This window comes from Flavobacterium sp. ACN6 (genome assembly GCF_002304005.1).
GTDB lineage: Bacteria > Bacteroidota > Bacteroidia > Flavobacteriales > Flavobacteriaceae > Flavobacterium.
In genome coordinates this window covers 57,672-115,342 of sequence record NZ_MRCQ01000015.1, presented here as the reverse complement: position 1 = coordinate 115,342, position 57,671 = coordinate 57,672, and the positions used below count along the sequence as shown (strand labels likewise).

The window sequence follows — 57,671 nt, the reverse complement described above, 5'->3', positions numbered from 1 at the left end:
GCAGAAATTACTTCGCGTAAAACAAATTGAAGATAATAAAGGCCTGACTTTAGTTTCTGAAGGCATTGACGCTAATTATCAGGATATGATTAATTATTCTGTTTTTGCTCTAATCCTAAATCCTATAAACAAATAGAAATTCCAAAAAACAAATTCAAAATTCCAATTCTCCCACGAGATTTTGGAATTTGGAATTTAAAAAATTGGAATTTAAAATTTTAATACTTTCCCCATGAAAAACATCAGTACTCAATTCTCCCGCTTATTTGTGGGTGTATTATTTATCATTTCTGGATTAATTAAACTAAACGATCCGGTTGGTTTCTCTTATAAATTAGCGGAATATTTTAGCGAACCGGTTTTCAATATGCCATTTTTAGAGCCATTGGCTTTAGGTTTAGCAATTTTCTTGGTTATTTTAGAAGTAGTTTTAGGTGTAATGTTATTGGTTGGATACAAATCAAAATTGACAATCTGGGCACTATTGCTTTTAATTGTTTTCTTTACCTTCCTTACCTTCTACTCCGCTTATTTTGATGTAGTAAAAGACTGTGGTTGCTTTGGTGATGCTTTACATTTAACACCTTGGCAGTCATTTACAAAAGATGTTGTTTTACTTTTCTTTATCTTGATTTTATTCATTAATCAAAAATTAGTAAAACCTCTATTTTCAAAATTAGGTACCAATATCATCACTTTGATCAGCATCGTTTTATGTGTGTTTATGGCAGTTTGGGTTTTAAATCACAATCCGATCAAAGATTTCCGTCCGTATAAAGTGGGAACAAACATTGAAAAAGGAATGGAAATTCCAGAAGGCGCTCCAAAGTCTGTTGTGGAAATGATTTTTATCTACAAAGTAAATGGCGTTGATAAAGAATTTACAGAGAAGGATTTAATGAATATTCCAGAAGGCGCAACTTTCGTTGACCGTAAAGACAAAGTAATTACAGAAGGTTACGTACCGCCAATTCATGATTTTACAATGACAAAAGATGATTCTGATTATAAAGAAGAATTATTAAAAGAACCTAAATTATTGATTTTTGTAACTTACGATTTAAATTTGTCAAATCCTGAGGGAATGAAAAAGTTAGCAAAAGTAAGCGCAGATGCAAAAGCAAAAGGGTATAAAGTAATAGCGATGACAGCGTCTGGAGCTGATGAAATTGCAAAAGCTAAAAAACAATATAATCTAGATACAGACTTCTATTTCTGTGACGGAACAGCTTTAAAAACGGTTGAAAGAGCAAATCCAAGTATTGTTGTAGTGCATGACGGAACAATTATTCAAAAAGTACATTATAACGATGTGGATGATTTGAAATTGTAATACTTAGATTAAAGTCCTTATAAATATAAAAAAAGCTGCAATTATATTGCAGCTTTTTTTATGAAAAGAAATTATTCCCTTACGAAACAATCGAAAATTCTCATTTACTTTTCTACTACTCTTTTATTGCGTTTTAAAATTTTAAAATAAAAGGCATTAAGACTTTCGATAATATAAAATTTATGAAGGCTTTTTTATTTAAATCTGACGCTTTTTTGCCTTTAAAATTAGTCTTTCATCCAAAAAATCAATTCTTTTTTTGACACTAAAAAAATGCATTTAAAAAAAGACACTATTGTACAGCCAACTATTACGATTTCATTCGTTATTTTCTAACCGAAAATCTTTGTTTTGTTACAAAATAAGTGACTCTTCAAATTTTGTTAATCTCCATTTGGCTTTCAATTTGTTTGTTTAACTTTGTGAATTCAGTACTTAATAAAAAATTAATTTAATTTACATATGAAACAAATTGCTCTTGCTGTAATTGCATTTATCACTTTCTCATGTTCACAAGCTCAGAAAACAAATTTTTCTAAAGAAGCTTTATCTGAAAAACTATTAGGAACAGATGATAGTCAGACCACTTTTAAAAACATCTTAAAAAAATACAAAGGAAAAACATTAGTTATTGAAGTTTGGGCTTCTTGGTGCGGCGACTGTGTAAAAGCAATGCCGAAATTAAAAGAATTACAAGCCAATAATCCTGGTGTTTCTTACTTATTCATTTCTGCTGATAAAACTGCTGATAAATGGAAAGCAGGAATCGAAAAACATGAACTAAAAGGAGATCATTATATGATGAATGATGGAATGAAAGGTCTTTTTGGAAAAGCCATAGATTTAGACTGGATTCCGAGATATATCGTTGTGGACAAAACTGGAAAAATTGTGCTTTACCGCGCCATAGAAACTGATTTTGCTAAAATAGAGGAAACTTTAAAAGGTTTAAAATAAAACAACAATAGCAATGACAACTTCAAAATTAAATGTCAATGCTATATTTAAAAAACAAAAATTAAAAAAATAATAAAAACTACCAAAATGAGAAAATCGATTGTTGCAGGAAACTGGAAAATGCATAAAAATGCTGCTCAAACTGAAGAATTATTGAACGAATTAATTGCTAAAATTCCAGCAAAAACGAATGCACAAGTAATTGTAGCTCCAACATTTGTAAACTTACAAGCTGCTGCTGCAAAATTAAAAAATACAACTATCGGTGTTTCTGCACAAAACGTTCACCAAGCTGAAGGCGGTGCTTTTACAGGAGAAATTTCTGCAGATATGTTAACAAGCATTGGTGTTAATACAGTAATTTTAGGTCACTCTGAGCGTAGAGCTATTTTCAATGAAACTGACGCTTTAATCGCAAATAAAGTTGATACTGCGCTGAAACATGATATGACTGTAATCTTCTGTTTTGGAGAAGAATTAAAAGATCGTCAATCTGATAATCATTTCAATATTGTTGAGAATCAATTACGTGATGGAATCTTCCAAATCGCAAAAGAATCTTGGTCAAAAGTTGTTTTAGCTTATGAGCCAGTTTGGGCAATTGGAACTGGAGAAACTGCTTCACCAGAACAAGCACAAGAAATGCACGAATTCATTAGAGAAACTATCCGTAAAGCTTTTGGAGCTGAAATCGCAGACGAAGTTTCTATTTTATACGGTGGTTCTGTAAAACCAGAAAATGCTAAAGAAATCTTTGGTAAACCAGACGTAGATGGTGGTTTAATTGGTGGTGCTGCTTTAAAAGCTGACGATTTCTTAGCAATTGTAACTGCTATCTAATTTTAGATTTTAGTCCCGGTCCCGAAACTTCGGGACAGAATAGATTTATATTTTACAAAAACCATTCGCGATGCGAATGGTTTTTTCGTATTGGTATTTGGAATTTGGCTTTTTAAAATTGAAATTTATAATTTAAGAATTACCTTTGCAAAAAAATTATTTATGTCGAATATATATTTAGGATATCATTTTACGGTTGAGCCAAAAGAACCTGGTTCAGAAATTTTAATTGCTGAATTAGGCGAAAAAGCGTTTGAAACTTTTACAGAAACAGAAAACGGAATTTCGGCTTTTGTGAAGAAAGATTTATGGGATGAGAATATTCTGGATGATATTTATATTTTACAATCGGAAGAGTTTAAAATTGAATATACTATTGAAGAGATTGATCAGGTAAACTGGAACGAGGAGTGGGAAAAGAATTTTGAACCTATTGATGTTGATGGAAAATGCCACGTTCGTGCTCCATTTCACCCAAAAACTAATGCAGAGTTTGATATTGTAATTGAACCAAAAATGAGTTTTGGAACAGGACATCATGAAACAACTCACATGATGATTCAACATTTACTGGAAATGGATGTTAAAGGTCTTAAAACCTTAGACATGGGATGCGGTACTGCAATTTTAGCAATTTTAGCTGAAATGAAAGGTGCAGAACCAATTGATGCTATTGATATTGATAATTGGTGTTATTTAAATTCTATCGAAAATGCCGAACGCAATAATTGCAAGCACATCAGCGTTTATGAGGGCGATGCTGCATTATTAGCAGGCAAAAAATATGATTTAATTATTGCAAACATCAATAGAAACATTTTATTGAATGACATGCAGGCCTATGTTGATTGTTTAAATCCAAAAGGGATTATACTTTTTAGCGGTTTCTATGAAGAAGACATTCCATTTATTGATGCATCTTGCGTTGAAAAAGGATTGACCTATGTTAAAAAGTTTCAGAGAAACAACTGGGTGTCACTAAAATACGTAAATTAGTTATTAATAATTACATCAGTACAAAAACTTAAAAAAAATGAGTACTAAAGAAAAAGTTAGAGAAAGAACTCGCGAAAAAGAAGCAACGGGTTTCAATAACGAAATTATCGTTTACAATGATGACGTAAACACTTTTGATCACGTAATTGATACTCTTATGCGTGTATGCAGCCATACGGCTGAACAAGCAGAGCAATGCTCTTTGATTGTACATTACAACGGAAAATGCACTGTAAAAACAGGCCCGATGGACAAATTGAAACCTCAATGTACACAACTTTTGGAAGCTGGACTTAGCGCCGAAATCGTTTAGTTGAAAATATTTTAAAAAACATTCTATTTTATTCTATATTTGAATGAAATAGAATGTTTTTTTTTATGGAGGAATATGGAAAAATATTGATTATTGCGATGCCTATTTTTTTGACCTTAATTATCATCGAAAAAATATACGGCATTTATACAAAAAACGATACGGTTCCTCTGATAGACAGTGTGTCGAGCATTAGTTCTGGAATAACCAATTCCGTAAAAGATGTTTTGGGCCTCAGCATTACTTTTCTCTCTTATGAGTGGCTGGTTTCTAAAATTGCATTACAGAGTTTAGAAATTAATGTACTCTCCTACTTCATCGCTTTTTTTGTTATTGATTTTTATGGTTATTGGAGCCATCGACTGGCACATCAAATAAACTTTCTTTGGAACAAACATGCTATCCATCACAGCAGTGAAGAATTCAATCTCGCCTGCGCGCTTCGGCAGCCTGTTGCGAGTTTGGTCAATCTATTTACCTTTTTACTAATTCCTGCAGCTTTATTGGGCGTTCCTGCTTCTGTAATTACCATCACACTTCCTATTCATTTATTTTTACAGTTTTGGTATCATACCAAGCACATCAAAAAAATGGGTTTTGTGGAGCATATTTTAGTCACTCCTTCGCATCATCGCGTACATCATGCGATTAATCCAGAGTATTTGGATAAAAATCATTCGCAGATTTTTATTTTTTGGGATAAACTTTTTGGAACTTTTCAGGAAGAATTAGATGATGTTCCACCAGTTTTCGGAATCACCAGACCGGCAAATACTTGGAATCCGATAAAGATAAATTTTCAGCATTTAAGTTTATTAATTAATGATGCCTGGCGCGCTCCTAAATGGAAAGACAAATTAACAATCTGGTTTAAACCAACTGGCTGGCGTCCTGAAAACTTTGAAGAAAAATATCCTGTAAACAAAATTGAAAATGTTTTTGATTTTGAAAAATACGGTACACATAATTCGAAAAGATTAACTTACTGGTCTGTTATTCAAGTCTTAATAACGTTGTTATTTGTGAGCTTTTTGTTTGAAAATATTGCCAAAATTGGTCTTCCAAATATGTTTGTTTATGGCTTTTTTATTTTTGTGACGATATACAGTTATTCCGAATTAATGGACAAAAGCAGATTTGCTGTTCTATGGGAAGGTATTCGATTAGGAATGGTAATCTGTATTATTGGATATTTGGGCGATTGGTTTGGCTTAAATCGTGTAATTCCAATTAGTAATTATATTATTTTTACGTATTTAATTCTATCTTTTGTACTATCAGTATATTTTGTGACTTTTGAATTCAAAACCAACCAAAACCAATATATCAATTCATAACCCCTATTATGAGAAACACTTATTTTTTTAAAATTTATGCAGCGTTCAGCATAGTATACCTGCTAATATTGTTATTAGGTTATGAGCGTTTTGATCTTTTTTTAAAACCCATTTTAATACCAATTATTGGGTTTGGAGCTTATTTTTTTAGAAAATTTCCAACTAAGAATACGTTGTTAACCGCACTTATTTTTTCGTGGATTGGAGATGTCATTTTGCTTTTTACAGATCTTGGTGAAATCTATTTTATTCTGGGTTTAGTCGCTTTTTTAATAGCTCACATTATCTATTGTATCTTGTTTAATAAACAGGATAAAATAAGAAAAAAACAAAATAAGTCCATTTTTGTATTTGGAAGTATTTTAATCGCATTGTATTTAATCGGAATGGTTTCTTTTTTAATGCCGTATTTAGGAGATCTTGAGATTCCGGTTACTATTTATGCTTCTATAATTTCTATTATGCTTTTATTTGCTTTTAACGGATTATTGGTGTGGGACAAACCAGGCAATTTGCTCGTTTTTTTAGGTGCATTTTTCTTTGTTGTATCGGATAGTATTTTGGCAATTAACAAATTTTACAGTCCAATTCCGAAAAGCTCATTTTTTATTATGCTGACTTATCTTCTGGCACAATATCTGATTGTAACTGGTATTTTAAAACTAAATCCTAAAAAAGTACAGCAATAAACAGAATCGCCAGACTTAAACTAACTTTACCACAATATTATAACTCATGAAAAAATTAGCTCTTTTTATTATTCTATTACTAACTGCTTCTTCTTGCGTAAGTACAAAATCGACTTTAAAAAACGTAGATGATTACGCTCCGGATTTGGTTTTGAACAAGAATAACACGTTTGTAATTACAGAATTTGCAAAAGACAAAAAATACGGTTACGACCCTGATTACCCTATTAATCTTTTCTTTCAAAACACCAATAATGAAACTTTAAATGAATCCCGTTTTCTGAATGCTCTCGCAGGGCCGAGCGGTGAAAAAATCACGTACGCAAAATTAGAAACCTGTTGTCCGTTTCCATCTAAAAGGAGCAACATGGGCGCTGGATTTTTAAATGTGTATGAGCTGAAATGGGAAGGACAAAAAAAGCCGGTTAAACTTTATTTGAATATTTACGAGAAAGGAATTTTAATGGTTCCTATGGGATTGAGACTGAAATAAGGATTTTGTTATGATGAAAACAATATCTGCTTGTATACTATTTCATCAAGAAATTTTATCTCGAATATAAAAGTACTTGAGTTTTATGTTACAAATTTTGTTTTTTCGAATAAAAAATATTTCCTATATTTGCAGTATGAAAAAACTTACAATAGATAAGCGAAAGGTTTTAGAATCAGTAAACAAAATGGTTTCTGATAAAAATACTGTGCAGTTATTTCTAAAAGGTGAAATCACTACTGAAACTTTACGACAAAAAGGAATTACGCTTGCCAATCCCCTATAATTTTTTTTAAACGAAAATCCTCAATTCTATTACTTTATTACAAAAAACGAAATAGAATATCGCATTGCATTTATTATTGATGAAACATTCAGTGCTATTTCTGGCTTAGAAATCAATGATATTTATCAAATAGTCATAGAAAAAATTAGTGATAAAATGGAACAGTTAGATATCAGAATTTCCGTCACTATCCAATCAGTAATTATCGCGTTCTTTAATAACTCACAAAATTCCATGCTTTATGTTTGTGATGATAAAGACAACAGAAGTGTAAAAGGTTTAATGTGTTTAATAGATGGTATTCTAAAAGTAATATGACGAATGTAATCTTAAAAAGAGACAATATAATTAATTGCAAATCTAAAGACCAAATCACTACCATTTATTCTTCACTTCTTTATCATAAAGAAAACAAAAATAAAGATACAATTATAGAGATTTATAATACTATGCAGGAGATATTAGATGAAAAATAATACCAAAAAATTCCACTAAACTCTAGCCCTGATCGTCCCGAAGTTTCTGGAGAAATCATTTTTTGAGAAAGCCTATTTTTTCTGGTCGCTGTAGAGCGGCTCCCGACGCTTCGGGAGAAGCTCCTTCAGTGACCAAGAAAAAAAGTATTACGATAAAAAGATTGAAGCGGATAGCAGGATTGGCTTCATAAAATAATCTTAAATCTTCATCTGGTATTCATAAATCATGACTACCTTTGCACTGTCAAAAAATCATATTATGAATTTACAACATATTCCACAAATTAAGCATACTGACAGCGGAAATTTCTTTTTATTGGCGGGGCCTTGTGCCATCGAAGGTGAAGAAATGGCTCTTAGAATTGCTGAAAAATTAGTTGGTATTACCGACAATCTTCAGATTCCTTACGTTTTCAAGGGATCTTTTAAAAAAGCAAACCGTTCTAGAATTGACAGCTTTTCTGGAATTGGTGACGAAAAAGCTTTAAAAATCTTAAGAAAAGTTTCAGAAACTTTTCATATTCCAACTGTTACAGATATCCATACTAACGAAGATGCTGATATGGCTGCGCAATACGTAGATGTTTTGCAAATTCCAGCGTTTTTAGTTCGTCAGACTGATCTTGTTGTTGCTGCCGCAAATACAGGAAAAGTGGTAAACTTGAAAAAAGGACAATTTATGAGTCCAGAGAGCATGAAACATGCGGTGCAAAAAGTATTAGACTGTAATAACGAGAATGTTATGGTTACAGATCGTGGTACTATGTTTGGTTATCAAGATATGATTGTTGATTTTAGAGGTATTCCTACTATGCAGCAATATGCTTCTACAGTTTTAGATGTAACACACTCTTTGCAGCAGCCAAATCAAACTGCGGGTGTTACAGGCGGAAGACCAGATATGATCGAAACCGTAGCTAAAGCTGGTATTGCAGTTGGTGTTGATGGAATTTTTATCGAAACACATTTTGATCCTGCTAATGCAAAAAGTGATGGTGCTAATATGCTTCATTTAGACTATTTTGAAGGTTTGATGAACAAATTGGTAGCTATTAGAAAAACGGTTAACGCATTTTAATTTTATAATACTAAGTTCTTTGAAAACAAAAATTTTATTTTTCCTTCTGACTTGTGTTTCGTTAAACACTTTTGCTCAGGAAGAAATACCAGTACAAAAATACACTGCTCATAATAAAGGGAAATTCTTTGTGATGTGGGGTGGTAACAGAGAAAGCTATTCAAAATCTGATGTAAATTTCAGAGGTAAAGATTACAACTTTACAGTAGAAGATATGAGAGCTCATGATAAACCTAAAGGCTGGCATGTTGACTATATTAATCCTGTTAATATGACTATTCCTCAAACTAATTTGAGATTGGGTTATTTTTTTAGCGATCATTATAGCGTTACAGTTGGTGTTGACCACATGAAATACGTAATGACGCAGAATCAAATTGCAAATGTTACTGGAAACATTAACTTACCTGCAGATCAGGATGGTTCAATTTATAATGGAGTTTACAATAACACGCCTGTAGATATGTCTCAAGGCGGCGCTATGGAAGGTGGCGGAAGTACTAGTACTCCTTTTTTAATTTATGAGCATACTGATGGTTTAAACTATGTTAACACTGAGATTGCAAGATTTGATGATGTTTCTAAATGGTTTGGCTTACCAAATATTGATAAAGTTCAGATAAACTTAACTGAAGGTTTGGGCGCAGGTGTTTTATATCCTAAAACCAACACAACACTTTTAGGAAAAGAACGTCATGATGATTTTCACATATCTGGTTATGGTGTTTCTGCAAAAGCGGGTCTGAATATTACTTTTTTCAAACATTTCTACATTCAAGGAGAGTTAAAAGGAGGTTATATCAATATGCAGGATATTAGAACTACTACAAGTAGTGAAGATAAGGCTTCTCAGCATTTTACCTATTTTCAGCGTATTATTGCTGTTGGAGGTATATTTAGAATCTAATATTTCGTAAAATATATTTATTAAATAGCTGTCATTTTATTTGGCAGCTATTTTTTTTATTATTTACTTTGTACTTCAAAGTACTTTAATTCATACTTTATGAAAAGCAAAAAATATTTATTTCCACTAATCACTTTCGTTATAAGTTTTGGATGTGCGCTGTTTGTTTCGTTAAAGGTTTTTCCGAACAATCCTTTTACGGGAACTGCACCCGAAAAAACTACAGCGAGTAAGTATAAAGATGGTGATATCATTTTTCAGACGTCGGAATCTAAACAATGTGAAGCGGTTCGTATAGCGACTAACTCGAAGTTTTCGCATTGCGGTATTATTTATGACATTAACGGAAAATGGTTTGTTTTTGAAGCAGTTCAGCCTGTGAAATTGACACCTCTTGAGGATTGGATAAAACATGGACAAGACAGTAAATATGTGGTCAAAAGATTAAAAAATGATGCTGTTTTGACACCAGAAGTTTTACAAAAAATGAAAGAGTACAGTCAGCAGTTTAACGGAAAAGAATATGATGCCTATTTTGAATGGACAGATAATAGAATTTATTGTTCGGAATTGGTTTGGAAAATATATAAGAATGCTGCCGGAATTGAATTGTCTACACTTAGAGAATTGAAAGATTTTAATCTGGCAGATATAAGAGTTCAAAAAATATTGAAAGAGCGTTATGGAAATGATATTCCGTTGGAAGAAAAAGTGGTCGCTCCTTCTGACCTTGCCGATTCTAATATACTAAAAACAGTAATAAACACTTACTAAAAAACAAAAAAGCTAGTGATTAGTATTTCTAGCTTTTTTTTTACTATTAAACTTTGAAATTCAAAGAACTTTTAAAATAAATTTTATGAGAGATTTTTTAATTGAAAGATTATACGAATGTTCCAAAAAGCCCTATCAAAAATATTTCAAGAAAAATGAGCCTTGGAAAATTGATAAAGACAACTTGATGCAATATCCGGAAGAAAGTTTAGGATTTGGTTTGGGAAATTTTCTCTATAAAAATCATTTTGATATTCAGGAGAAACTGGAAGATCATGATATTATTCATGTTTTGACTAATACTGGAGTTTCAGTTTATGAGGAAATCGGAATGCAGTACTACCTTTTCGGAAATGGAAAGAAAAGTCCGTATTTGTATATGGTTATTTTATCTGGAACTATTTTTTATCCAAAACGAATACATTATTTCATACAGCAATATAACAGAGGAAAAAAGGCACTGCCGTTTCATTATCTGGATTTCTCCAAAATGCTGTTTATGCCTGTTTACTCTATTCAACAAACTTTTAATATCTAGTTACATGAAAGCAATTAATCGTCAGCCTTTAAAAGAAAAACAATCAATTGAATTAACAATTGGTTCATTTGTAATCATTACAATCTTGTTTGCATTGTATATTATTTCAAATGAAAATTCGACTGTTTTAGTTGTAGCGTGGCCGTTTGCTTTAGCAGCCGTAATCGTAAATATAATAATGCTGGCTCATTTAACAGAAAGATTTTTTTATTTACCACAGCAGCGAAGAGAAATTGGTTTTAAAATTTTGATGCTGCTTTCTAATATTCCGATCACATTTTTGTACTATTTGATTGTGATGAAATCTTGATTTTGAAGGTTTCATTTATAAAAAAAGCTGCAAGTTTACACTTGCAGCTTTTCAAATAATATAATTTCAAAACTTAATTTGCTTTTTTGATGTCGATTCCGTTTTGATCTAACAAATACATCAAAGTCGTCATAGTTGCAGCTCCAAGCTCTAACTCTCTTTTATTAATTGCATCAAATGTATCATTTGCTGCGTGATGATAATCGAAATAACGCTGTGAATCTGGTTTTAAACCTGCTTTAACAATTGCCTGAGAAGTTAAATGACTAATATCTGAACCTGCATGGCCAATTGTAAAACTGTGTACTAAATACGGCTCGAATAAGTCTTTGTATCCTTGAATTTTTTTCAAATTAGCATCGTCAGCCTCAATTGAAAATCCACGTGGTGTAAATCCGCCTGAATCACTTTCTAAAGCAAAAATATGATTCTCTTTCTTTTGTTTTGATACTTCTTCATATTTCGCTCCGCCTTTTCCGCCATTCTCTTCGTTCATAAATAATACAACGCGAATAGTATTTTTAGGCTTGTAATTTAAGTTTTTCAAAATACGGATAACTTCCATACTTTGTACTACTCCTGCTCCATCATCGTGAGAACCATCGGCTAAATCCCAAGAATCTAAGTGACCTCCAACTACCATGATGTTTTCTGGACTTACTGTTCCTGTCAATTCTCCAATTACATTATACGATAATGCATCTGGCAAAGTCTCGCAAGATTGTTTGAAATAGAATTTTAAAGCAGGATTTACTTTTAAAGATTTACTCAACAATTCAGCTCCATTTGTACTAATTGCTGCTGTTGGAATATACTGCTCTTTAGGAAGATCACCATAACTCTGTGCTCCTGTATGAGGAAAATCGTCTAATCTTAAATTCATAGAACGAACGATTGTTCCAACAGCGCCTAATTTCGCCGCTTCTTTTGCTCCAGCATATCTCTGATCTACACAAGCTCCATAAGAAGTAAAAGTTTCGATATTTTCGGGATTCATTGGTCTGTTATAAAAAACAATTTTTCCTTTTACTTTATCAGCTCCTAATTCTGCCAATTCTTTAATTCCTTGTACTTCAATAATTTCTGCCGTAATACCTGTTTTAGGAGTTGCAACAGAACCACCTAAAGCACAAATCGGCACTACAGTTTTTGTTTTTCCGTCTACAATATAAGCTGTTTCTTTTTCACCACGAACCCAATGAGGAACCATAACTTCCTGAAGATAGACTTTATCTAATCCCAGCGCTTCTAATTGTCTTTTTGTATAATCTACAGCTAGTTCAGCTCCTTTAGAACCAGACAAACGAGCCCCGATATCATTAGATAAATATTCTAACCACGTGTAGCATTTTGCCTCGGTTAAGGCTTTTTTGTAAAATAATTTAATATTTTTTTCATCGTTTGTCTGTGCAAAAGATGAAGTCAATCCGTTTAAAACTAAAGCAGTTAAAAGAATCGTTTTTTTCATAATTTCTATAACATTTTTGGGGTTATGTTCCGTTTTTTGGCTTATCTCACAAAGAAACAAAAATTCTATAGAAGTGTCAGGGTTTTTCCATATCCTTTTCATAAAAAAAGCTCTAATTACAAATTCTTCAATTTGCAATTAGAGCTTTTAAAAATTCAATAAATAAAGACTATTTTACTTCTATAATCTTATTTTTTGCACCAATTCCGTTTTCATTAAAAGGTTCAATAGTGAAATAATATTTTGTGCCTTTATCCAAACCTCTAAAATCATACGAATTGTCGCCGTAAACCATAATACTGTTATATAATTTATCTGGAGTAATTCCGTAATAAATATTATAACCAATCGCATCATTTTGTTTTTTCCAAGAAATCATCGCATTTCTTGAATCTGCTTTATTTCTATCCACTTTAAAAGAAGCAACAGCTTTTGGTTTTGCCGCTAATCCGTTTCCAAAAACCCTGAAATCAGAAATCGCAAACAATCCAGACGCATTGTGTATATTTTCCATTTTAATATAACGCGCTTTAATCGCTTTTGTAAGCTCTACATAATCATGCGGTACATCTTTATCGTTTTTAGATTTATCTACAATCAGAGTCCAATTTACAGCATCATCAGACATGAATATTTTATATTGGTAATAAATATCCATTGCTTTATTGTATTGCGTTGCTTTATGATCTGCGTAATTAATCTGGATTGCATTTATCTCCATTTGTCTGCCTAAATCCATTTGAAGCCATTCTCCCGGATTACTTGTTTTAGCAGACCAGTAGGTTTGAATATTTTCATCTGTAAGATTCTCAGGCCCGTAACAGAATTTCTCATAGACTTTTTTTCCTCCGTTATCCATTCTATGTGTTTCTACTTCCATGCATTCTTCTGAAGAAGAAACAGTTACTGGCTTTTTGTATGAAAGCAGCATCCAGCCAGATGAAGCGCCTTTTGTCTGATCACGCTCACTCGTTGGAAGCACAATTGGAAAATCGCCGTAAGAAGTAATAGAATACATTACGTCATCTTTATCAAATCCGGCAGGAAACATATCTATACGACGCTCAAAACGATCTTTAATAGAGATTTTGCACGTTCCTGTATTCCAGTAATTTCCATAATTATCTGCAAAAGTATTTCCGTGCCCTGCTCCAATTACAAATCCGCCTGGTTTATATGACATCGGATTGTGTTTTTGGTACGTAAATGGCCCTAACGGATTATCACCTACGTGAACGCCATTTGCGTATCCTTTAAATTCTGTTGCCGGCGCACCGTATTGCATATAATACTTACCATTGTGTTTGGTCATCCAAGCTCCTTCGATAAAATTCCCCCAAGGCGCTGGTTCCATATCATTATTTGGTCCAAAACGTTCCCAGCCATGAGCAGCAGGATCTAAACCTACAACTTCTTTTATCTGCCCATAAGGACGTTGAATATCCTCTACTTCTGTTGCTTTGTATAACTGCGCATAATCCGCTTGATTTCCTTTTGGAAGCCACGTATTATAATCTACTTCAACGCCTACCAGCGGCAGTTTTCCGCTTGAACCGTAGTACATGTATACTTTTTTATCATCATCTTGAAAAATCGCAGGATCCCAAGTTGGAAGCATTGCTTTGTCTACGTGACGTGTCCATCTTCCCGATTTTGGGTCGGCTGTTTTCCAGATTGGGTGATCTCTTTTCCAAGTTGAACCAACGTAAAATAAGGTATCGTTTACCACCCATGCTGCAGGCGCACATTGGTCATCGTCGCCTGGCTCTCTTTGAAAACTTCCGTAAACAAAATTCCAATCTGACATATCTTTACTCCAAAAGAAACCTGCCTGATTAGTTGCAAACAAGTAATATTCGCCTTTGTAAGTTATAATTACAGGATCTGCACTAGAACGTCGTGATTCTGGAATTCTATTGTGATTGTGAGTTGTATAATTGTAACCAATATTAATTGGATTACAAAATGTAGTTGCTGGTCTGTTAGGATCGAACCACTCTGTTTTTCCGAGATTTTGTGCCAAAAGATTGTGACTGAAAAGTATCACAAATAAAATCGGCACCGTCAAGAGTTTATGTATATTTTTCATTATTTGATTGTTTTGTTAAGTCCAAGATTATTTCTTAAGATTTATTCTTTGCTCTAAAAGTTCTGGCTCATTTGTAGTGATGTAATTGAATTTATGATCAATAATCCAATCCATATCTGCCGCTTCATTTACTGTCCATGCGTTCAAAATAATCTTATTATCTTTCGCTTCTTGTATCCATTCTGGATGCTTTTTAAAAACTGAATAATGATAATCGACTCCATTAATTTTATCCGCTTTTACTTCTTTAGGTGATTTATTTCCTTCTAAATATTGTAAAGAAGTTTTCGCGTCGACCATTCTAATTTGTTTCAAAATGTCGTAATCAAAACTTATGTAACAGGTGTTTTTATCTGCTTTCAGCTTTTTAATAACTTCAATCGACATTAATGCTGTTTTTTGACCTCTCTCTTTACTTATTTCTGATGGCTTTATCTCGCAAACCAAAAGAGTGTGTTTGTTGTTTCTTTTTCCTTCTGAAATATATTCCCGCAGCGTTGGAAGTTTTTCGCCATTAGAAAGCCTAAACTTGATTAAATCGGCATAATTTGTCTCTTCAATAAGCAGTTTGCTGTAATGTGCATCATGATTGATTACCAGTGAATCATCTGCGGTTCTCCACACATCAAATTCTGAACCAGGCAGTTTTAGATCAATTGCATGTCTTAAAGCTGCAATTGAGTTTTCTGGCAGATTATTTTTTTTCCATGCACCGCGATGTGCTACAATTGCATTTTTTTGTGCATTGCAAGATGAGAAAGCAATAAGAAATACTAAACTCGATATTTTAAAAATATTCATAATAACGTAGTTAAATAATTACAAAAAGTATTTTTGATTTTAAAAAAAAGCCCTTCGCTAACCAAACGCGAAGGGCTAATTACTAATCAATAAACCAACTATTTAGTTAACTCAAAACTAACTTTCTTATCGGCATTTGAATTACCTCCAATGAAGATATCAAACTGCCCAGGCTCTGCTGTGAATTGTAAATCAGAGTTATAAAATTTTAAATCTTCAACAGTAATATCAAAACTTACTGTTTGTTTTTCACCTTTTTTAAGTGCTATTTTTTGGAAACCTTTCAATTCTCTAACTGGTCTTGTTACTGAACCAACTAAATCTCTAATGTATAATTGAACTGTTTCTTTTCCGTCAAAATTTCCAGTATTTGTTACATCAACCGTTACTTTTAATTTACCGCTAAAGTTCATTTTATCAGAAGAAATTTTCAAGTTTGAATAATCAAAAGTCGTGTAACTTAAACCAAATCCGAATGGGAATAAAGGTTCGTTTCTTTCGTCAATATAGTTTGATCTGAATTTTTCGAATTTCCCTTCAGAATTAGAAAGCGGTCTTCCTGTATTTTTGTGTGCGTAATAAATTGGTAACTGTCCAACGCTTCTTGGGAAAGTTGAAGTTAATTTTCCTGAAGGGTTTACATCTCCAAATAAAACATCAGCAATTGCATAACCTGCTTCTGTACCCGCAAACCAAGCATTTAAAATTGCTGGAACTGTTTTTTCTTCATCTGTAATCACTAATGGACGACCATCAAATAAAACTAAAACAACTGGTTTTCCTGTTTTTAATAAAGCGTTTAATAAATCTTTTTGTGCTTGTGGAATTTCCAAGTTCGTACGGCTGCTAGATTCTCCGCTCATTTCTGCAGATTCTCCAAGTGCTGCTACAATTACATCAGATTGCTGAGCCACTTTTAAAGCTTCTGCTAATAATTCTTCTTTTGAACGCGCATCGCGGTGTAATGTTTTTCCAAACATTGTTGCGTTAGTTTCAAAAGTTTCATCGTAATCTAAGTTACTTCCTTTAGCATATAAAACTTTCGTTCCTGATCCTGCAACTTCTTTGATTCCTGCTAATAATGAAACAGCATTTTCCATTTTAGTAGCCACACTCCAAGTTCCCGGCATATTTTCTTTAGCATCTGCTAATGGTCCGATTAAACCAATAGTTCCTGACTTTTTAAGCGGTAATAATTGGTTTTGATTTTTTAATAAAACCAATGATTGAGAGGCAATTTGACGTGCTTCTTTTCTGCTGTCTGTTGTGAAGATTTCAGTTTTAGCTCTTTTTTCATCACAATATTTATATGGATCTTGGAACAATCCTAAATCATATTTTGCTTCTAAAATAAGTTTTACAGCATTATCGATTGTTTCGATTTTTACTTTTCCTTCATCTAAAGATTTTTTCAGCGTTCCTAAGAAACCTTCTCCAACCATATCCATTTCAACACCAGCATTTAATGACAAAGCCGAAACTTGCTGTAAATCTCCCATTCCGTGTTCGATCATTTCAGGAATTCCCGTAAAATCGGTTACCACAAAACCTTTGAAACCCCATTGTTTTCTTAAAACATCTGTCATTAACCATTTGTTTCCAGTGGCTGGAATTCCGTCAATTTCATTGAAAGATGCCATAACCGAACCTACTCCAGCATCAACAGCTGCTTTGTAAGGCGGAAAATAGTCGTTAAACATTCTGATATGGCTCATGTCTACCGTATTGTAATCACGTCCACCTTCTGGTGCACCGTATAATGCAAAGTGTTTTACACAAGCTAAAATTGAATTGTTTTTAGAAAGATCATGTTGTTGGTATCCATTTACCATTGCTTTTGCAATTTGGCTTCCTAAATACGGGTCTTCTCCTGAACCTTCAGAAACTCTTCCCCAGCGAGGGTCGCGCGAAACGTCAACCATTGGAGAGAATGTCCAGTTAATTCCGTCTGCACTTGCCTCTTTTGCTGCTATTTGTGCACTTCTTTCAATTAATGCCATATCCCAAGTACAAGACAATCCTAACGGAATTGGAAATGTTGTTTCGTAACCGTGAATAACGTCCATACCAAAAAGTAATGGAATTTTCAAACGGCTTTTTTCAACAGCAATTTTTTGTACTTCTTTAATTTTTTGAACTGATTTTATATTAAACAAACCGCCCACTTTACCCTCTGCAATGTTTTTTGCCACATTTGAGCTATTTGCCTGCCCTGTAGTGATATCACCAGATGTAGGCAAGTTTAACTGACCCAATTTCTCGTCTAAAGTCATTTTTGACATTAACTCCGCCACAAATTCAGACTTTGGTTTAATTTTCACTGTATTTTTAGTGTTCTTTTTTTGAGCGTAACCCAAAACAGCACATCCTAAAAAAAGTAAGACTAATTTGTTTTTCATTCTATTTAATTTATTTGTTTGTATTTGTTTTTTTCTGCTGCAACATCCAGTCGTAGATTGCAGCATTATCATAAACTCTTGTCCAGCTGTCGTGATTTGCATCATCAAAAATGGTCAGCTTCACATCTGTGGCATTGCATTTTTTTAATTCTTTGTAAATCGTTATCGCATAATTAACATTTACAACATCATCTAATAATCCGTGGTAAATTCTGGTTGGAATATTGGCTATTTCACAAGCGTGCTCTAACTGAATTAAATCTACAAAACCAGCGACAGGTACGTTTGCTGCAAATAGATCCGGATGTGCAAAAGCCAAATTCCACGAAGTCCAGCCTCCTGAGCTCAAACCAGTAACATATATTCTTTCTGAATCAATTTTGTTTTCTTTCTGGATTTTTACAATCAGCTGATAAATGGATTCTATATCCCAGTTTTCATCTTCTTTACATTGCGGAGCCAGAACGTAAGCATCTAATTGATGTGTTTTTAAATATTTTAAAGGCCCGTTAATTTTAACCTTTTCGAGATCTGTTCCTTTTTCACCATCTCCAGAGATAAAAACTATTAAAGGCTTTTTTTCTTTTGTATTAGCCGGACGATGTAAAACATAACCCAATTCATACTTTGCCATTATGACTGTATTAATCTTTCCAGTAGTTTCACTTTGGCTATAACCAAATGCTGAAAACAGCAGGGATAAAAAAACTAATTTATAATTCATGCTGTTTTATATCCCGTATTTCCCAGACTTAAATCCAAGTTTGGTTAAACCTTGTTTTACTTCAGGTGCATTCATAAATAATTTCCACAATAAACCCGTTCTGTAGTTTTCAATCATTACTACTTCTGGTCCCTGATCTATTGCTAAATAGCGTTTTGCCACCCATTTATTTTGTAAACTAAGGGCATCATAAAATCCTGCATTTCCCCAAGTTTCTTCTTTGTGATTGTCGTATAGATTACGAATTACAGCCATCGATTCTTTTGGAGTATATACAATTGAACTTATTGCTGCAGTTGGCGAAATAACACCTTGATCATTGCTTGGCATATGTGCATTATATCCAACAGAGCCATCAGGGTTTCTGGAATATGATGCTGTTAGTCCCCAATAATCAGCACCATATCCCTCAACCTTGTTTGGATTCTCAACACAATATTGATAATTTATTTTTGTCTGATTTACGTTTAAATCCCAGTAATTAGCATATTTATCTGTTAACTGATTTGGATCTAAACCAACATACGAATAATGCGCCCAGAATAAAGGCCCGCCAAATTCTTCTGCACCGTTATGTTTTAAAATTAGAGGAATGTAATATTTTGTTTTAGCAGAAACGATGTCGCCGCTTCTTGCCCAGCCTTCATGATAGGCTTTTGCATCTATTGTATGTGTTGGCGAAGATGCTGCCATTACGTAAGTGATTAAACATTCGTTATATCCTTGTAATGGGAAATTCATTTGCCATGCGTAGTTAGGTGACCAATGCCAGTATAAAACGTTTTTATTATTAGTGTACCAATTCCACTCCACGCCTTTCCAAAGTGCATCGAATTTTTGAGCGACAGCTTTTTCATTTTCAGAACCATCTTTAAGATATTCACGAACTGTAATCATTCCCGCAACCAAAAATGAAGTTTCGACTAAATCGCCGCCATTATCCTTGGTTCCAAAAGGTTTTACTTTTCCTGTATTTCCGTCAATCCAGTGCGACCATGCTCCATGAAAACGATCTGCCTTGCCTAAAAAGTCTGCAATTTTGTTTAGTCTTTCTACACCTTGTTCTTTGGTAATATAACCTTGAGACATTCCAGAAACCAATGCCATTAAACCAAAACCTGAACCACCTGTTGTAACAATATTTGAATCGTTTTCAGGATAATTTCCATCTGGATGGTAACGTTCTCTGGCTAATCCAGAATTGGGCTCTGCGTAATCCCAGAAGTATTTAAAAGTTTGTTTTTGAACAGCATCCAAAAGCTGTTCATCTGTTAATTTTACAGTTGCAGTATTTTCTCCTTCATTTTCTTTTGATTTTTCGGAATTAGATCCGCAACCAAAAAAGCTAAAAACTAATAATAAAACTGAAATTCTAATCATTATAAAAATTTAAAATTTAATAATAATCACTTCCTTCAGAGTTTGAAGGAAGTGATTTTAAAATATTAATTAATAACCACCAGGGTTTTGAGTTGAGTATCCAACTGATTCTCTGATAAAAAATGTAGGTATTGGAAATAATTCATGTTTACCAACTACAAATGTTTTTCCATCAGCAGCCATTGCAGCAGGAGCCTGACCAGTTCTAACAATATCAAACCATCTGTCATGTTCAAAAGCTAATTCTACTCTTCTTTCTTTCCAGATAGCAGTTCTAACAGCTGCTTGAGAAACAGCAGGAGTATCTCCTAAGTTAGCTCTGTGTCTTACTTGATTTAGTAATGGAGTTGCGGCGCCAGTTTGCCCTAACTCATTTAAAGCTTCTGCTTTCATTAATAAAACTTCAGCATATCTTAAATATCTAAGGTTAGTATCTGTAAATTCTACATTGTAAAAATCAGATGAGTATGCTTTATAATTATACATTGGATTCGTTACAGTTGATGCAACTACACGTCCGTCATATAAAACTGATCCTCTAAAAATAATTGTAGCCGCTCTTCTAACGTCACCTGCTTCATAAGCATCAGCTAAACCTTGTGATGGTGTATTGAAACCCCATCCCCATCCTCCAGCACCTCTAGGCGCTTGAGAAACAGTATAATTACCAATTCCTAATTTTAAATCTGAAGTTGGTGAACCAACACCATTAATTTCAAAAATAGATTCAGAACCAAACTCTCCGTCCTTTTTAAACTGTAAAGAATAATCTGAAACTAAAGAATAACCTGTTACTTTATCACAGTTATCAATTACTTCCTGCCATTTCTTTTGGTATAGACTAACTTTTGCAAGTAATGCATAAGCTGAACCTTTAGAAACTCTTTCTTTATCGTTACCAGAATAAGTCGATTTCTCAGGCAATAATTCAGTTGCTTCAGCTAAATCTTTTTCAATAAAAGTATATACCTCTGCAGCTGTCTTACGCGTTAACTGCATTACTTTATCTTCTTCAGATAATGGTGTATTTGCTAAACGGTCAACAATTGGAACACCTCCATAACCTTTTACTAAAGTAAAATACATGAAAGCTCTCATAAATTTAGCTTCACCAATTAATCTGTTTTTTAATGCTGGCGTAACTTTATCGAGTTGAGGAAGGTATGTTAATGCTTGATTACATCTGTTTATTCCTGCATAATTTGCTTTCCAAACACTTTCAAATGATGGAGTTGAAGCATTGTAAGTCAAAGCATCAATAACGTCTTTATCTGTTCCTGTATCTCCAGGGTCAGAACCTTTATCAGCATCATCTGAGATTATACTTGTAACAGCATTCCATCCAAAAGATGACATGTCCCAAGATAAAAATTGGTTGTAGATGGATGTAACCAATTCAGTGGCTTTAGTATCTGTATTAAGATATTCTACATCAACGGGGATTTTATCCGTTTGATCCACATCTAAAAAATCATCTGAACATCCTGAAAAGAAAAGTCCAGTAAGTAAAAGTGATATATAAAGTCTTTTCATAATATTAAAATTTTAAATTAGCTCCAATAACAAATGATCTCAATGAAGGGTAAGCATCAAGCTCAACACCTTGAGTACCTGTTACTAATTCACCGTCTCCTAGAGCTTCTGGTGAAAATCCTGAGAATTTCTGAGTAATAAACGGATTAACCGCATTTACATATAGTCTACAGAAACTGATAAAACCATCTTCTTTTAAAGGAAGTTTGTATCCTACAGTAATGTTGTTAATTCTAAAGAAATCTGCTGATTCTAAGTAATAAGTTGAAGCAACTGGAACGTAATTAAATGGTGCTGGATTTGAAGCTGTGGTATTAGTTGGAGTCCAGAAATCTCTAGTTAAAGAAGCTTCTATATTTTCACCTGAAAAACGCTGTGCTTTTTTACCATTATAAACTTTTGCTCCTCCTGTTCCATAACCGTCAACAGAGAAATCAATGTTTTTATAGTTCAAACCTAAAGTAACACCGTAATTTAAAGTTGGAAGAACCGATCCAACATATTTTTTATCATTAACCTCATTTAATGCTCCTTGAGCAACTTTGTCTCCACTAGCATTATAGTACAGCATTTGACCATTTGCAGGATCTACTCCCGCATATTCATACATGAAGAAACTACCTAATGGCTGTCCTACTGATGTATCATATAATAATTTGGTGTTTTGTCCATTTCCTAAATTACCTCCAACAATCTGTGCAATTGATGGATTATTTAAACTTGATAATTTATTTTGATTATGAGAAAAGTTACCACCTACCCAATAGCTTAAATCATCATTAATTTTATCATCCCAACGCAAAGAAATCTCGTAACCTTTATTAGATACTTCACCAACGTGTGTAGCAGTTCTTTGTGTTAATCCTGAAGTAGAAAACGGAATTACATATAAAATCGCATTATCAGTGTTTTTATCATAAACATCAAATGATCCTTTTAATCTGTTGTTAAATAATTCCACATCAAAACCTGCAGAAAGTTCCTCTACAACTTCCCAAGATAAATTAGGGTCAATAGATGAATCTACACTGATTCCCTGACCTGAGTCTGGTCCATAATTTAAGCCTGATGTAAATGTTTGATTATTTAATGGAACATTTTGATTTCCTAATTTTCCCCAAGAACCTCTAATTTTTAATAAATTAATTATTTTTGAATCTTTCAAAAAGTCTTCTTTAGATACGATCCACCCAGCTCCTAATGATGGGAATGTTCCCCAGCGATTTCCGTCAGAAAATTGAGATGATCCATCACGTCTCACGGTTCCTGTCAATAAATATTTATCCATTAATTTATATTGGAAACGAGCAAAATAAGATGATAATTTTCTTTGGCTTAATGCTACATCATTATATCCTACAACACTTGGCGCATATTGAACATTGTCTAATGCCCAATAATTAGAATTAGCTTCTACATTTTTTCTGGTAACTGTTAATTTTTCTCTTGTACCAATTACATTCGTTTCTATACCTGCTGTAACTTCTACATCGTGAATTTCTGCAAATACTTTATTATAAGTGAAATAGTTAGATAAATTCCAGTTGAAATATTGATCTCTATTTCTAGTTAAAGTATTTGTATTTAAACTGCTTGTATCATAAGCTGATGCAACTCTGTTTGGGTCTGCAGCTAACCATAGAGCCAGATTATCTACGTAGTTGTATTGCTTGTACGTATAAAATTCTCCGTTAAATTGTGATGTAAATTTTAATGATTTTGTAATATCATAATCTAATTTCAAACCTCCTTGAAGAATAACCGTTTGCTGTTTTTCGTCATTATAATCTACAGCACTTACAGGATTTCCAACTGAATTAAATTGTGAACCTGTTTCAGCTGCTACTCCATTATTAACAAATGGAACACCGTATTTTCCGTCAGCAAAACGTACAGGAATTATTGGCGATTGTCTGTAAGCTGTAGTAAATGCAGATAATGGTTTCGGTGTATTTTTAATAGAAGTAACACTGAAATTTTGACTTAATTTAAGTTTGTCTGAAATTTTATACTCATTATTATTTCTAATAGAGGTACGAGAATAATCCGTTCCATTCAAAATTCCTTTCTCTTCGTAATTTGCAGCACTTAAAAAATACTTAACACTTTCTGATGATCCAGAGATAGCAATGTTATTTTCTGAAAATGTACCTGTTCTTGTAATTGCATCATACCAATTTGTATTAACTGGCTGATTTAAAGAGAATTTATTTGGATCGTTAAAAGCAGCATTACTATAACGAGCAAATTCCTCGCTGTTTGCCATTTTTACTTTTTTCAAAGCAGTTTTAAAACCACTGTAACTATCAATATCTACAGTAAGTTTTCCTTTTCCTGCTTTTGTCGTAATCATGATAACTCCATTTGCACCCCTTGTACCATAAATAGCAAGTGCAGAAGCATCTTTTAAAACTTCATAAGAAGTAATGTCATTTGTATTAATATTATTGATATTATCCGTTGGCATACCATCAACAACATATAAAGGATTTCTTCCTCCTAATGCGGTTCCAACCCCTCTAATAACAACAGAAGGTGTTCCTCCAGGAGTGTTTGACGCAGTTACCTGAACCCCAGCCGCCTTACCTTGAATAGCTTGAGTTGCATTTGACACCTTCATTTTGGTAATTTCTTCTGATTTTAATGAGCTTACAGCAGAAGTATTATCAATTTTCTTTCTGGTACCATAACCAATAACAACTACTTCTTTAAGTGCAGTATCACCTGACTCTTTTAAAGTTATAGACATCATTCCTGCAGTTGCCGGCACAGAAACTGCATCAAAACCAAGCATAGAGATTTTTATAGTTTCTCCAACTTTAGCATTAATGGTAAAATTACCGTCGAAATCAGCATCAGCAGAAGTTTTGGACTCTGGAGCGCTAATAATTGCTCCTGGAACTCCCATTCCACTACTGTCTACTACCTTCCCTTTAATTGCTTGTGCCTGTCCCATCATATATGATGGCAGCAACAAGAGTGCTAAAAAGCTAAAAATAAAATTTTTCATACAGTACGTAATCGTTTAAGTTAGTAGAGCCAAATTAAACAATTACAACGTTGTAGTACATCAAATGACACTACAACACAGCTACATCATTATGTTAAATTTTCAGTATATACTAATGATAATCAGTATAATAAATGTTAAATTAATTTCGTTAACATTACGTTATGATGTAGTAATGATGTATTGGAATTCTGTAAAAATAGGTATGTAAAAATATAAATTCCGTAAAAAACAAAATCAAATCTTACAGACTTAATAAAAACTTTGAGAGGTTTTCATCCTGAGTAAGGTTTAATTTCTTTCTAAGGCGGTATCTGTGCAATTCAACACCTCTAAAAGAGATGTTCATCATAGGTGCAATTTCCTTTGAAGAAAGGTTCATTTTAAGATAAACGCACAGTTTTATATCTTTTGGGGTAAGGTGTGGATATTTCTTAGAAAGGTTTATAATAAACTCATTATGGATTTGATTCAAATTGGTTTCAAATGTTTCCCATTCGTGTTTATTAACCTCATTAATTTTAATTGCTTTTTTGATTTCGCTCTTCAGCTTGCTGAAATCTTTTTCTTTATCTAAAATATCCTGAATTTTATCAATCATCTCTGTCTGTTTGGCAATTGACAATGATTTTCCCGCAACCTCAGAAGATTTTGTCTGGAGTTCGAGTTCTAAAATATGTTTTTCATATTCTTGAAGATTAAGCTCATTTTCTTTTTTAAGCTCCATCTCAAGAATCTCTCTCTGATGCTTTAATTCTTCGGCCTGCAATTTTAGTTTTTGCATGTAACGCAGCTTATTCCATTTATAATAGAAAAATAAAACCGCTCCAACCACAAGCAGATACAAAAAGATCATCCAAAAAGAGAAATACCACGGTTCTGCCACTTTAAATTTGTAAAAAGAAACTTTATCATAAGTTGCTCCGTCGTGTTTAAATATTTCTACAGAATGGTAACCGCTGCTTAAATTGTTTAGAATAATTAATCCGTCCGAAATTGGAATAAAATCTTTTTCTTTATCCAGCTTATAAAATAAATTGGGTTTACTTCCTCCATAAATTCCAGAAATGACATTTATTTTTAATTCGGTATTGAATTTAATTTTGGATTGATTAGGAATTAAAAGATCATTACTAAAAGCTTCAATTTCAACTTTCGAATTTTGTTTGTTTTCATACTGGAGGTTAAGCGAAATAAATCCGTCATCCAGGTTAAATAAATAATAATTATCTTTTTTAAAGATTCTTAGGTTTTCATTTATCAGCTTCCCTTTATAATATTTTTCCTGAATGATATTCCAGATAAATTTATTTCCTTCGGCATAAATATGGTATAAAATTCCATTTTGCAAAACCATAAAATGATCTTCATCTATAGAAACAACATCGGTTACATTTTTAAAACTGGCATTAAACAATTGGTTTTCTTCTAATTTATTGGAAATAGAATTATAAGTATACCAAGTATTATTGATGAGAAAGAGTATTTCTTTTCTAAATTCAAAAATTTTGATTCCGAAATCATTTTGTATTTTGCTTTGCTGCGTGACATTTTCGACCTTAAGAGTATTGTAATTGTCGTCTAATAAAACTCGGTACAAACCACGATAATTATCGGCCGCCCAAATTTCATTTTTTTTATTTTGCGCTACATATTTGATAGGCTTCGCAAGATCTTTAATGATTTTATACTTAGAAAGATTGGATGGATCATCATAAACCAAAATACCGCTGTATGTTGACTGAAAATAAGTGTCATTAATACTGCTTTTAGACATATTCCAACCGCCGCTTACTCCATTTATTTTTGTTAAATCGTTATTTTCATAGGAGAAAGTTCCATCATTATGTCCGATAATATATTTTCCGTCTATTAAAGAAATATTCCATGCCTGTCCTTGAGTGTTGGGAATCATATTGAATTTTCCTGAACTATATTCGAAAATACCGTGATTGGAAGCAATTAAATATCCTTTATTGATTGTCGCAACCGCATACACCGATCCTAAGATTCCAGAATTATCGTAAAAGAAAGATATTGGAGAATTGACTTCAACATGCGCAATTCCATTATCCAAACCGAGCCAAAGATCATTTTCTTTATCGAATCCTAAACTTAAAATAGAATTATTCATTAGAACATTGTCGCGTTCAATATTTTTATAGGAATTGTTTTTTAAATCTAAAATAAAAATTCCTCTATTTCCTGTTCCAATGACTAATTTTTCTCCTTTTATAAATTTGGCCACGTTAATTGTAGCCGATTTTAAAGTTTCGTTGATTGGATTTTCCCACGTTTTTAAACCATCATCATCAGCAACAAAAACACCTTTTTTCTGTGTAAATATGTAGGTTTTATTGTGATACTTTTCTATGGCATGAACAACTGTCTTTTTTAAAATGTTCCATCCTTTTGGATTAGAAATATATTTACCATTCATTTTAAAAATTCCGTCCTTAACAGATGCGACATATAAATTATTATCCACAGCAAAACAATACGAAATAAGAAAAGGAAATTTAATTTTCTTGATCGTTTTTCCGTTATAAATAAAAACGTCATTGAATGACTGAAAGTAAAGCGAGCCGTTAAACCTAAAAATTTTCCAAATCTCTTCGTTATCTTTTTCATCAAATAATTTCAGGTTTTTAGTAATCGAAACATAATGCATTGTTCCATCTTTTCGATACCAATAACCAAACTCTTTATAAGAACCCGAATAGATTTTATCTCCTTCAATTAAAATAGATCGAATAATGGTTTTGTTTGGAAGCGTATATTTTTCCCATTTCACTCCATCGTAACGAAGCAAATAGTGATTATTAGCAAAATACATCGCATCATCTTTACCTTGCGCTACATTCCAGATTTGATTATCACCCTGATAATCTGACTTGCTGTAATTTTCTACGAAAGGAAGTAATTCTTGTGCTTGAAGTTGTAAAGCGATGAAAAAGAAGAAAACTGATTTTAAAAGTATCGATTTCAAGATATTCGGATTTATATTCAAAGATACTTACAAAAATTCAATTTTTAAAGACAAGAAAAAGCTTCTCGATTGAGAAGCTTTTTCTTGTCTTTTCGATAAAATTATTTTTTCCACTTGAGTAATATCGACTTAGGGGCGTAATGAATAACAAATCCTTTTTCTAAAGATTTTTTCATTTGTTTTAAATATTCTACATTGACAGTTTTTTTATCTTTAAATTCTATCAATTCAGTTTCGGTTTTTAATTCCGTTTCATTTCTAATTTCAAACATATCCCATTCAGAATAATCTTTCGGATTAATTAAACAAGAAACTGTCTGTGGTCGCACATTATTTACAAACTTATCCAAATTACAAATTTCATTTTCTAATTTATAATTCAACCAGTCTTTATCTGCAATATCAGAAACATGAAAAATATGCACTGTATTTTTTATCTTATTTAATAATACAATTTCTGTAAAATCATATAAATGACCTATTTGAAGAAAATGGTCTGAAATTTCAGATCTAAACTCTTCTTCAAAAACATCTAATTCTTCTGATGAGTTTAAAAAACTAAATGGCATTTCAAATTCATCATCGTCACCATCGATAATTAAATTTGCTGGTATGGAAAGTAGATTATCTCCAAAAATTTTATAATTATAAATTTCTCTAAAATTTTCAGGAAACAACAAACGGCTTTTTACGTCTAATTGGGAATATTCAGAATAATCTCCTAATTGTTTTTCAAGCTCAAATAGTTTATTTTCCATCTTTAATGTTAATTTTCAAGCAACTGAAAAACTTGATTTGCAATTTCATATTCTTCATCTGTTGGAACCACTAGTATTTTTACAGTCGAATCTGCAGTATTTATTTCTCTCAATTCTTTAGAGCGGATTTGATTCTTAGCTGTATCAATTTGAATTCCGAAATAATCCATATCAGTGCAGATTAAATTGCGCATAAATGAAGAATTTTCACCAATTCCAGCTGTAAAAACAATAGCATCTAATCCGTTTAAAGCTGCTGCGTAAGCACCAATAGTTTTTCTAATTCTGTAAGCATTCATCAATAAAGCAAGTTCACAGTCTTTATTTCCTTCCTCCGCTTTTGATTCGATATCACGAAGATCGCTGTAACCTGTTAAACCAAGCATTCCGCTTTGTTTTAGTAAAATAGAATTAACCTCATCTGGTGTATAACCTAGGTTTTTTACCATATAAAAAATAACCGACTGATCGATATCACCTGCGCGAGTTCCCATAATTAAACCATTTGAAGGTGAAAAGCCCATCGTGGTATCGATACTTTTTCCGTCTTTAATCGCAGTCATACTGCAGCCATTTCCTAAGTGAATGGTAATAATTTTAGAATTCTTTTCTAAATAACTAATCGCTTTTTCTGAAACATATTTATGACTTGTTCCATGAAAGCCATACACACGAACTTTATGTTCTGTCAGTAAGAAATTCGGAATAGCATATTTGTGCGCTTCAACGGGAATTGTCTGATGAAAAGCCGTATCAAAAACGGCAACTTGTTTTGCATCTGAAAAAATTTCTTCCGCAACATTGATTCCCACTAAGTGTGCAGGATTATGAAGAGGCGCTAATTCTGATAATTCTTTTATTTTCTCCTTAACTTCCTCAGTAATAATAGCTGTGTCAGAGAAATAACTTCCTCCATGAACCACTCTATGTCCAACAGCTGTAATTTCTGAAGTAGTTTTGATTACTCCGGTTTCAGGATCTAAAAGCATATCGGCTACTTTTTGTAAACCTACTTTATGAGTTGGAACTGGCAGTATTTCTTCAAAAGAATTCACAGCCGTTTTAAAGGTAATATTTGAAGTTTCTAAACCAATTCTGTCAATCATACCGCTGCAAATTACTTCATTTGTCGGCATAACCATTAATTGATATTTTATTGAAGAACTTCCTGAATTTATAATTAGTATTTTCATTCTTTTTAAGTTGCTAAGGTTCTCAGAAGCTAAGATTCTAAGGTTTTTAGTTTATTATTTAATTTTTAATTGATTTACATTCCCTGCGCCTGAATCGCTGTAATTACAACTGTATTAATGATATCATCAACAGTACAGCCACGGCTCAAATCGTTTACAGGCTTATTTAAACCTTGCAGCATTGGACCAATTGCCAAAGCTCCTGTTTCTCTTTGAACGGCTTTGTAGGTATTATTTCCTGTATTTAAATCAGGAAAAATAAGTACACTCGCCTGCCCCGCTACTTCTGAGTCTGGCATTTTGCTTTTTCCTACACTCAAATCGACCGCTGCATCATACTGAATTGGACCTTCGATTTTTAAGTCAGGGCGTTTTTGTTTTACAATTTCAGTTGCGGCTCTTACTTTCTCTACTTCATCTCCTTTTCCTGATGAACCTGAAGAATAAGAAAGCATGGCAATTTTTGGTTCAATTCCGAAAGCTGCACTTGATTCTGCCGATGAAATAGCGATTTCTGCCAATTGTTCTGCAGTTGGGTTCGGATTGATGGCACAGTCTCCAAAAACAGAAACCCTGTCTTCTAAGCACATAAAAAACACAGAAGAAACTACAGATGAATTGGGTTTGGTTTTAATGAATTGAAGCGCTGGCAAAATAGTATGCTGCGTTGTATGTGCCGCACCAGAAACCATTCCGTCTGCATGACCTTTATACACCATCATAGTTCCGAAATACGAAACATCTTCCATTAAATCTCTTGCCATTGTAATACTAACATTTTTAGCTTTTCGCAGCTCATAATAGGTATTGGCATAATCCTCATAAAACTCAGATTCTATCGGATTTATAATATTTACTTTAGAAAAATCAAATGTAATTCCAAGTTCTGTTACTTTACTTTCAATTTGTTTTTTATCCCCAATAATTGAAATATCAACCACATCCATATCTAATAATCTTGATGCTGCAGTAATAATTCGATCATCATTTCCTTCTGGAAGTACAATATGTTTGCGGTGCTGTTTGGCTCTTTTAACCATGTTGTATTGAAACATTTTAGGCGTCATACCTTCTGCTTCAAAAGTGATTAATCTTTCTGACAGTGCATCATTATCAACATATTTCTCGAAAGTAGTTATTGACGTTTCAATTTTATGCGTGTTATTGGCATAAATTTCAGATTTAATAGATCCTATTTTGTTTGTAATATGATAAGTTCCGCCATCAACAGCAATAATTGGAACAATTGCCGAAAGTCCTTCTATAAGCTTTAAAATACTTTCTTCTGGAACAATATTTCCTGTTAGAATAATTCCCGAAATAGTGGGATAATTAGCCGATTCATTTGCCTGCAAAGCGCCTAAAATAATATCCGAACGATCTCCTGGAGTGATTACTAACGCATTGTTATTCAAATGAACTAAATAATTATGAAGCTGCATTGCGCCCACGCTAAAATGACCGATTTCGTTATTAAGGTAATTTTCTCCAAAGAGTACTTTAGCACCCAATTCATGTACAATCTCCTGCATGGTCGGATTGTTCAAACTTGAGATCAACGGAATTGTATTAATTAAAACATTGGACGGTAAACTTTTCTGTAAACTTTTGGTAACCAATTCTATATTTTCGGGCTGCACTTTATTGGCAAAAACCGATAAAACCTCAACCTCTTTTACTTTGAAAGAATCATAAACCAAATACAAACTGTCTACTAATTCTTCTAAAGTTTTACCAACTCCCGAACCTATAATGATGGTTGGAATCCCAAGGTTCTTAGCAATTAAAACATTCAAATCTAGTTCGATAGAAGTTCCTTCACCAGTAAAGCTCGTTCCTTCTACCAAAACAAAATCAAAGCGTTCTTCAAGTTTCTTATATTTTTCGATAATCAAATCGAGAACTTCTCCAATTTTACCTTTGTTCTTTTTTTTGATTAATCTGCTTTTGGTAATCGCATACGCATCTTCAAACTGAATATCAAGGTTAAAATAAGACAAAACCGTTTCAATATGATTGTCCACCTCACCATCAACAAAATCTTCGATTATAGGCCTAAAATAACCTACCTTGGCTGTTTTACCAATTAAGATACTCATCAAACCGAGCGTAATAATCGACTTACCACTATTGTGATCACTAGTGGCTATATATATTGCTTTACTCATGATTTATTTATATTTATTCTAAATAACAAATTTATACAATTCAATTCTTTTAATACGGTAACAAACGTTAAAACCATCTTCTTTTCTTAAAATAAATGATTAAAGCTACAACCAATAAAAACATAATACCCATAACCACAAAATAACCGTTTTGGGTTTTGAGTTCCGGCATGTTTTCAAAGTTCATTCCGTACACTCCCACGATAAAGGTCAGCGGAATAAAAACGGCTGAAATTATAGTAAGGGTTTTCATAATCTCATTCATTTTTCGGCTTTGTTCCGAAAAATAAAAATTGGATGCACTTTCTAAAGCACTCATATCAGATTCTATCTGCTCTAAAAGCTCTAAACTCTTTTGATGCAGTCTGACAAAGAAATTAAAAGTTTCTTTCTGAATAAGCCCGTTATTTTCGTCATCATCCTTTATTGTTTTGAGATAATACAATGAATCCCGAAGCGGTACAATCGAACGCTTTAAAAAATTAAAATTATCTCGATGATTCTCGATTTTTTCTAAAATAACTGGATCTGCCCCTTTTTTAGTCAAGTTGATTAATTCTTCTATCTTATCTTCTTCATCTTCAATTGTAATGTAAAAATTCTCCATTACGGCATCTAAAAGCAAGTATAAAAGATAATCTACTTTTTTAGTTCTAACGATTCCTGCATGCGTTCGAAGGCGTTCGCGGATATGAGTGAAGAAATCACTTCGTTTTTCCTGAAAAGAAATCAGTATTCCGTCTTTTAAAATAAAACTAATCTGCTCGACACTTAGATTATCCGAATATTCAGAAGGCAGCAATGATTTTATATTAAAGAACAATACATTTTGCTGTTCTTCTAATTTTGTTCTTTTGGTGGTGTTTAAAATATCGGCGAGCAGAAAATCATCTAATTTAAAATGCGTTCCGATTGTTTTAATGAGATTAATATCATTTAGACCATGAATGTTCAGCCAATTGTTTTTCGTGTAATCAAAACAAGAATTAAGGGCAAGAACCGTAAACTTATCATATTCTATTACATCAGCATCATCATACACAAAAAGCTGCATTTCGCTTTCATGCTCCTTATGAGATCCCGTATACTCTAATGTAATGTGTTGCAGCTTTCGGCCTTTCTTATATTTGATCTTTCTCATTCAAAAAAATTTACAATAGTAATATTACGAAAAAGAATTCGAATGGGAAATGACAATTGTCAGTTTGTGAAAAACTAAATCAACTTAAAATATAGTACTTTTACTACTTTTTAATCAAACCAAACAGGTTTTTAAAACCTGTCTGGTTTCCATAGAGAATCTTTAATGCATAAAATTGAAAATCTTGAATATGGAAAATATTACCATATTTTTAATAGAGGAATTAACAGCGAAAATTTATTCAAGGAAAATAGAAATCATGAATATTTTTTAATGCTTTACAGCAAACATATCGACCCTATTGCTGAAACATATGCTTGGTGTTTATTAAAAAATCATTTTCACTTATTGGTAAGAATTAAAACCTTGGAAGAAATTTTACAGATACAAAAGGAAAATGAAATCAAAAAAAATATTCTCCTACATCAATCTTTTGGCAATTTATTCAATGCTTACACAAAGGCAATTAATAAAGGTTATAATAGACACGGAGCTTTATTTGAAAGACCTTTTAAAAGAAAACTAATAGATAATGAGACTTATTTACGCTCTGTTATAAAATACATCCATTATAACCCTGTCAATCATGGATTCTGCGAACACCCAATAGAATACCCATGGAGTTCTTATATTACTTGCATTTCTGAAAAACCAACTAAATTAAAACGTGAAAAAGTAGTTTCGTTGTTTAAAAATGTCGAAGGTTTAAAAACTTCACATAATCAAAAAGAAAATTTCACTCCCCTAGAAGAGTTTTTAAATCTGTGACGTAATCTATAACAAACCCGACAGGTTTTTTAAACCTGTCGGGTTTAACGGCACGCAAATACACGGCATAAAACAATATCCAAATCTTAACCGCAAAGAAACCCGACAGGTTTAAAAAACCTGTCGGGTTTAACGTCACGAAATACATCACAAAAAACAATATCCAAATCGTAACCGCAAAGAAAACCCGACAGGTTTTGAAAACCTGTCGGGTTTAACGTTGCGCAAATACACGGCATAAAACAATATCCAAATCGTAACCGCAAAGGAAACCCGACAGGTTTTGAAAACCTGTCGGGTTTAACGTCATGCAAATACACCGCACAAAACAATATCCAAATCGTAACCGCAAAGAAAACCCGACAGGTTTTGAAAACCTGTCGGGTTTAACGTCACGCAATACATCACAAAAAACAATATCCAAATCGTAACCGCAAAGAAAACCCGACAGGTTTTTGAAACCTGTCGGGTTTAATATAAGCAACCATAAAAAAAACCGAGTCATTTCTGACTCGGTTTTCAATCTTAATACTTTGTACTAATTACTTAGTACTAAAGAATTATTTTACTTCTTCGAATTCAACGTCTTCAACATTGTCTCCAGAAGACTGCTCTTGTTGTGGAGCAGCTTGCTGTCCTTCACCTCCTTGAGCGTACATTGCTTCTGTAGCTGTTTTCCAAGCTGCATTTACATTGTCTAATCCTTTTTGGATTGCATCAAGATCTTGAGATTGGTGAGCCATTCTCAATTCAGTTAAAGCATATTCGATAGCTGTTTTGTGCTCATCTGTAAGTTTATCTCCCAATTCTTTCAATTGACTTTCAGTTTGGAAAATAGTACTATCAGCTTCGTTCAATTTCTCAGCTCTTTCTTTTGCAATTCTGTCAGCGTCAGCGTTAGCTTCAGCATCTTTTTTCATTTTTTCGATTTCTTCAGCTGTTAATCCAGAAGAAGCTTCGATACGGATATCATGAGATTTTCCTGTTCCTTTATCAGTTGCAGAAACTTTGATGATACCATTAGCATCAATATCAAAAGTTACTTCAATTTGAGGAACTCCTCTTGGCGCTGGTGGAATACCATCTAAGTGGAAACGACCGATAGTTTTGTTATCAGCAGCCATTGCTCTTTCTCCTTGTAATACGTGGATTTCAACAGATGGTTGAGAATCAGCAGCAGTAGAGAATACTTGAGATTTTTTAGTTGGGATAGTTGTGTTAGACTCGATTAATTTAGTCAATACACCACCCATAGTTTCGATACCTAAAGAAAGAGGAGTTACGTCAAGTAACAATACATCTTTTACATCTCCAGATAAAACTCCACCTTGAATAGCAGCTCCAATAGCAACAACCTCATCAGGGTTAACACCTTTAGATGCTTTTTTACCGAAGAATTTCTCCACTTCATCAGCGATTCTTGGCATACGAGTAGAACCTCCAACAAGGATTACTTCGTCGATATCAGATGTAGATAAACCTGCATCTTTTAATGCTTTAGCAACTGGCTCCATAGAACGTTTTACTAAAGTATCAGATAATTGTTCAAATTTAGCTCTAGATAATTTTTTCACTAAGTGTTTTGGTCCAGAAGCAGTAGCCGTTACGTAAGGTAAGTTGATTTCTGTTTCAGCAGAAGATGATAATTCAATCTTAGCTTTCTCAGCAGCTTCTTTCAAACGTTGTAATGACATTGGGTCTAAACGTAAATCAATACCTTCTTCAGTTTTGAATTCGTCAGCTAACCAGTCAATAATAACTTGGTCAAAATCATCACCACCTAAGTGAGTATCACCATTTGTAGATAATACTTCAAATACACCGTCTCCTAATTCAAGAACAGAGATATCAAAAGTACCTCCACCTAAATCGTAAACAGCAATTTTTTGATCAGTTCCTTTTTTATCTAATCCGTAAGCAAGTGCAGCAGCAGTTGGCTCGTTGATGATACGCATAACTTTAAGACCAGCGATTTCACCAGCTTCTTTAGTAGCTTGACGTTGCGCATCGTTAAAGTAAGCAGGAACAGTAATAACCGCTTCAGTTACAGTTTGACCTAAATAGTCTTCAGCAGTTTTTTTCATTTTTTGAAGTGTCATTGCAGACAATTCTTGAGCAGTGTATAAACGACCGTCAATATCCACACGTGGAGTATTGTTATCACCTTTTACAACACTGTAAGGAACTCTTTTTGCCTCTTCTTGAGTTTCAGCAAAAGTGTGTCCCATAAAACGTTTAATAGAAGCAATCGTTTTTGTAGGATTCGTTACTGCTTGTCTTTTTGCAGGATCACCTACTTTAATCTCTCCACCTTCAACAAAAGCGATGATAGAAGGAGTAGTTCTTTTTCCTTCTGCGTTAGGGATAACAACTGCTTCGTTACCTTCCATTACAGAAACACAAGAGTTCGTCGTACCTAAGTCAATTCCGATTATTTTACCCATTTTTTATATATTTAATTTTTGATTTAATTTTATTAACTCAGGTGGCATAAGTCAATCTTTGTGCCAATATAAAAAACCAAAGTAATTTGTCAGTTATACTATTGGCACAACAATAATCTTCTGACAACATGACATTTTTTTAACCTGACAATCATGGCATAATTTATTTTTTCATGTCATTATTAAGGTATTAACGAGCCGTTTCCCGCTATACGCTATATCTTTTATGTCCGTCGCGACGGACATAAAATGCTACGCTTTGAAAGAAGTTCACCGAACTCCGATTAAAATAAAAGCATAGTGAAGTAATCGGGGCTAGGGCACTCATTTTCATCAACACTTTTCATTATTATCAAATCAGAATATATTTTTAATTAAATAATGAATTACTTACATTAGCATTTTTCTAAATCATTAAAATGAAAAAACGAATTCTCCTTGCCATATCAATTCTATTCGCATGTACAATTCAATCTTGCCTCAAGAAAGATAAAAGCAATAGTACAGCAAATACCGAAGTTGTAGACAGTCTTCCCTCTAAAGACATAGAAGAAACAAGTGAAGAGTCAGAAGAAAACATTCCTGAAGAACCCAATGTTACCTATCCTAAAACAGGAAATAAAATTGCCGATTTCCTACCCAAACTTGATATTTATGACGTTCAGTATGAAGCCGAAGGAGACTTGAACAATGATGGTTTAGCAGATATTGCTTTTGTATTGAAACATAAACAAAGTAATCTTTTAAAAAGACCAACATTAATTCTTTTGCAAAACGAAGATAAATCGTATCGTCTAGGCAAAGTTTCAAATACCGCAATGCCAATTGAATATAATGATTTCGATTACAAACTTTATGATACTGAAGATATTAGTATAGAAAAGGGAGAATTACAAATAAACCTTTACGGCGGCGGTCCAAGCGGTACTCATTTAAGTACATTCAAATTCGTAGGCAGCGACTTTATACTTACTACAATGGAGACTCATTATAGCGGTGCTGGTGGTCGTTCTGGACTTTTTTACGATTATGAAAAAGGAGAAATTACAACAACCGAAACCAACACAATGAAAGAAGATGAACCTACAACATCTGAAACTACCAAGGTAAAAACAAAATTACATCCTTTTGAAAGTATTTCAATTACTGACTTCTTTAATGAAGATGATAAATCTTAAAAAATTATACGCCCAATAATGGAAAATTACAGCATTATCATATTTATACTCGCCATTGTTATCGGATTATCCGCCTTCGCTGAAAAAGCAAAACTCCCATACCCTATTCTACTTGTTATTGTCGGCATAGCAATTGGCTTTATCCCAACAATGACAGAAATCGAAATAAATCCCGAAATTATATTTCTATTATTTCTGCCGCCTTTATTGTATGATGCCTCTTTTAATATTTCTCCAAAAGATTTTAAAACTAATATTAATACGATAGGAACGCTGGCCATTACTTTGGTTTTCCTTACTACATTTTGGATTGCCGTAGTAGCTCATTATATGATTCCAGATATAACCTGGCCGCTCGCATTTGTACTCGGAGCTATTCTTTCTGCAACAGATGCCGTTGCTGCCGTAAACATTACAAAAGGTCTCGGAATTTCTCATAAAACCATTACCATTTTAGAAGGCGAAAGTCTGATAAACGACGCGTCCGCATTAGTGGCCTATCGATTCGCAGTTGCTGCCGTAATGGGTTCGGCTTTTATAATCTGGCAGGCGACATTACAATTTATTTTATTATTGGGAGGCGGTTTTCTGGTTGGTTTTGTAATGGCAAAAATTCTTTCGTTTATCTTAAGCAAAGTCAAAAAGAATGCAAATGTCACAATCAGTTTTATGCTTTTAATGCCTTTTGTAACGTATTTAATAGCCGAACATCTTCACGTTTCTGGAGTAATTGCTGTTGTAATTTCAGGATTAGCCATTGCCCGTTTTAGTAAAAAGATATTTCCCGAAAGCTTAAAAAACAGTTCGCGAAGCCTTTGGGATATTATTATCTTCTTATTAAATGGATTAATATTCATCCTTATTGGACTTAACTTTAGATATGTCCTAAAAGATATTGATGACGATATGATACTGCCGTACATTGGTTACGCTTTTATTATCACGATCGTGGCATTGTTAATCCGATTTGTTAGAATATTTCTTCAAAAAATTAATCTCCAAAAAGCCTTTCAAAAAAATCGCGGCGGAAAAAGAAAAATTACCGAAGATGCACTTTTAGATTTCGATAATAGTATTATTCTAGGCTGGTCGGGAATGCGCGGTATTGTTTCTCTTGCCATCGCTATTGGACTTCCTAGGTTTCTGGAAGACGGCAGTCCGTTTCCAGAAAGAAATGCCATAATCTTTATTTCTGTTGCCGTTGTACTCTTTACTCTGATTGGACAAGGACTCACTTTACCATTGATTGTCAGAAGACTAAATACTAAAAAAACAGAAGAACTTCAATCCTGATTGTTTTCCTAAATAAATAATTTAACTAAAACCAAAATACAATTTAAATGACTGATAATTTAAAATACGTTACCAAACTGTTTAGCAGCGCAACATTTAGTTTTTTCAAAATCAATATTCTAGGGCAATTATTATCTGCCATTATATTAGTCATTTCTTTTTTTACAATTATTTACCAATCATCACCCAGAATGGGTCACGTAAACGGATCTGCTGTTCTAGTTATCTTATTTGCTTTACGACCAATTGGTTATACCTTGACCGTAATTTCTTTATTTGCAGTTCCCTTTTTATTGTTTTCTCTTGGAAATAAATATATTATATCAAAAACGATTCATAAATTATTAGCAGACAAAGGTGAGACATTACTTTTTCCAATCATCGATAAAGTTCTAGAAAAAATCAAATTAAACCAGCCCGATCTGCTAAAACAAGGAACAGATAAAACTAAATTAAAACTGAAATTACTGCAGGAAATAAGGGATTCTAAAGAAAACAAATGGCTCAAAAAAATAATCCTATACGGTTTAAAAAAAGTAAATCTTGACGAAATTGATTTTACAGATGAAAATGTAAGCTTTTCAGCAATTATAAAAGATAAAATTATAACGGGTTTAAAAAACGTCTCACAGCCTAACCGAAACTTTTTTTGGATCATTTTAGGAATTCAGCTAATCATTATGACGCTGCTTCTTTTACAGGTAATCTAAACACAAAATCAACATTAAAACCAAAAACAATGAATCCAGAATTACAAAGCCAATTTGACGAATTTGACAAACCTCCAATAATTAGACGCAAATTATTACCGTGGTGGATTAAAACTTTCTGCTGGATTTTTATGGTTTTAGCTGTAGCTGCCATTGGTTCGCTTATTACAAATCTTTTTGAACCAAGCGTACATCTGTCACTTTACGGATTTTCTAGCGACATTGCTTATTCTGGAACAGGCCTTTTTATAATTGCTACTATGCTCCTAAAAGGAGTTGCTGCTTATTCTCTTTGGTTTGAAAAACCAAATGCAATTATGATTGCAAAAATTGATGCCATTGTTGGAATTGCAATTTGTATTGCCTCAATGTTCATTATTCCCTTTACAATTGGAGATGGTCATATCTCTTTAAGATTAGAAATTTTATTACTCATTCCGTATTATATGAAAGTAAACAAAATTGAGTACGAATGGGATAATCTCGAAAGCATTTAAGATATAAAACAGATAAACAGCCAATTATAAAAATTTATCCTAACTTTATACTTCTGCCTTTTTATTTAATTAAAAAACATCAGAAATGACTTCAGCTATTCTTTCCACAACACCAAATTCTGAAATTGTTACTACCCGAATTTTAAATTTCCCGCAAGAGCTTGTTTTTAAAGCTTGGAGCGATCCCGAACATTTGCAAAAGTGGTGGGGTCCAAAAGGTTTCAGCAATACTTTTACCGAATTTAATTTTTGTGAAGGCGGTAAATGGAGCTTTATCATGCACGGTCCCGAAGTTGGAAATTATGCCAACGAATGCGAATTCATAAAAATAGACAAACCGAATCTTATTGCCTGGAAACGTTATTCGAAACCATTATTTCAAATTCTTACCACATTTGAAACCGTTGCTGAGAATCAGACGAAAGTTGTTTTTAAAATGCTTTTTGAAACTGAAGAGGAATGTCAAAAACTGAAACCGTACGTCGTCGATAAGAATGAAGAAAATTTTGATAAGCTGGAGGTAGAATTATCTCAGATGAAATTGTAATAAATCGATCTTTAAATGAGCTATAATATCTTTTTAGATAACCAGAAAATTGGTAACTCACATCTTGAGAAAGCAGATGCTCCAATGGGAGTTGTAAGTGGAAAAATTAATTTTACTGAAGTAGATTTAGACTATAATTATTTTAGTAATTACTGCAAAAAGAATTCAATAAAAACAGACGAATCAAAGGAAGATAAATTCATTTCAACCCAAATTATTCCAGCCTTAAAAGTTTACAATTCAAAAGAAGTCGAAATTAAAGGAATTGGATGCTATATTGAAGGCATAGATTCAGAAGAATTCGAAATTAATATCATTGGAATTCCATATCCACTTTATGAAGAAGAATTTCCTCAGCATGTAAATGAATATAGAGAATCATTCAAATAAGATTTTATACTTACAGCTGATTTGTTTTTTATTTGTAATTTCGATTTATCATTAAAATACAAATACTAAAATGGCTTCATTTACTAAAGAAATTTCTTTTCGCTGGTCAGATCTTGACCCAAACTTTCACGTTCGTCATAGTGCTTATTACGATTTTGGCGCACAGCATCGTATTGAAATCCTTGAAGAATTGGGTTTAACTTTAAAAGTGATGCAGACACAAGGCTTTGGACCTGTTTTGTTTAGAGAAGAATGTGTTTTTAGAAAAGAATTAAAACTTTCAGACAAAATATTCATTCATACCAAAACATCAAAAATGAAAGCCGATGCTTCGCGCTGGTCGATCATTCACGAATTTAGAAGAGAAGACGATACACTTTGCGCAACAATTACGGTTGACGGCGCCTGGATGGACACGAAACTGCGTAAATTAGCTTCTCCAACTCCAGAAATTGCGATTCAAGCTTTGAGTATTTTTCCAAAAAGCGAGGATTTTATCGGACTCTAAAATAAAGCTAATTTATCTTAACTTTATAAAATCCAAAAAACAGCTATAGAGATATTGTTTTTTGGATTTTTTTTCTCAAAATCAGAATTTATGATTGATTACTTAAAGGATTTTAGAATAGGCTTCTTCATTGCCGTAATTGCAATTGTAACAATCGTTCTTGGCGCAATCACAGATAGAGTGCTTCGTTATTTTCTCTATAAAAAAGAAAGCAATAAAGAATACGATGCAACGGGATTTAAGTTCTTAAAACATTTAATCATAACGATAATTTACATTCTCGGATTTGCTTTTGCATTAATTCAAATTCCCGAATTCAAGATTATCGGGCATTCGTTTTTAGCAGGCGCGGGAGTTATTTCCCTTGTTGCCGGTTTAGCTTCGCAGCAGGCTTTGAGCAATATTGTAAGCGGCATTTTCTTAGTCATTTTTAAACCCTTTAAAATCAATGACAAAATCACGATCAACAATTTTGTGGGTACTGTTGAAGATATCAATTTGAGACAAGTCGTTCTAAAAGATGCAGAAAATAACCGAATTATTATTCCGAACTCCGTTATCAGCAATCAAATTATTGTCAACACCAATATGCATGATACTAAGTGCTGTAAAATAATCGAAATTGGGATTGGTTACGATTCGGATATTGAAAATGCATTAGAAATCATGAAAGACGAAATTGCCAAACATCCGCTTTTTATTGATACACGCACAGCAGAAGCCAAGAAACTAAAAACCCCAATAGTTGTGGCACGCGTTGTTGCATTGGCAGATTCCAGCGTAAATTTAAAAGCTTGGGCTTGGGCAAAAAATTCTAATGACGGATTTGTAATGTATTGTGATTTACTGCAAAGCATTAAGAAAAGATTTGACCAAAACAATATTGACATTCCTTATCCACAGCGTGTTATCACTTTAAAAAATGATTTAAAAATTCCCGATCAAAAGTAAATTGAGATGAAACCTTCCCAAATAATTCCGATTCAAATTTTACACCTATTTCCTATTTTGTAATTGGCAGAAATATCTTCAAAGCATTGCGCTCAAAATTATTGCTGTAATGGCTTAATTTTTAACTCAATCGCTTTTTTGTAATAACTTTAAGAGAGGATTTTTTGGTTTTAAAAATGCATAGCGGTAATTTTATAATCCTTAATAAAAAAGTCGCTTTTAAATGAAAACCTTAAAACTCCTTATACTTTTATTGCCCGTTTTTTGTTTAGCACAAGAACAGAAAATCAAGCAATTAGATATTAATTTAACGAATTACGAATATCCTTTTCCTGTAAGCTTTCTAGAGCTGAGCAATCAGCGTCAAGCGCTTAAAATGGCTTATATGGATATTAAACCAGATAATTACAATAATAAAAACATTGTATTACTTCACGGAAAAAATTTCAATGGCGCTTATTGGGAAACGACCATAAAAGCACTTACAAAAGAAGGTTTCCGCGTAATTGTTCCCGATCAAATTGGTTTTGGAAAATCGACAAAACCTGATAATTTTCAATACACTTTTCAGCAGTTAGCAGAAAACACCAAAAAACTTTTAGATCATTTAGGGATTGAAAAAACAACCATTTTAGGTCATTCTATGGGCGGAATGCTCGCTGCACGTTTTGCTTTATTATATCCTGAAACTACAGAAAAACTGGTGCTCGAAAATCCGATTGGTTTAGAAGACTGGAAACTATTTGTTCCTTACAAACCTGTAGATTGGTGGTACGAATCGGAATTAAAACAAAATTACGAAGGCATCAAAAAATACCAAATGGCCAATTATTATGACGGGAAATGGAATGCCGATTATCAAAAATGGGCCGAACTTGGCGCGGGATGGACAACGGCTCCAAATTACGACCGCGTAGCCTGGAATTCGGCCCTTTTATATGATATGATTTTTACACAGCCAGTTTTATACGAATTTAAAAACATCAAAAGTCCAACACTTTTAATCATCGGAACGAGAGACAAGACGGCTTTAGGAAAACCATTGGTTTCTCAAGAAGTTCAAAAAACAATGGGGAATTATATGGAACTGGGCAAGAAAACACAAAAGGCAATTCCGAACGCAAAATTGGTCGAAGTTCCCAATACAGGACATTTACCGCATATCGAATCTTTTGATTCATTTATAAAACCATTAATCGTATTTTTGAAATAAAATATTTTTTGTCTGCCACGAATTAAACGGCAAAAGACTAACTTAAAAACTATACAAATTATGTTTACAATTGACCAAATAAAAGAAGCTCATTCAAAAGTAAAAACCGGAGCAGATTTTCCAAATTATATACAAGATTTAATCATTTTAGGCGTAAAAGGATACGACACTTTTGTACACGACGGAAGCGTGGTTTATTTCGGATTGAATAATTACACAGCGGCAGCAGAAGAAAAATACCCTGAAATAAAAGTTGCTGATTTTCCTAACAAAGAACTTTTTATAGAGTTCTTAGTAAAACACCAGCACGGAGAAACCGATTATATGACTTTCTGTAAAAATTGCGCACAATGCGGTATTGCAAAATGGCGTGTTGATATTGTCGAAATGACCTGCACTTATTTTGATAAAGCTGAAAATGAAATTTTGATCGAAAAAATTCCAAGTTAATTTAAAGGTAATTCATCATATCTATTTGAGCGTATTCAAATAAACCATTTTAATTTTTGTTTTGCTTTATCAACAATAAAAAATGTCCAGTAAAATTTCTCCTTTAATTACAGCAGAAGAACTTCTTAAATTAGATCTTTCTGATATTATTTTAATTGATGCTCGAGCTGGTGCCAATGCTTTTGAAAACTATCAAAAAGAGCACTTAAAAGGCGCTCGGTTTGTAGATTTAAATCGTGATTTGGCCGAAATTCCAGATGATCCGGCAAATGGAGGAAGACATCCTTTACCAACTCCTGCACAATTTTCTAAAACACTTTCTGCTCTTGGAATTAATTCTTCGAATCATATTGTAGTGTACGATGACAAAAACGGTTCTAATTTTGCCGCTCGTTTCTGGTGGATGATGCGTGCGGTTAGACACGAAGAAATTCAGGTTTTAAATGGCGGTTTTCAAGCTGCTCTGAAAATTAATTTTCCAACAAGTTCCGGAATCGAGACCTTTCAGGAAACAGCATATTCTGTTCAAGAATGGAAACTGCCATTAGCAAACATAGAGGAAGTTGAAAAAGCTCTAAAAAGCGATCAAAATATTGTAATTGATGTTCGGGACAAAAATAGATTTGACGGACTCACAGAACCGCTGGATTTAATTGCAGGCCATATTCCAGGCGCAGTAAATGTTCCGCTGACTGAAAATCTAGATGAAAATGGATTATTCAAATCTCCTGAAGAATTAGCACTAAAATACAAATCCGTAATTGGCGATAAAGAAACTGAAAACACAATCGTACATTGTGGTTCTGGTGTTACAGCCTGCCATACTTTATTAGCAATGGATTATGCTGGACTCCCTATTCCGAAATTATATGTAGGATCTTGGAGCGAATGGTCTAGAAATAACCGCGAGATGACAACGAAAAAACCAGAATAAAAAATATTTTTTGCCACAGATTAAAGTACTTTAAAAGAGTAATCATTTCTAATATGTGATTCCGATTGCTGTCGGGAGTGGCAAAAAACACTTAAATAACACAACAAATCAAAATACACAATGCAGCATTGGGATATACTTTTATCAAATCAGGTAAATAAAAAAGCTTTTATAGACAACATATTAAACGGAGAAGCAAAAGGCGAATTAGAAGTTTTCAATAACCAAAAAGGAATCTTGTTTTCTGATATTTCTATTGAGAAATTCATCGAAAAAGAATTTCAATACGACAGCGTTGAAACTTCTCCAAGCTCACACAGGCAATTGAGAACTTTTTCTTCTGGAGAACGCAAAAAAGAGTTTTTACGCTACTGCATTAACCAAAAACCCGATTTTATCATTTTTGATAATCCATTCGATCATTTAGATCAGCCTTCACGAGTAATTCTTGCCGATTCTTTAAAAGACCTTACGAGCGAGATCGCAATTATTCAGCTTTTAAACCGTACTGTAGATGTCTTAGAGTTTGTTCCAAATAAAGCTTTAATTAAAGACAATACTTTCGAATTACATCCATTTGTAAAAATCGAAAATCACTTTAAAACTCTTAATACAGCTGCAATTCCAAAAGCTCTTGAACCACATGACTTTCACGAAAGTGAATTAATAAAACTAGACGATGTTTCTGTAAGTTACGAAGAACGAAAAATCCTCAACAACATTTCTTGGACAGTAAAACAAGGCGAATTCTGGCAGTTAATTGGTCCAAACGGTTCTGGAAAAAGCACCATTTTATCATTGATTACAGGCGATAATCCGAAAGGTTTTGGACAGAATTTATTTTTGTTTGGAAGAAAAAAAGGAACGGGAGAAAGTGTATGGGAAATCAAAAAGAAAATTGGAATCTTCGCAACTTCTATGACCGATTTATTTCAAAAAAGCCATACTTTAGAACAAATGATCTTATCCGGATTCTTTGACCAAATCGGACTTTACACGGAACCTACAACACATCAAAAACAAATTGTAACGCAATGGCTTGAAGTAATAGAAATGTCCCATTTGCGTAAAAAACGTTTTATAGATCTTTCTATCGGGCAGCAAAGAGTGGCATTGATTGTTCGCGCCGTTTTAAAGCATCCGCCTTTACTAATTTTAGATGAACCTGTCGAAGGTTTAGACGACGAAAATGTAGATCTGGTGATTCAACTAATCAATACCATTAAACAAGAAACAAACGTGAGTATTATTTACGTTTCACACCGTATTGAATCAGGGCTTGCCCCTACTTCAGTTTTCGAACTTGTACCAGCAGAAACAGGATCAATCGGAAAAATAAAATACCACTCAGAATTAAATTAAAATGAAAATCAAAATATCCTTAATTCTAGTTTTGCAGTTCTTATTGTTTTCTTGTTCGAGTACAATTTCAACAGCAAAAAAAGAATATACTTTTAATACATCATCTCAACTAAAATCAAGCTGGAAAATAATGTCCCAGCAATGGATTTCAAAAAACGATACCATTACAGGAACAGGTTCATTGTCTAAATGGGGAGTTTTAGAATCTAAAAAACAACTTCCAAAAAACTATGAAATAGATTTCAAAGTCAACATGACAAAAGAATCACTTTTTGAAGTAATGCTCAATTTAGACAAAGAAAATTACATCAGAACCTATCTCTATCAAATTGACCAAAACATTGTAATAGGAAAAGGGGTTTACCACAAAAACAGCGACGAATACGAAAAACGCGGCGGCCCCACTTTATTCAAAAAACCAATGAAGTTAGAAAACAACAAATGGTATTCGGTTAAAATTAAAGTCTTAAACAATCAATTATACTTTTCCATAGACAACAAAACATCAGTAGAATGTTCACTTGAAAAAAGCTATTTAAGCCAAAAAGGAAAAATAGGATTTATCACAAACGGAGAAGTCAAAATAACTGATTTCAAAATTAAAACATTGTAAAAAATATATTTACCATTAAGATATTAAGTTAATTAAGTGCTGCGATTAATTTTTCTTAATTAACTCAATATTTTAATAGTTGAAAACAAAAAAAAGCTCCAAAAAGGAGCTTTTTTTTGTTTATATTTCAAGTAAAACTATCTAATTTTCTAATTGACAAATTATCAAATTAATTCTCCTCTTCGTCTGTGTTATGCGACTTCACATAGTTACGCCATTTCTCGATACAATCCTGAAAATCTTGAGGCAGTTCTGTATCAAAACGCATTAATTCTCCCGTATTTGGGTGAACAAAACCAAGTGTCTTCGCATGCAGTGCCTGACGTGGCAACGCTTTAAAACAGTTCTCTATAAACTGCTTGTATTTTGTAAAAGTCGTTCCTTTCAAAATCAAATGACCGCCGTAACGTTCATCATTAAATAACGGATGCCCAATATGCTTCATGTGCGCACGAATCTGGTGAGTTCTTCCTGTTTCTAGTTTACACGAAATCAAAGTCACATAACCAAAACGCTCCAAAACTTTATAATGCGTAATAGCAGGTTTTCCAATTTCAGGATCATCAAAAACAGCCATTTGCATTCGGTCTTTCAAATGTCTGGCAAGATTTCCTTCAATTGTACCGCTCTCAGCAGCAACATTTCCCCACACAAGAGCAATATACTCACGTTCAGAAGTTTTAGCTTCAAACTGCTTTGCCAAATGCGTCATAGCCGCTTCCGTTTTAGCCACAACCAAAAGTCCAGACGTATCCTTATCAATTCGATGTACCAAACCTGGGCGCTCACTGCTGTTCATTGGCAGATTATCAAAATGATGCGCCAAAGCATTTACCAAAGTTCCAGTATAATTTCCGTGACCTGGGTGCACCACCATTCCAGGCTCTTTATTAATCAATAAAAGAGCATCATCTTCATACACAATATTCAGCGGAAGATCCTCTGGAAGAATATGATTTTCAAACGGCGGATGCGATAACATAACCGTCACCACATCAAAAGGTTTAACCTTGTAATTTGATTTTACCGGAATATCATTTACAAAAATGTTTCCTTCAGTTGCTGCGTTCTGAATTTTATTTCGTGTAGCATTCTGAATCAAATTCATTAAATATTTGTCAATACGCAAAAGCGCCTGACCTTTAGGGACTTCAAATCTAAAATGTTCGAATAATTCGTCTTCCAGATCTAAATTTTCAATATTATTGTTCATCATTTGGGGTTTCTACAGGCGCTGCAGTACTGTCTGACTGGCTTTCATCTACATAACTTGCTTTTCCATCACCTAAAACCAAATCGATTTTAGACGCTTTCAAAACGCGGTCTCCTACTTTTAAATTTCTTCCTTTCAAACGCATTTCCAAAACCATATCTTTTCCAAGATTCGGAATATACGTAATCGTTCCAAGTTCAAGACCTAAAGCCTTCAAAGTCGGCACAGCCTCACGATATGTTTTCTCGATCAAATCAGGAATTTTAACAGATGAGAAACCTGAAGCATTAATCTTAATATAAATCTTGCGACCTACTTTTACCTTCGTTCCCGGCAGCGGATCCTGCTCAACAACGCTATATTTTGGGAATTCACTTCTGTAGTCAACACTATCCAAAAGAACATAATCCAAATCCAGTTCATCCAATTTTGCTTCAACCTGCTCTTCAGTCAATTTAGACAAATTCGGAACAGCAATTTCATGTCCGTGATCAGTTGTAAAAGTCAACCAATGCATAAATAAATAACCTATAACCGCTATAATAGCTGCGGCAGCAAGCAATTGCAAGAAAAAAACTCGGCTTGTTAAATACTGACGTAAACTCATAAATTTATTTTTATTAGTCGCAAAGATAAACCTATTTCGTTTCAAAAAAAATGATAATTTTGTTTAAAACAAGAAAGTAGCAAGATTGCCATTATAATCGAAAACAAAGGAAGTTTGGAATTTGAAGTTTTAAAAAATTAGAATTTCAATTTCAAGGAGCTGTTTCCTGCTGTCCGCTGTATCTTTTCCCGGCTAAAGGAGCCAGAAAAAGGATGCCGCTTCCATCAGGGCTAGGCCACTCGTTTTCATAAATTCATTTTTCGGTTCTATTGCAAAATAAGCGAAATTCAATTGTCAGACTGAGCGAAGTCAAAGTCCCCGCAAAGTGATTCAGCAAACGGGACTTCGACTTCGCTCAGTCTGACAAACGTAACGAACAAAAACAAAAAACATTAAAAATCGTTCAATAAGCAATAAAACGATTAAACAGTTTAAACAATTAAACAACAAAACAGCTAAACAATTAAACAGTTAAATAAAACGATTAAACAGTTTAAACAAATAAACGGTTAAACAATAAAACAACAAAACGATTAAACATAAAAAAATGAAAAACATTGCCATCATCATGGGCGGATATTCAAGCGAATACAAAATTTCGCTTATCAGCGGAAACGTTGTCTACCAATATCTTGACAAAACAAAATACAACGGATTCCGAATTCATATTTTTAAAGAGAAATGGGTTTATGTAGACCAAAACGATGCCGAATTCCCAATCGATAGAAATGATTTTTCAGTTACTGTAAATGGAGAAAAAATTACATTTGACTGTGTTTTCAACGCCATTCACGGAACTCCGGGAGAAGATGGATTAATGCAGGCTTATTTCGAATTAATCGGATTACCGCAATCTTCTTGCGATTATTACCAATCTGCGCTTACTTTCAATAAAAGAGATTTATTATCGGTTTTAAAACCATACGGAATCAAAACGGCAATCTCTTACTATTTGAATAAAGGAGACGAAATTAATACAGACGAAATCGTTAAAAAAGTAGGTTTACCATGTTTTGTAAAACCAAACAAAGCAGGATCAAGCTTCGGAATTTCAAAAGTAAAAACCGCCGCCGAACTGCCAATCGCAATTGAAGTGGCGTACAAAGAAGACAACGAAATCATCATCGAAAGTTTCCTTGATGGAACTGAAGTTTCTGTCGGCGTAATTAACTACAAAGGTGAAATTAAAGTGCTGCCAATAACAGAAATCGTTTCAGACAATGATTTCTTCGATTACGAAGCCAAATACGAAGGAAAATCACAAGAAATCACACCAGCGAGAATCTCTGACGAGTTAACTCAAAAAGTGGGAGAAACAGCAAAACGTGCTTACGAAGTTTTAAAAATGAAAGGTTTCTCAAGAAGCGAATTCATCATCGTAGACAACGAGCCATATATGCTTGAAATGAATACCATTCCAGGTTTAACAACAGAAAGTTTGATTCCGCAGCAAGCCAAAGCAGCTGGAATTTCTCTGGAAGATTTATTTACAAATGCAATTGAGTTAGCGCTTATTTAAAGATGCTAAGATACTAAGGTGCTAAGGTTCTAAGATCTTAGCACTTTTCTTTTTTAAATTTCACTTTCTACACACAAATCTTAGTACCTTAGAATCTCAGAAACTTAGCACCTTAAAAAAAAATGAAACAAATCTTTGAATGGAATAGACTTTTCTTTAACGAACTCCCAGAAATTTTTCTGCTGGAGGTAATATTTCGTTCAACGGTAATGTTTATTATTTTACTGCTAACTTTAAAATTAGCTGGTAAAAGAGGCGTTAAACAATTATCAATTTTCGAAACTGTAATCGTTATTGCCCTTGGATCTGCCGCCGGCGACCCTATGTTTTATGAAGATGTCGGAATCGTGCCAGCAGCGATTGTTTTCTTAGTAATTATCACTTTGTACCGCGGTGTAACCTGGCTTACGGGAAAAAGTAAAAAATTCGAAGAATTTATAGAAGGTAAAACCGAATGCCTAATCAACGATGGGAAATTCTCTGTATCGAGTTTCAAAAAAGAAACTTTGGCGCAGGACGAATTTTTCTCAGAACTTCGCATAAAATCAATCGAACATTTAGGACAGGTTAAGCACGCCTTTATAGAAACAAGCGGTGAAATAAGTGTTTTTTTCTATGAAGACGAAGAAGTAAAACACGGACTTCCCATTTTACCCTTGCTATTTCATCAAAAAAGCAAAGAAATTCTAACGGACGGAATTTACTCCTGCACCTTTTGCGGTCACACCGAAGAAAAAAAAGTAGGAACATCGAAATGCAAAGTCTGCCAAAAAGAAGAATGGGTAGCGGCAATTAATACTAAAAGAATCACATAAATATAAATTCCAAATTTTATAAATTCCAAATTCCAAAACCGAAGTTTCAAGTCCTCTAATTAAACTTTGAACCTTTGCAACTTTGAACCTCTGAACCTTAAAAAAAAATGCGAAAAGCCATATTTCCCGGATCATTTGACCCGATAACACTAGGACACGAAGACATTATCAAAAGAGGAATTCCTTTATTTGATGAAATTGTAATTGCCATTGGTGTAAATGCCGAAAAAAAATACATGTTTTCATTAGAAGAAAGAAAACGCTTTATCGAAGAAACTTTCAAAGACGAACCTAAAGTTTCCGTTATCACTTATGAAGGATTAACAATTGATTTAGCTAAAAAATTAAAAGCAAATTTCATTCTAAGAGGTTTACGTAACCCAGCCGATTTCGAATTCGAAAAAGCTATCGCGCACACGAATAGAAAACTGTCAAAAATAGAAACGGTGTTTTTATTAACCGCTGCGAGTACCTCGTTTATCAGTTCGAGTATTGTTCGTGATGTATTGCGTCATGGAGGCGAATATGAAATGCTGGTTCCTGATGCTGTTAGGGTGAAGAAATAATACATCGCAACAAGTTGTTGCGAGGAACGAAGCAAACGCATTATGCAATACTCTGCTAAAATTAAGTAGTGAGATTGCTTCGTTCCTCGCAATGACAAAAAATTCATAAACTTGCAAGCGAAGTAAATTATAAGTAATTTCGCATTTTTAAAACAAACAATAAATAATGAGCATCGAAAGAGAATTAAGCAAACGAAGCGGATCAAAATGTGAACTTTGCGGAAACGAAGAAAACCTTAAAGTTTATCAAGTTCTTCCAACTAAAAAAGGCGGAATTGATGAAGCTGTATTAGCCTGTAATACCTGTATTGACCAAATTGAAAATCCAGATAATGTTGATTTAAATCACTGGAGATGCCTTAACGACAGCATGTGGAATGAAAATGTCGCGGTACAAGTTGTTGCCTGGAGAATGTTAAGCCGTTTACGTGCTGCTGGATGGCCTCAGGAATTACTCGATATGATGTACTTAGACGAAGATACTCTAGAATGGGCAAAAGCAACGGGCGAAGGCGAAGAAGACGAAAATAAACTAGTTCACCGTGACAGCAACGGCCTAGTACTACAACACGGAGATTCTGTTGTTTTAATTAAAGATCTTAAAGTAAAAGGATCTAGCATGGTTGCCAAACAAGGAACTGCCGTGAGAAACATTCGCCTAGACCACGAAAACGCTGAATATATTGAGGGAAAAGTCGATGGACAGCAGATTGTGATTATAACGCAGTATGTGAAGAAGATATAGCTTTTAGTAAGGTTCAAAGGGACAAAGGTTCACAGGAACAAAGTTTCTTCGGATGCTGTATAATTTTAATCGCAAAGCACACAAAGTATACGTAAAGTTCGCAAAGTTTTATTCCACAAAGCTTTGCGAACTTTGCTTTTAAAAGCTATAAATAAAATAACTTAGCGCATTTGCGCAAAACTATACACAAAGTATGTCAAACCTGAAACCTTAAACTTGAAACAAAAAAAGCTGTTCGATTAGAACAGCTTTTTATAATTATAGATAAAGGTTAAAAACTTTGTCCCTTAGAAACTTTGAGCCTTTGAACCTTAAAAAAATTACTTTTGGAATAATTTACTGATTTGATCTTTTACTAAAGGCTCAGAAACATTGTTTGTAGCAGCGTCTCTCTCTTTGCTGGAAACCATAAATTGAACTGTAGCTTTATCTGGAACAACATTACTTGTGTAGTGTAACCAGATGTAATTGTTAGGTAATTCTAACTTAATATCATATAACGGTGTAGCAGTAAAACCACCTACAATAATGTTATAAAGATTAGTGTAATCATTGTTTAGATTTCTGAATGAAAATTTTCTTAGGTTAGAAGAAGCATCATCATCAGTTAGAATAGTAGTGTAATACACAGTATATTCATCTCCAATTTTTTGAATGTAATTGTTGTTTACTTTCCCTAATTTCTCAACAGGAACAGTTTCAAGAACTTTAATTTGTGCAAACGAAACAAAGCTAAAGAACAAAGCAGCAATGGTAATAATGTTTTTCATAGTGAATTTGGGGTTTACAATTTTACTGTAGCAAAAAAACATAGAAATATTGAAAAAACAGCTATCAAATCATTATTTTTTTAACATAAAATTACAAAACTTAGTTAAAGAATTCTAAACAACTGAAATACAAATAGATAAATTCAAATAATCCAATTTTAAATTGCAATTCAAAAAATCCCTTTTTAGGAGATAATTCGTTCCTTTAAAAACTAATATTTCCCTTTCTTCTCCTCTTCTTCCTTCTTTATGACATTGCGGGCAACTTCAATTTTAAATTTCTTGCCTTTCATTTTTTCGTCTTTGATATTTTTAAGAAGGTCTTTTACTTTATTGTATTTTACGGCTGCAAACGAAACGAAATCTTTAACTTCAATTAAACCCAAATCTTCTTTTTCTAATTTCCCTTTTTGAGAAAAGAAGCCTACAATATCAAATTTATTCAGTTTGGTTTTCTTTCCGCCGCTGATATAAATGGTTTGAAATTGAGGCGGATTCGGAAGCGAAACTTTTCCTTCAACATCCAGAACATTCATTTCGTAATCAATATAATCGAGCTTTTTTTCACTTTCGTGAATGATAATATAAGCCGTTCCCGTTGCCTGCATACGTGCTGTACGCCCGTTTCTATGTGTGAATTCGTCTTCTTTCAAAGGCAGATGGTAATGAATAACGTGTTTCATTTCAGGAATATCCAATCCTCTGGCTGCTAAATCTGTTGTTACCAAATAGCTCACACTTCCATTTCTAAACTGAATTAAAGCGCGTTCACGTTCCTCCTGATCCATACCGCCGTGGTAATAAACCGAATAAATTCCTTTTTCGTTTAAAGTATCACTGATGCGTTCTGCAGCATCTCTATGATTGCAGAATATAATCGCCGACTCTGATTTCAACGAACAAATCAAATTGAATAAACTTGTCAATTTGTCTTTAGAAGCCGAAACAACCATTTTCATCGAAAGATTTGCTTTTTCCTCTTCTTCAGGAATAAAATCTAAAACAGTCGGATTTACAACTCTTGTATATTTCGGGATTTCAATATCTGACGTTGCTGAAACAAAAACTCTTTTATTTATTTTCGGTAATCTTCCAATAATAAAAGACATTTGTTCGTGAAAGCCCAATTGAAGCGATTTATCAAACTCGTCTAAAATCAAAGTCTGAATTTTATCTGTTCTAAAAGTATCTTTGTCAATATGATCTGCAATTCTTCCCGGCGTTCCAATTAAAACCGCAGGCGGATTGCTTAAATTCTTAATTTCTGTATCAATTGAATGTCCGCCGTAGCAGATATTTACTTTGTACTGCGTTCCCATTTTCTTCCAAACCTGCTCAATCTGAAGTCCAAGTTCGCGAGAAGGAACTAAAATTAAACATTGAACCGAAAGAATTTCAGGCTGTAACAATTCTAAAATTGGCAGCAAAAAAGCCAGTGTTTTTCCAGATCCAGTTGGAGAAAGCAATAAGACATTGTTCTCGTTTAAAATAGCATCTTGTGCCATTTCCTGCATTTCGTTCAAGCTCTCAATCCCTAAATTGGAAAGTATATTGTTGGAATGGTGTTTTTTATTCATTTTGCAAAAGTAGAGAAAATAGTTGGCAGTGTACAGTTTTTAGTATTCAGTTTTCAGTTGCAGTTTTCAGTCTCGAGTCAAGTTTACATACAAATCGCAAAAAATGTTTCCCGCAGATTTTGCAGATTAATTTTTAACAAATAAAAAAATCCGCTCAATCTGCAAAATCTACGAGAGAAAAAAACACACAGTATCTGAACTTAAAACCTAAAACAAAAAACTTATATTTGATTCATAATAAAAACAAAACCATGAAACTTTTTACTCTTTTCTTTTCACTTTTCACCATCACACTTTTCGCTCAAAACAATAAAAAATACGAAACATTTTTTGAGAAAGGAAACGGGAATCAGTCGGCAACTTACCAGGAAACTATTGCTTATTTTAAGCTTTTGGCTGATGATTTTCCGACGATTCAGGTTAAAGAAATGGGATTGACAGATTCTGGGGAACCTTTACACATGGTGACGTATAATCCAGACAAAGATTTTGATTTTGAGAAAATTCAGAAAACCAAAGCGGTTCTTTTTGTCAATAACGGAATCCACGCGGGCGAGCCTGACGGAATCGATGCAAGCATGCAGTTCTACAGAGATTTGGCAATTGGAAAACTGAAAGCGCCAAAAAATACCGTTTTAGTTTGTATTCCGGTTTATAATATTGGCGGTGCTTTAAACAGGAATTCGACTACGCGAGCCAATCAGGACGGACCAGAAGTTTATGGTTTTAGAGGAAACGCCAGAAATTACGATCTGAATCGTGATTTAATGAAATCGGATACGAGAAATACAAAGAGTTTTGTTGAAATTTTCCAAAAGATAAATGCTGATGTTTTTATTGACAATCACGTAAGTAACGGTTCTGATTATCAATACAAACTGACGTACATTATGACACAGCACAATAAATTGGGAACTGTTTTGGGAGATTTTTTGAATAATGAAATGATGCCGGCGCTGGTAAAAGATCTTCAGAAAAAGAAAATTGAAACAACGCCTTATGTCGATTCTTTTAAGGATACGCCAGACAAAGGTTTCGGACAATTTGTTGATAGTCCGCGTTATACAACGGGATATACTTCCCTATTTAATACGATTGGTTTTGTGGTGGAAACACATATGCTGAAAAAATATGCCGAACGTGTAAAAATGACGTACGAATACATGAAAACGACTTTGGATTATACGGATGCCAATTATCTAAAAATCAAAGAACTTAGAGTGGAAAATCTAGAGCAATATCAGCCAAAGAAACCGTATACTTTAAAATGGGAACTGGACAGCACAAAAGCGACTACTTTTTCGTTTTTAGGTTATGAAGCGGGTTACAAGAAAAGTGACGCCACAACAGGAAATCGTTTGTATTACGACCGAAGTAAACCGTATAAAAAAGACGTTCCGTATATTAAAGAATTCAAATCGCTGAAAGATGTTGTTATTCCGTCTGCTTATATCATTCCGCGTGGTTATTGGAATATTATTGACCTTTTGAAAAATAACAATATCTCGTTTAAACAAATTAAAAACGATACGATTATAGAAGTTGAAAGCTACAGAATTGCCGATTTTAAAACCGTTCCTTCTGCTTATGAAGGACATTATTTGCACCGAAATACAACGGTAACTTCTAAAATGGTTAAAATGGCTTTCGCCAAAGGAGATTACATCGTTCCAACGAACCAAAAAGGGGTAAAATATCTAGTAGAAGCTTTTGAACCAGAAGGTGTTGATTCGTTTTTTAACTGGAATTTTTTCGATGCTATTTTACAACAAAAAGAACATTACTCAGAGTATATTTTTGAAGATACAGCTGGACAGCTTTTAAAAGAAAATCCATCTTTAAAAGCCGAATTCGAAACCAAAAAACAAAACGACCGTGAATTTGCAAAAAATGCAGAAGCGCAGTTAAACTGGATTTATAAGCATTCTGTTTATTATGAAAAGGCGCATATGCAGTATCCTGTTTATCGCGTTTTGTAGATTTATTATTGCCTTTTTTTTTTAACGCAAAGTGCGCTAAGTTTTTTTGATTTTGATTGGGTTTGGCTTGTGATAAGAACGCAAAGCTTTGTGCGTAGAACTTTGTCAAAGTTTCGAAACTTTGACAAAGTTGTTCCGTTAGGAACATTTCATCGGTAGAAAAAAAATATCGTTTTGGCATTGTGTCCTGTAGGGACACTTGTTTTTACGGAAATAAAATGTATGTGCCATTAATCAAACGTTCCTACAGAACGTATAACCGCATAATTCAATTATTTTTTCTTCCGACCAGACATTCCGACGGAATGAATTCTTTTAATTTGATTAGTATACATCCATAACAATATTGAATATTCCGTAGGAATATCTCGTTAATAAAAAATCTGAAAACCAATTCTGTTTTAATTTGTATTTTCGTCTTACTTAACTATTAACTTCTTTTTTATGTCATTTCAAGGATACTTAAAAACAATTAGAGAAAAAACAGGAAACGGTCCCGCTGAGTTTAGAACTTTAGCAGAACAAAAAGGTTTTACAGCAGACGGAAAGCTAAAAACCGATGTAAAAGCCGGAGATATTGTAAATTGGCTTAAAAATGATTTTGACTTAGGTCAGGGACATTCAATGGCGATTTATGCACTGCTTAAGGGCATAAAAAATGAAGATAGCGAATAAAAAGTGTGACTATTAAAACTTTTACACAATAATTTTTAAAAAAAAATGAAAATAATTTCAGTAAGGGAGAACCCTGAATATAAAGACAAAATGATTCAGTATTTTCAAAACAGCTGGTTTGAGGTATCACCAATTATTTATGAAGATTGTATTAAACATAGCATAGAAGCTAAAGACGCTTTGCCTCAATGGTATTTATTAGAAAATAATGATGAGGTTATTGGCTGTGCGGGACTTATTACAAATGACTTTATCAGCAGAATGGACTTATATCCTTGGGTTTGCGCAATTTTTATAAATGAAAAACACAGAGGAAACAATTACAGTAAATTACTAATTGAAAAAGCTAAAGAAGATTCTAAAAAGG

At 33.4% G+C, this 57,671-nt stretch carries 54 protein-coding genes (2 of these 54 cut by a window edge); 36 read left to right on the top strand and 18 right to left on the bottom strand.

Annotated features, from left to right (window positions below; translation table 11 throughout):
• The 15 genes from BSF42_RS19405 to BSF42_RS19340 form a co-directional block, all read left to right on the top strand.
• On the top strand, positions 1 to 136 hold the 3' end of the coding sequence (locus BSF42_RS19405; RefSeq protein WP_053473476.1) for a DUF1599 domain-containing protein. The gene continues 407 nt to the left of window position 1, outside the view; 136 of the gene's 543 nt are visible here — the last part of the coding sequence; its start codon lies off the left edge, out of view; the stop codon is at positions 134 to 136.
• 96 nt (positions 137 to 232) lie between these two features.
• Positions 233 to 1,333 (top strand): BT_3928 family protein, encoded by a 1,101-nt coding sequence (locus BSF42_RS19400; protein WP_095954762.1) that lies wholly within the window; start codon positions 233 to 235, stop codon positions 1,331 to 1,333.
• A gap of 462 nt (positions 1,334 to 1,795) precedes the next feature.
• On the top strand, positions 1,796 to 2,290 hold the full coding sequence (locus BSF42_RS19395) for a TlpA disulfide reductase family protein (RefSeq protein ID WP_095954761.1): 495 nt from the start codon (positions 1,796 to 1,798) through the stop codon (positions 2,288 to 2,290).
• 87 nt (positions 2,291 to 2,377) lie between these two features.
• Positions 2,378 to 3,130, top strand: a complete 753-nt coding sequence (gene tpiA, locus BSF42_RS19390; protein WP_095954760.1) for a triose-phosphate isomerase — start codon at positions 2,378 to 2,380, stop codon at positions 3,128 to 3,130.
• Between the two features lie 162 nt (positions 3,131 to 3,292).
• Positions 3,293 to 4,126, top strand: coding sequence for a 50S ribosomal protein L11 methyltransferase (prmA, locus tag BSF42_RS19385; RefSeq protein WP_095954783.1), 834 nt, complete (start codon positions 3,293 to 3,295; stop codon positions 4,124 to 4,126).
• Between the two features lie 37 nt (positions 4,127 to 4,163).
• A complete protein-coding gene (locus BSF42_RS19380; protein ID WP_095954759.1) occupies positions 4,164 to 4,439 on the top strand; it encodes an ATP-dependent Clp protease adaptor ClpS in 276 nt (91 codons plus the stop codon).
• A 65-nt stretch (positions 4,440 to 4,504) separates the two neighbouring features.
• Entirely contained in the window at positions 4,505 to 5,776 is a 1,272-nt protein-coding gene (locus BSF42_RS19375) for a sterol desaturase family protein (protein ID WP_095954758.1), read from the top strand.
• A gap of 8 nt (positions 5,777 to 5,784) precedes the next feature.
• Entirely contained in the window at positions 5,785 to 6,465 is a 681-nt protein-coding gene (locus BSF42_RS19370) for a lysoplasmalogenase (RefSeq protein WP_095954757.1), read from the top strand.
• 46 nt (positions 6,466 to 6,511) lie between these two features.
• Positions 6,512 to 6,958 (top strand): 2-dehydro-3-deoxyphosphooctonate aldolase, encoded by a 447-nt coding sequence (locus BSF42_RS19365; protein WP_095954756.1) that lies wholly within the window; start codon positions 6,512 to 6,514, stop codon positions 6,956 to 6,958.
• Between the two features lie 136 nt (positions 6,959 to 7,094).
• Positions 7,095 to 7,244, top strand: coding sequence for a hypothetical protein (locus BSF42_RS22550; protein ID WP_172426726.1), 150 nt, complete (start codon positions 7,095 to 7,097; stop codon positions 7,242 to 7,244).
• A 735-nt stretch (positions 7,245 to 7,979) separates the two neighbouring features.
• Positions 7,980 to 8,798 (top strand): 3-deoxy-8-phosphooctulonate synthase, encoded by an 819-nt coding sequence (gene kdsA, locus BSF42_RS19360; protein WP_095954755.1) that lies wholly within the window; start codon positions 7,980 to 7,982, stop codon positions 8,796 to 8,798.
• A gap of 19 nt (positions 8,799 to 8,817) precedes the next feature.
• On the top strand, positions 8,818 to 9,705 hold the full coding sequence (locus BSF42_RS19355; RefSeq protein WP_095954754.1) for a hypothetical protein: 888 nt from the start codon (positions 8,818 to 8,820) through the stop codon (positions 9,703 to 9,705).
• A 99-nt stretch (positions 9,706 to 9,804) separates the two neighbouring features.
• Complete coding sequence (locus tag BSF42_RS19350; RefSeq protein WP_095954753.1) at positions 9,805 to 10,479, top strand: YiiX family permuted papain-like enzyme; 675 nt, start codon at positions 9,805 to 9,807, stop codon at positions 10,477 to 10,479.
• Between the two features lie 85 nt (positions 10,480 to 10,564).
• On the top strand, positions 10,565 to 11,017 hold the full coding sequence (locus BSF42_RS19345) for a hypothetical protein (RefSeq protein WP_095954752.1): 453 nt from the start codon (positions 10,565 to 10,567) through the stop codon (positions 11,015 to 11,017).
• Positions 11,018 to 11,021: 4 nt separating this feature from the next.
• The gene (locus tag BSF42_RS19340; RefSeq protein ID WP_095954751.1) at positions 11,022 to 11,327 is read left to right on the top strand and encodes a hypothetical protein; all 306 of its coding nucleotides are present in this window, start codon (positions 11,022 to 11,024) and stop codon (positions 11,325 to 11,327) included.
• Positions 11,328 to 11,400: 73 nt separating this feature from the next.
• On the opposite strand, the gene BSF42_RS19335 is transcribed toward BSF42_RS19340, so the two are convergent.
• The 13 genes from BSF42_RS19335 to corA all read right to left on the bottom strand — a co-directional run bounded on the left by BSF42_RS19335 (position 11,401) and on the right by corA (position 32,980).
• Entirely contained in the window at positions 11,401 to 12,795 is a 1,395-nt protein-coding gene (locus tag BSF42_RS19335) for a M20/M25/M40 family metallo-hydrolase (protein WP_095954782.1), read from the bottom strand.
• A gap of 169 nt (positions 12,796 to 12,964) precedes the next feature.
• Positions 12,965 to 14,884: a discoidin domain-containing protein gene (locus BSF42_RS19330; protein ID WP_095954750.1), complete on the bottom strand. Its 1,920-nt coding sequence runs from the start codon at positions 14,882 to 14,884 to the stop codon at positions 12,965 to 12,967.
• Between the two features lie 27 nt (positions 14,885 to 14,911).
• The gene (locus BSF42_RS19325; protein ID WP_095954749.1) at positions 14,912 to 15,685 is read right to left on the bottom strand and encodes a glycerophosphodiester phosphodiesterase family protein; all 774 of its coding nucleotides are present in this window, start codon (positions 15,683 to 15,685) and stop codon (positions 14,912 to 14,914) included.
• A gap of 98 nt (positions 15,686 to 15,783) precedes the next feature.
• On the bottom strand, positions 15,784 to 18,084 hold the full coding sequence (gene bglX / locus BSF42_RS19320) for a beta-glucosidase BglX (protein ID WP_095954781.1): 2,301 nt from the start codon (positions 18,082 to 18,084) through the stop codon (positions 15,784 to 15,786).
• A 10-nt stretch (positions 18,085 to 18,094) separates the two neighbouring features.
• Complete coding sequence (locus tag BSF42_RS19315; RefSeq protein ID WP_095954748.1) at positions 18,095 to 18,808, bottom strand: prolyl oligopeptidase family serine peptidase; 714 nt, start codon at positions 18,806 to 18,808, stop codon at positions 18,095 to 18,097.
• 6 nt (positions 18,809 to 18,814) lie between these two features.
• Positions 18,815 to 20,188 (bottom strand): glucoamylase family protein, encoded by a 1,374-nt coding sequence (locus BSF42_RS19310; RefSeq protein WP_095954747.1) that lies wholly within the window; start codon positions 20,186 to 20,188, stop codon positions 18,815 to 18,817.
• Between the two features lie 69 nt (positions 20,189 to 20,257).
• Positions 20,258 to 21,721 carry a RagB/SusD family nutrient uptake outer membrane protein gene (locus BSF42_RS19305; RefSeq protein ID WP_095954746.1) on the bottom strand — a complete coding sequence of 488 codons (1,464 nt, stop codon included), beginning with the start codon at positions 21,719 to 21,721 and terminating at the stop codon, positions 20,258 to 20,260.
• A gap of 4 nt (positions 21,722 to 21,725) precedes the next feature.
• Positions 21,726 to 24,731 (bottom strand): SusC/RagA family TonB-linked outer membrane protein, encoded by a 3,006-nt coding sequence (locus BSF42_RS19300; protein ID WP_095954745.1) that lies wholly within the window; start codon positions 24,729 to 24,731, stop codon positions 21,726 to 21,728.
• A 244-nt stretch (positions 24,732 to 24,975) separates the two neighbouring features.
• The gene (locus BSF42_RS19295) at positions 24,976 to 27,720 is read right to left on the bottom strand and encodes a LuxR C-terminal-related transcriptional regulator (protein ID WP_095954744.1); all 2,745 of its coding nucleotides are present in this window, start codon (positions 27,718 to 27,720) and stop codon (positions 24,976 to 24,978) included.
• Between the two features lie 101 nt (positions 27,721 to 27,821).
• Entirely contained in the window at positions 27,822 to 28,478 is a 657-nt protein-coding gene (locus BSF42_RS19290) for a hypothetical protein (RefSeq protein WP_095954743.1), read from the bottom strand.
• 8 nt (positions 28,479 to 28,486) lie between these two features.
• Complete coding sequence (locus BSF42_RS19285; RefSeq protein WP_095954742.1) at positions 28,487 to 29,671, bottom strand: acetate/propionate family kinase; 1,185 nt, start codon at positions 29,669 to 29,671, stop codon at positions 28,487 to 28,489.
• Between the two features lie 74 nt (positions 29,672 to 29,745).
• Complete coding sequence (gene pta / locus BSF42_RS19280) at positions 29,746 to 31,839, bottom strand: phosphate acetyltransferase (protein WP_095954741.1); 2,094 nt, start codon at positions 31,837 to 31,839, stop codon at positions 29,746 to 29,748.
• Between the two features lie 67 nt (positions 31,840 to 31,906).
• Positions 31,907 to 32,980 carry a magnesium/cobalt transporter CorA gene (gene corA / locus BSF42_RS19275; protein WP_095954740.1) on the bottom strand — a complete coding sequence of 358 codons (1,074 nt, stop codon included), beginning with the start codon at positions 32,978 to 32,980 and terminating at the stop codon, positions 31,907 to 31,909.
• A gap of 165 nt (positions 32,981 to 33,145) precedes the next feature.
• Between corA and BSF42_RS19270 the strand changes: the two genes are divergently transcribed.
• The gene (locus tag BSF42_RS19270; RefSeq protein ID WP_095954739.1) at positions 33,146 to 33,748 is read left to right on the top strand and encodes a transposase; all 603 of its coding nucleotides are present in this window, start codon (positions 33,146 to 33,148) and stop codon (positions 33,746 to 33,748) included.
• A 560-nt stretch (positions 33,749 to 34,308) separates the two neighbouring features.
• Here BSF42_RS19270 and dnaK read toward each other — a convergent pair.
• Positions 34,309 to 36,192, bottom strand: coding sequence for a molecular chaperone DnaK (dnaK, locus tag BSF42_RS19265; protein WP_095954738.1), 1,884 nt, complete (start codon positions 36,190 to 36,192; stop codon positions 34,309 to 34,311).
• A 419-nt stretch (positions 36,193 to 36,611) separates the two neighbouring features.
• Here dnaK and BSF42_RS19260 point away from each other — a divergent pair, with 419 nt between their 5' ends.
• The 13 genes from BSF42_RS19260 (at position 36,612) to BSF42_RS19200 (ending at position 46,838) form a co-directional block, all read left to right on the top strand.
• A complete protein-coding gene (locus tag BSF42_RS19260; RefSeq protein ID WP_095954737.1) occupies positions 36,612 to 37,370 on the top strand; it encodes a hypothetical protein in 759 nt (252 codons plus the stop codon).
• Positions 37,371 to 37,388: 18 nt separating this feature from the next.
• A complete protein-coding gene (locus tag BSF42_RS19255) occupies positions 37,389 to 38,663 on the top strand; it encodes a Na+/H+ antiporter (RefSeq protein ID WP_095954736.1) in 1,275 nt (424 codons plus the stop codon).
• A gap of 47 nt (positions 38,664 to 38,710) precedes the next feature.
• On the top strand, positions 38,711 to 39,373 hold the full coding sequence (locus BSF42_RS19250; protein WP_095954735.1) for a hypothetical protein: 663 nt from the start codon (positions 38,711 to 38,713) through the stop codon (positions 39,371 to 39,373).
• A gap of 29 nt (positions 39,374 to 39,402) precedes the next feature.
• Complete coding sequence (locus BSF42_RS19245) at positions 39,403 to 39,870, top strand: hypothetical protein (RefSeq protein WP_095954734.1); 468 nt, start codon at positions 39,403 to 39,405, stop codon at positions 39,868 to 39,870.
• 85 nt (positions 39,871 to 39,955) lie between these two features.
• On the top strand, positions 39,956 to 40,417 hold the full coding sequence (locus BSF42_RS19240; RefSeq protein WP_095954733.1) for an SRPBCC family protein: 462 nt from the start codon (positions 39,956 to 39,958) through the stop codon (positions 40,415 to 40,417).
• Between the two features lie 15 nt (positions 40,418 to 40,432).
• Positions 40,433 to 40,807, top strand: a complete 375-nt coding sequence (locus tag BSF42_RS19235; protein WP_095954732.1) for a hypothetical protein — start codon at positions 40,433 to 40,435, stop codon at positions 40,805 to 40,807.
• Positions 40,808 to 40,877: 70 nt separating this feature from the next.
• A complete protein-coding gene (locus tag BSF42_RS19230) occupies positions 40,878 to 41,315 on the top strand; it encodes a thioesterase family protein (RefSeq protein WP_095954731.1) in 438 nt (145 codons plus the stop codon).
• A gap of 90 nt (positions 41,316 to 41,405) precedes the next feature.
• Complete coding sequence (locus BSF42_RS19225; RefSeq protein ID WP_095954730.1) at positions 41,406 to 42,266, top strand: mechanosensitive ion channel family protein; 861 nt, start codon at positions 41,406 to 41,408, stop codon at positions 42,264 to 42,266.
• Positions 42,267 to 42,489: 223 nt separating this feature from the next.
• The gene (locus BSF42_RS19220; RefSeq protein WP_095954729.1) at positions 42,490 to 43,479 is read left to right on the top strand and encodes an alpha/beta fold hydrolase; all 990 of its coding nucleotides are present in this window, start codon (positions 42,490 to 42,492) and stop codon (positions 43,477 to 43,479) included.
• Positions 43,480 to 43,539: 60 nt separating this feature from the next.
• On the top strand, positions 43,540 to 43,929 hold the full coding sequence (locus BSF42_RS19215) for a DUF1398 domain-containing protein (protein ID WP_095954728.1): 390 nt from the start codon (positions 43,540 to 43,542) through the stop codon (positions 43,927 to 43,929).
• Between the two features lie 82 nt (positions 43,930 to 44,011).
• Complete coding sequence (locus BSF42_RS19210; protein WP_095954727.1) at positions 44,012 to 44,863, top strand: sulfurtransferase; 852 nt, start codon at positions 44,012 to 44,014, stop codon at positions 44,861 to 44,863.
• A 120-nt stretch (positions 44,864 to 44,983) separates the two neighbouring features.
• On the top strand, positions 44,984 to 46,225 hold the full coding sequence (locus BSF42_RS19205; protein WP_095954726.1) for an ATP-binding cassette domain-containing protein: 1,242 nt from the start codon (positions 44,984 to 44,986) through the stop codon (positions 46,223 to 46,225).
• Position 46,226: 1 nt separating this feature from the next.
• Positions 46,227 to 46,838 carry a family 16 glycoside hydrolase gene (locus BSF42_RS19200; protein ID WP_095954725.1) on the top strand — a complete coding sequence of 204 codons (612 nt, stop codon included), beginning with the start codon at positions 46,227 to 46,229 and terminating at the stop codon, positions 46,836 to 46,838.
• Positions 46,839 to 47,007: 169 nt separating this feature from the next.
• On the opposite strand, the gene BSF42_RS19195 is transcribed toward BSF42_RS19200, so the two are convergent.
• Both BSF42_RS19195 and BSF42_RS19190 read right to left on the bottom strand, forming a co-directional pair.
• Complete coding sequence (locus BSF42_RS19195) at positions 47,008 to 48,051, bottom strand: RluA family pseudouridine synthase (protein WP_095954724.1); 1,044 nt, start codon at positions 48,049 to 48,051, stop codon at positions 47,008 to 47,010.
• On the bottom strand, positions 48,041 to 48,658 hold the full coding sequence (locus BSF42_RS19190) for a PASTA domain-containing protein (protein ID WP_095954723.1): 618 nt from the start codon (positions 48,656 to 48,658) through the stop codon (positions 48,041 to 48,043). Before BSF42_RS19190 ends, BSF42_RS19195 begins: the two co-directional genes overlap by 11 nt.
• Positions 48,659 to 49,205: 547 nt before the next feature.
• Between BSF42_RS19190 and BSF42_RS19185 the strand changes: the two genes are divergently transcribed.
• The 4 genes from BSF42_RS19185 to BSF42_RS19170 all read left to right on the top strand — a co-directional run bounded on the left by BSF42_RS19185 (position 49,206) and on the right by BSF42_RS19170 (position 52,303).
• On the top strand, positions 49,206 to 50,177 hold the full coding sequence (locus BSF42_RS19185) for a D-alanine--D-alanine ligase (protein WP_095954722.1): 972 nt from the start codon (positions 49,206 to 49,208) through the stop codon (positions 50,175 to 50,177).
• A 122-nt stretch (positions 50,178 to 50,299) separates the two neighbouring features.
• The gene (locus BSF42_RS19180; protein WP_095954721.1) at positions 50,300 to 50,992 is read left to right on the top strand and encodes a YetF domain-containing protein; all 693 of its coding nucleotides are present in this window, start codon (positions 50,300 to 50,302) and stop codon (positions 50,990 to 50,992) included.
• A 107-nt stretch (positions 50,993 to 51,099) separates the two neighbouring features.
• The gene (gene coaD, locus BSF42_RS19175) at positions 51,100 to 51,558 is read left to right on the top strand and encodes a pantetheine-phosphate adenylyltransferase (protein WP_095954720.1); all 459 of its coding nucleotides are present in this window, start codon (positions 51,100 to 51,102) and stop codon (positions 51,556 to 51,558) included.
• Between the two features lie 166 nt (positions 51,559 to 51,724).
• On the top strand, positions 51,725 to 52,303 hold the full coding sequence (locus tag BSF42_RS19170; RefSeq protein ID WP_095954719.1) for an alkylphosphonate utilization protein: 579 nt from the start codon (positions 51,725 to 51,727) through the stop codon (positions 52,301 to 52,303).
• Positions 52,304 to 52,623: 320 nt separating this feature from the next.
• Here BSF42_RS19170 and BSF42_RS19165 read toward each other — a convergent pair whose 3' ends face one another.
• Positions 52,624 to 53,073, bottom strand: a complete 450-nt coding sequence (locus BSF42_RS19165; RefSeq protein WP_095954718.1) for a hypothetical protein — start codon at positions 53,071 to 53,073, stop codon at positions 52,624 to 52,626.
• Positions 53,074 to 53,285: 212 nt separating this feature from the next.
• Complete coding sequence (locus BSF42_RS19160) at positions 53,286 to 54,650, bottom strand: DEAD/DEAH box helicase (protein WP_095954717.1); 1,365 nt, start codon at positions 54,648 to 54,650, stop codon at positions 53,286 to 53,288.
• A gap of 251 nt (positions 54,651 to 54,901) precedes the next feature.
• Here BSF42_RS19160 and BSF42_RS19155 point away from each other — a divergent pair, with 251 nt between their 5' ends.
• The 3 genes from BSF42_RS19155 to BSF42_RS19145 all read left to right on the top strand — a co-directional run.
• Positions 54,902 to 56,629, top strand: a complete 1,728-nt coding sequence (locus BSF42_RS19155) for a M14 family metallopeptidase (RefSeq protein WP_095954716.1) — start codon at positions 54,902 to 54,904, stop codon at positions 56,627 to 56,629.
• Positions 56,630 to 57,073: 444 nt separating this feature from the next.
• Positions 57,074 to 57,304, top strand: a complete 231-nt coding sequence (locus BSF42_RS19150) for a DUF4287 domain-containing protein (protein ID WP_095954715.1) — start codon at positions 57,074 to 57,076, stop codon at positions 57,302 to 57,304.
• Positions 57,305 to 57,349: 45 nt separating this feature from the next.
• A protein-coding gene (locus BSF42_RS19145) for a GNAT family N-acetyltransferase (RefSeq protein WP_095954714.1) crosses the window boundary here: on the top strand, positions 57,350 to 57,671 show its 5' portion. The gene runs 128 nt beyond the window's last position; the window shows 322 of its 450 coding nt (coding positions 1–322); the start codon lies at positions 57,350 to 57,352; its stop codon lies off the right edge, out of view.

Coding starts and splice junctions, on each gene's coding strand:
- BSF42_RS19400 (WP_095954762.1), top strand. CDS start 233: ATGAAAAACATCAGTACTCAATTCTCCCGCTTATTTGTGGGTGTATTA.
- BSF42_RS19395 (WP_095954761.1), top strand. CDS start 1,796: ATGAAACAAATTGCTCTTGCTGTAATTGCATTTATCACTTTCTCATGT.
- tpiA (WP_095954760.1), top strand. CDS start 2,378: ATGAGAAAATCGATTGTTGCAGGAAACTGGAAAATGCATAAAAATGCT.
- prmA (WP_095954783.1), top strand. CDS start 3,293: ATGTCGAATATATATTTAGGATATCATTTTACGGTTGAGCCAAAAGAA.
- BSF42_RS19380 (WP_095954759.1), top strand. CDS start 4,164: ATGAGTACTAAAGAAAAAGTTAGAGAAAGAACTCGCGAAAAAGAAGCA.
- BSF42_RS19375 (WP_095954758.1), top strand. CDS start 4,505: ATGGAGGAATATGGAAAAATATTGATTATTGCGATGCCTATTTTTTTG.
- BSF42_RS19370 (WP_095954757.1), top strand. CDS start 5,785: ATGAGAAACACTTATTTTTTTAAAATTTATGCAGCGTTCAGCATAGTA.
- BSF42_RS19365 (WP_095954756.1), top strand. CDS start 6,512: ATGAAAAAATTAGCTCTTTTTATTATTCTATTACTAACTGCTTCTTCT.
- BSF42_RS22550 (WP_172426726.1), top strand. CDS start 7,095: ATGAAAAAACTTACAATAGATAAGCGAAAGGTTTTAGAATCAGTAAAC.
- kdsA (WP_095954755.1), top strand. CDS start 7,980: ATGAATTTACAACATATTCCACAAATTAAGCATACTGACAGCGGAAAT.
- BSF42_RS19350 (WP_095954753.1), top strand. CDS start 9,805: ATGAAAAGCAAAAAATATTTATTTCCACTAATCACTTTCGTTATAAGT.
- BSF42_RS19345 (WP_095954752.1), top strand. CDS start 10,565: ATGAGAGATTTTTTAATTGAAAGATTATACGAATGTTCCAAAAAGCCC.
- BSF42_RS19340 (WP_095954751.1), top strand. CDS start 11,022: ATGAAAGCAATTAATCGTCAGCCTTTAAAAGAAAAACAATCAATTGAA.
- BSF42_RS19335 (WP_095954782.1), bottom strand. CDS start 12,795: ATGAAAAAAACGATTCTTTTAACTGCTTTAGTTTTAAACGGATTGACT.
- BSF42_RS19330 (WP_095954750.1), bottom strand. CDS start 14,884: ATGAAAAATATACATAAACTCTTGACGGTGCCGATTTTATTTGTGATA.
- BSF42_RS19325 (WP_095954749.1), bottom strand. CDS start 15,685: ATGAATATTTTTAAAATATCGAGTTTAGTATTTCTTATTGCTTTCTCA.
- bglX (WP_095954781.1), bottom strand. CDS start 18,084: ATGAAAAACAAATTAGTCTTACTTTTTTTAGGATGTGCTGTTTTGGGT.
- BSF42_RS19315 (WP_095954748.1), bottom strand. CDS start 18,808: ATGAATTATAAATTAGTTTTTTTATCCCTGCTGTTTTCAGCATTTGGT.
- BSF42_RS19310 (WP_095954747.1), bottom strand. CDS start 20,188: ATGATTAGAATTTCAGTTTTATTATTAGTTTTTAGCTTTTTTGGTTGC.
- BSF42_RS19305 (WP_095954746.1), bottom strand. CDS start 21,721: ATGAAAAGACTTTATATATCACTTTTACTTACTGGACTTTTCTTTTCA.
- BSF42_RS19300 (WP_095954745.1), bottom strand. CDS start 24,731: ATGAAAAATTTTATTTTTAGCTTTTTAGCACTCTTGTTGCTGCCATCA.
- BSF42_RS19290 (WP_095954743.1), bottom strand. CDS start 28,478: ATGGAAAATAAACTATTTGAGCTTGAAAAACAATTAGGAGATTATTCT.
- BSF42_RS19285 (WP_095954742.1), bottom strand. CDS start 29,671: ATGAAAATACTAATTATAAATTCAGGAAGTTCTTCAATAAAATATCAA.
- pta (WP_095954741.1), bottom strand. CDS start 31,839: ATGAGTAAAGCAATATATATAGCCACTAGTGATCACAATAGTGGTAAG.
- corA (WP_095954740.1), bottom strand. CDS start 32,980: ATGAGAAAGATCAAATATAAGAAAGGCCGAAAGCTGCAACACATTACA.
- BSF42_RS19270 (WP_095954739.1), top strand. CDS start 33,146: ATGCATAAAATTGAAAATCTTGAATATGGAAAATATTACCATATTTTT.
- dnaK (WP_095954738.1), bottom strand. CDS start 36,192: ATGGGTAAAATAATCGGAATTGACTTAGGTACGACGAACTCTTGTGTT.
- BSF42_RS19260 (WP_095954737.1), top strand. CDS start 36,612: ATGAAAAAACGAATTCTCCTTGCCATATCAATTCTATTCGCATGTACA.
- BSF42_RS19255 (WP_095954736.1), top strand. CDS start 37,389: ATGGAAAATTACAGCATTATCATATTTATACTCGCCATTGTTATCGGA.
- BSF42_RS19250 (WP_095954735.1), top strand. CDS start 38,711: ATGACTGATAATTTAAAATACGTTACCAAACTGTTTAGCAGCGCAACA.
- BSF42_RS19245 (WP_095954734.1), top strand. CDS start 39,403: ATGAATCCAGAATTACAAAGCCAATTTGACGAATTTGACAAACCTCCA.
- BSF42_RS19240 (WP_095954733.1), top strand. CDS start 39,956: ATGACTTCAGCTATTCTTTCCACAACACCAAATTCTGAAATTGTTACT.
- BSF42_RS19235 (WP_095954732.1), top strand. CDS start 40,433: ATGAGCTATAATATCTTTTTAGATAACCAGAAAATTGGTAACTCACAT.
- BSF42_RS19230 (WP_095954731.1), top strand. CDS start 40,878: ATGGCTTCATTTACTAAAGAAATTTCTTTTCGCTGGTCAGATCTTGAC.
- BSF42_RS19225 (WP_095954730.1), top strand. CDS start 41,406: ATGATTGATTACTTAAAGGATTTTAGAATAGGCTTCTTCATTGCCGTA.
- BSF42_RS19220 (WP_095954729.1), top strand. CDS start 42,490: ATGAAAACCTTAAAACTCCTTATACTTTTATTGCCCGTTTTTTGTTTA.
- BSF42_RS19215 (WP_095954728.1), top strand. CDS start 43,540: ATGTTTACAATTGACCAAATAAAAGAAGCTCATTCAAAAGTAAAAACC.
- BSF42_RS19210 (WP_095954727.1), top strand. CDS start 44,012: ATGTCCAGTAAAATTTCTCCTTTAATTACAGCAGAAGAACTTCTTAAA.
- BSF42_RS19205 (WP_095954726.1), top strand. CDS start 44,984: ATGCAGCATTGGGATATACTTTTATCAAATCAGGTAAATAAAAAAGCT.
- BSF42_RS19200 (WP_095954725.1), top strand. CDS start 46,227: ATGAAAATCAAAATATCCTTAATTCTAGTTTTGCAGTTCTTATTGTTT.
- BSF42_RS19195 (WP_095954724.1), bottom strand. CDS start 48,051: ATGAACAATAATATTGAAAATTTAGATCTGGAAGACGAATTATTCGAA.
- BSF42_RS19190 (WP_095954723.1), bottom strand. CDS start 48,658: ATGAGTTTACGTCAGTATTTAACAAGCCGAGTTTTTTTCTTGCAATTG.
- BSF42_RS19185 (WP_095954722.1), top strand. CDS start 49,206: ATGAAAAACATTGCCATCATCATGGGCGGATATTCAAGCGAATACAAA.
- BSF42_RS19180 (WP_095954721.1), top strand. CDS start 50,300: ATGAAACAAATCTTTGAATGGAATAGACTTTTCTTTAACGAACTCCCA.
- coaD (WP_095954720.1), top strand. CDS start 51,100: ATGCGAAAAGCCATATTTCCCGGATCATTTGACCCGATAACACTAGGA.
- BSF42_RS19170 (WP_095954719.1), top strand. CDS start 51,725: ATGAGCATCGAAAGAGAATTAAGCAAACGAAGCGGATCAAAATGTGAA.
- BSF42_RS19165 (WP_095954718.1), bottom strand. CDS start 53,073: ATGAAAAACATTATTACCATTGCTGCTTTGTTCTTTAGCTTTGTTTCG.
- BSF42_RS19160 (WP_095954717.1), bottom strand. CDS start 54,650: ATGAATAAAAAACACCATTCCAACAATATACTTTCCAATTTAGGGATT.
- BSF42_RS19155 (WP_095954716.1), top strand. CDS start 54,902: ATGAAACTTTTTACTCTTTTCTTTTCACTTTTCACCATCACACTTTTC.
- BSF42_RS19150 (WP_095954715.1), top strand. CDS start 57,074: ATGTCATTTCAAGGATACTTAAAAACAATTAGAGAAAAAACAGGAAAC.